This window comes from Gilvibacter sp. (assembly GCF_965601605.1).
Lineage (GTDB): Bacteria > Bacteroidota > Bacteroidia > Flavobacteriales > Flavobacteriaceae > Gilvibacter.
Genome location: NZ_CBFCWJ010000045.1, coordinates 1 through 50,008 on the forward strand (window position 1 = coordinate 1; position 50,008 = coordinate 50,008).

Sequence of the window (50,008 nt, forward strand, 5' to 3'; positions counted from 1 at the left end):
GAGTTGCAAACAGCAAATACGCGGACACGCCTTATGGAACTAAATTGATCAAGGAGTTCTTCTCAGAATCTATGAAGAATGATCAAGGCGAAGATGTTTCCACAAGAGAGATCAAAAAGATCTTAGAGATCACCATATCTGAAGAGGACAAAAAGAAACCCCTAACCGACGACAAACTGGCCAAAATCCTTAAAGAAAAGGGTTACCCTATCGCCAGACGTACCGTTGCCAAGTACCGAGAACAATTAGACCTGCCTGTTGCGCGTTTACGCAAAGAGATCTAATGGGTATATTCTTACGCATAGCGGCTTATTTGTTTCACCCCTTGTTCATGCCAATGCTTGGGGCCTTTGTGTATTATATGGTTACCCGACGGTTTTTTGAACCAGAAGTGATTCAAACCAAGTTGGTTGCCTTGCTGATCGTAACGGTTTGTATTCCTGTGGTATGCTTTTATTTACTGCGGAATTTAGGTTGGATCTCCTCCATGAGTTTAGAGACTGTTCGCGAGCGCAAAGCACCACTGATGATACAATGCGTGCTGCTGCTGTTGGTCTTAAAAATGGTTTATAACCCCTATGACACCCCAGAGCTTTACTTCTTCTTTGTAGGGGTCTTATTTGCGACTTTAGCCGCCTTTATATTGGCAGTCTTAGAATTTAAAGCCAGCCTGCATATGATGGGCGTGGCTGGAGTGACTTTCTTTGTCTTTGGACTCAGCGTACACTTCTCCACCAATATGCTATCAGCACTTGGACTGCTTTTCTTTATTAACGGATGGGTGGCCAGTTCCAGACTCTATACGAGATCACATACTGTTCCAGAATTGCTAGCAGGAGCTTTCTTAGGAGTAATGCCCCAACTGATCCTTCTGGGATATTGGCTATAAGAAGTAAAAGAGAATACCGAGTTTAAGCGGTCTGAAATTTAGAATATTGTCTTCCAGTTTGGCTTCCTTATCAAAGAATGCGGTAAAGTTATAGGCTGCATAAAAGTTGATGGTATTGTATCCCAGCAACATGAATACTTCCGCCTGAAAAGGATTAAAAGCCTCTACATTGTTCAGCTTAAAGCGGGTACCGTCTTGAACAAAAGTGGCTCGGTTCCAATAGGCATAACTAAAGATCACACCCGTGTGGACACGGTAGAATTTGAATTCCCTGGGAGAGCTACTCCTCCATCTAAACTCTAAGGGTACTTCAACGTGATAAACGCTAAAGCGGTTACTCTCAAAGTTGGTTTCTTCATTGAGGACTTGAAACTGCAGCTGGTTGTTATCATCCTCAGAGATTGCTAGGGTGTTTCCGTAGCGATTGAATCCCAAACCAGCTCCTAAACCTATGGATAAAGTACGCTTGGAGTTAATGGGCATGTCCCGCACAAAACCTAAACGAGCCCCGCCCGTAAACCCACGGATCTTAACATCAGGAGGTGTATCGGTAAGCAGGTTGTAGGTCACCCCAAAGTAGAATTGATCCTCTCGGTACTTTTCATCTAGAGGAACACTGTCCTTCACAGTCTCGGCATCATCTAAAGACTGTCCAAAAGACGGCGTAGAACTGATTAAAAACAGACCGAAAAACAGGATTCTGGATAACATCATTTTAAATATACCGAATAAAAAAACACCTCCAATAATCATGGAGGTGTTTTTAAAGATTAACTAAAAACCTTTAGTTCATATTCTCGAATACCTGGGCTTGATCCACGGCTTTACGCGTGGTGTAGTTGATCTTGTAAGCTTCTACTTTACGCAGTTCTTGCTTAATGTCACTAACCAATCCCATATTGGTATCGCTGTCTACCTTTAGAGCTGTTGTCAAGAAAGGAATAAGTGCTTCGTTCTTTTTAGCACGCTCAGACTCTATATAGAGTTTGATATCCTTAATGTCCGCAAACTTGTCTCCCAGCTGAATACGCGCTTCCTGTCCAAATGTAGACTGGTAACGCTCACTAGGCTTCCCGGCATAGATGTAAATGATACGGTCTTTCTTGTCAAGCTTCTCCAATTGGTTTGCCGTAGGCAAGTTGTTTTGGATCTTAAGCGTGTTCTGACGCATCACGGTAGCCACCATAAAAAAGAACAGTAGCATGAATACAATATCCGGTAACGAGGCCGTTGAAATTGCCGGTAGATCGCCTCCTTTTTTCTTTTTGAATTTACTCATAGTCTTGTTGAGTTTAGGGTTAAACGTCTACTTTTTTGGTTCGGCTTCGGAAAGTTTTTGTGGAAACAACAACTTTACTTGTTCTATTTGCTCCTTCAGCTTTTCTTTATCACCAGTAAAGTTACTTCCGTCTTTAACGTCCTTCTCCATTTGAATGAAGCTCTTGTTAAAGAGACGCTGGGCCTCACGCTCACGAAGCGCGGTGTACGCGGCTACCAACTCGTTCTGTACTGCGATATAAGCTTTGTAGCTGGTAAAACGGTCATTCTGTAAGGAAATGATCGCCTTATCAGGGTTGTCAGATGACGCTGGATCTTTCTTACCACGGCAATAGTCACAGCCTTCTTCGCCTGTTCCTCCACCGTTGTCCAAGAAGGCAATAGCAGCCTCCTTAAGGTCTTTAATTTCCATCACTTCATCTTCTACCAGAAGCAAATCGTCTTTATTAATAAGAACAGTAAAAATGTTCTTTTGCTTAATAATCGGAGGGTCTTCAACATCCTCTATAGGAGGCAATTTACGACTGATACCGCTGTCTACTTCGATCGTGGTTGTTACCAGGAAGAAGATCAATAGTAGGAAGGCGATGTCCGCCATAGACCCTGCGTTTACTTCGGGTGCAGATCTTTTTGCCATACCTTATAATTATTTAGCAATTAATTTCTTGATTCCGCTAAAGAGCATAGTACCAATGGCTACGAAAGCCAAGATATAAAAGGTTCTTAGACCAGCTCCTACCCAGCGTGCGCCGCTAGCAGAAAGCACCTCTCCGTCTTTCATTGGAGTCTCAACTCCTTCAGAAATACCGTAAGAAATGGCAACAACCAATACAAATGCTCCTATTGAAATCAGGGTCTTTTTGATGTCCCCTGCAAAGATTCCTTTAACTACGTAGAAGAGTACCAACACCAATACAATGGCGAGCACTACATAGGCTACGAACATGAAAGGATCTACTACGCTCCCTTGCACGGCAGCGTCACTCTTGATAGCCTCGTCCCCTGTGGCAATCACTCGTCCTAATAGAATTAGGCCAACGACTCCCAGAGCTAAGGCTACGTATTTTAAAATTTTATGTAAACCCATAATTTAAATTGGTGTGATTATTACTTCTTGTTTTTGTAGTCAACTAACATATCGATAAGTGTGATCGATGCATCTTCCATATTGTTAACGATGCTGTCAATCTTAGCGATGATGTAGTTGTAGAAGATCTGAAGGATAATCGCAACAATAAGACCAAATACTGTAGTCAAAAGTGCTACTTTAATACCTCCTGCTACCAATGATGGTTGCATATCTCCAGCTGCCTCGATCTTATCGAAGGCCTGAATCATACCAATTACTGTACCCATGAAACCAAGCATCGGTGCCAGTGCGATAAACAATGAAATCCAGGACACGTTCTTTTCTAGTTGTCCCATTTGAACTCCTCCGTAAGCAACTACTGCTTTCTCTGCAGCGTCGATGCTTTCGTCGGCGCGGTCAAGACCTTGATAGTATATAGATGCTACAGGTCCTTTTGTGTTACGGCATACTTCTTTAGCAGCTTCAACACCACCGCTATTCAGCGCATCTTCAACGCTCTCTGCCAACTTCTGAGTGTTGGTAGTAGAAAGGTTAAGGTAGATGATACGCTCAATGGCAATAGCCAAACCAAGGATCAAACAAAGAAGTACGATCCCCATGAAACCAGGACCTCCCTCGATGAAACGCTTTTTAAGCTCTTGGTGAAAACCGGCGCTCTCAGCTTCGTCAGCTGCTCCGGCATCTGCATCTTGAATAATGTTAGATGATACTGAGGTGATTACCTCGTGTACATTGTTGGCATTGTACGAGTTAGCTTGTGCACTAAAACTACCTGCACATACCATGGCGGCAATTGCCAAAATAGAAAATAATTTTTTCATTGCTATCGACTTAAAAGTTTGTTTTTAGTTAAGGGTTTAAAGATAAAAAAATATTCTTTCAAACAAAGAAGAATGCTATTGCAACACCCCTAAAAACGTGGATTTTTTTCAAAATTAACAGCCATTCCTTGAGAGCTTCGCAATAGCTGGTTCAAAACAGTTGAGAATTAACATTTTCAGACCTTGGCAAAGAGGCCTGAGAATGAAGCATTTGACACTAATAATAGAGAGGCCTCAGGCCAATACTAATACATGGTATTATGGTTTGCCGACGCTTTAGGTATCTGCTGAATGGAATCCCAATGTTCGCAGATTTTTCCATTCGCATCGAATCTCAAGAAATCCATGGTCACATACTCATCGTTCCCCGGCCAGACCTGATGCGTATGCAGTGCAACTAGATCACCCTCTGCGACGGCACGTACAAATTCAATGGACTTTTCCGGGTATTCCACCTGCATGCGTTCAAAAAAGGCAATGAAGCCTTCAGTGCCGTCTGCTACATCTGGATTGTGTTGAATATAAACTCCGTCCGTGTAGAGTTCTACGGCCTTGCGCGGGTTGCCTTCATAGGCCATTTTGTAAAAGGCAATGGCGTTTTGTTTGTTTTGATCGAGATTCATGAGTGCAAATTAAATTAATCCCAAGGCCCTCCGTCTTGAGTCACTGCCACAAAACTGGTTTTGCCCTCTTTCTCTGCTTCGCGTTCAAATCTAAAGAGGCCTTTCCAACCGCCTAGCCAAAATCGGCCTTGATCGTCTTCATAAAACGCAATGATGCCTTGAGAGACTAGACCGTCTTCTTCATTAAAGAGTTCAAAGTTCTTTCCATCATATCGATACACGCCTTGATGCTCTGCGGCAAACCAGAGATCACCTTGAGTGTCTTCATAAACACCTGAGGTCTCTACCCCGTCTACCGTGCCGTCTTTAGTAAAGTGTTCAAAGGTTCCATTAGCATACCTACTGATACCTCCCAACATACTGCTGATCCAGATTCCACCTTCGCTGTCCTCATAAAATCCACCGGCCTTATTGTCCTGCAGACCATCCGCAGTAGTTAAAAACCGAAATTCCTCGCCATCATATATGGTGATTCCGTGACCATCAAAAGAGAACCAGAACTGCCCCTTGCTGTCTTGGAATATATCTCCGACTCCATTATCAGAAAGCGAAGGTTCGGGATTTTCCACCTGAGGCTTGGGAACCTCAAAAGGATAGATCTTTCCGTTTTCCATATAAGAAACACCCTGATTGGTGCCAAACCACAGTCGACCGCTTTTGTCTAAATACATACCGTAAACTCCGTCATCCGCCAGACCGTCCTTGATAGTGTAATTTCTAAAAACACCTTCCTCATATTTGGTCACACCACCAGCGGTCGCGATCCAAACTACGCCTTGAGGATCAACAATAATCTTATTCACACGATCATCCCCGAGGCCGTCCTTTTCATTGAAGTACTGCAACTGGGTCCCATCGTGACGCGCCACTCCATAATGGTTGGTGCCCATCCAAAGATACCCTTTTTGGTCTACAGCTAGCGCGCGTATCCAATGCGAGACTTGCCCCGGATAGAACAGTTCCACATAATGATCTACCGGAACACCATAGGAGCTTTCATTAAAAATGTTTGATTGATAAGCGGTTGGGGTGACAGGCTTTGCCTGCTTCACCTCGGTTTCCGCAGATTCTGATTCTTGCTGTCCTTTACAAGCCCCAACGCTGAGCAAAAATCCACCCAGCACTATCAATAGAATCCTTTTATTCGCTTTTGCTGCCATACCTTTAAAGATAACCATTAAATGAAGTCGGCTTAAAATTTTAACAATCCTTAGTAACCCAAATAGGTCGCAGCCAAAGCCGGATCAAAATGGGAGCGCTTAAAAGGATGCGCCTCGGTATTGAACAAATAGGCATTGAAATCAAAACCGTCTTGGTCCACCCCAGCCAAATAGAAATACTTTAAGGTCTCGGCGTAGAAATAGGTGGCCAGATAATCTTTGGGCTCCTTGGTACGGACATCTTCCACAGCATTAAATGCTACCTCGTTTCTACAACAAGTATTCATATCTTTCCAATAAGTCTTGATCCACTCCAAATACTTGGGGTCTCTGGTGATCTGATGCAGATAATACGCAGACTCCACGATCTCTGGATTCAACTCAGAATTGGAATACTCTACCTTATCTTCTTCATACAAATAACGCGTGGGTAAAAGTTGGTATTTATTCCACAACCAATTCCAGGTTTCCATATTCCGCTCGGCATTTTCCAGATCGCCATCCAAGGCTTGAACCGCGGGATAAAATGCATCGTACAATGACATGGAACGCTTCACCACAGCTCCCGTGTTCATGTCCACACAACGGTAAAAAAGCTTGCCGTCAAACTCCTCCGCATAATGTGTGTTGATCGCTTCTCGGCTGGCCTCCCACATGGCTTTCACCTCTGGGTCCGGAAACAGCACCGTACTTTTCATGAGGTATTCGTAATAGGAATCCACGCCTGCTTGCAGATAACTCCAGGTGTTGGTCCACTCGCCAGTTTCCACGTTGATATAATCCCCGGGAAGACCAAGCTCAGAGCGTCGGTCAAAAATGGCTTTTGAAGCTCTCTTAGCCGCTTGATAATATTTAGGGTCTTTGGCGTAATAGCTCAGAATCCCAAACTCAATCAAATAGGTTGCCGCCTGTGCCACGTTGATCACATTTCCTTCGCCCTCACCTTGATTCCCGGAAACAGCGCCCGTCTTTAAATTCACCGAATGATAGGGAATCCCCGTTGGCGAATCAAAAGCAGGTAACATGCGGTTTCCAAAATCTATGGCTTTGGCCAAAACTTCCGGGTTTTGGGTATGATCGTAAATGGCCAACAAACCGCCCAGAATTCTAATATTGACCTCAAAGATCTGCACATAGACATCCTTGTCCCAATCCATGGCCAAGGCATAGGCCTCTATCTCCTGAGTTTCTGCCTCCAAGCCCATCAAAGCCAAAGTACTGTAAGCGTCTATGGGCGAAATACCCAAAGACTCCTCATACCAATTGAATCCTTTTTTAGAGAGCGGTAAAAGCACGTCATAACCCCAGGCGTACTCTTTGTAGGCAGACCAACTGCGCTGCATTTCTGCTTTGACCTCATCGGCAAAGCTGATTTCTGATTCCGGACTAACTTCTGAAGTTTCTTTAGATTCCTTACAGGATGCGGCCAGCAGTAGGGTTGCGAGCAGCAAAAGGCTTGCTCGCAAAAAGCGGTTCTTTTTCATGGAATTAAAGGTACAGTTTTCCAATGGGATGTTGGGCGCGCCCCTCCCCTTTAGGTCCGGGTCGGGCTTTCGCTACTCGCTCTGCCTCCACGGCAGGAGCTCAAACAGGGTGCTCTATCCCTCGCGCGGGGGTGATTAGAGATTTCTGTGTGGGCCTTTGTTTTTCATAAGAACGATCAATCGTTCTATGAGTGCCCCACGAAGCGGGCTACTCTCTTTAAGCACATCGTTCCCGTTTTGATCAAACACCATAACCGCACTAAAATATTCAGTGCCGGATTCCTCTCCGTCCGTAATAATATAAAACTCTTCATCGGTTCCCAATAACTTACAGCGCTCCCAAATAACTTGATTAATTAGCGGATTGTATTTGCCTTCATACCGCGAATCCCACTCGCCAAAATTATTGAAGAAAGCAGATTGAATGTCTCTAGCTGAGGCAATGGGTTCAAACTGCATTTCAGTCACATAGGTAGTATCATTATCCTCCACATAGGCGCGCTCAACGAGCGTATAACGAATGTTGTATTTGGGGGTGACTGTTTTTTGGGTTGTGGTGCAGGAAAAAGCTGCTATAGCTAACAGTATACAACAGCAGATCACCCTTAAAATTTTTAATTCAGAGTTCATAAGTATTAAAATGCGGGGAGCATTCCAATTTAGGGAAATTGTTGGAATTGTAGATTGGGATTGATTTGCTTCGCAAATCATCCCGAAGGGGAATCTTGTGCAATAACCTCAAATTGCTTCGCAATTTTATAAAATCATTGAAGCCAAAATGCTCAAGTAAACTTGGAGTCAGGATTGATTTGCTTCGCAAATCATCCCGAAGGGAGGTTATGGTGCAACAACCAAATCGCTACGCGATTTACAAAAACGTCGAAGCCCAAAATAATCAAGCGAGCTTGTTATTTTGGGCTTCTCCTATTTGTTGCAGAGAGGAAGGGATTCGAACCCTCGATACGCTTTTGGCGTATACACACTTTCCAGGCGTGCGCCTTCGACCACTCGGCCACCTCTCTAGTTCAAGCGTAGCGGATAAATCTGCTGCGCTGAAGGAGGGCAAAAATAGTAAAGAAATTCAGTATTTGCCTAATAATTAGGAGAGCAATTCGTCCATTTCTCCACAGATCGGGCTCTCAAATCTGGATTTGAGTTCCTCGCGCGGTACACAGGCTCCTAAAAGGTACATCAACTTGGCCAAAGCGGCTTCAGTAGTAATGTCTCCGCCAGAGATCACACCGGCCTGCTTCAATCCGACTGAAGTAGCGTACTGTCCCATGGCTACACTGCCTCCAGAACACTGGGTAACATTAACTACTGGTATTCCCTGGGCGATCAAAGCCTTGATTCTGTCTAATAGCCAAGGAGCTGTGGTGGCATTGCCCGCACCAAAGGTTTCCAAAATAACTCCTTGCAAACCAGCAGTGGAGGTCATCGACTCAAAAACCTCCGCAGTTAAACCCGGGAAAAGCTTGATCAAAGCAATGTTATGCTCAATCGCAGTGCATACCTGAAGCTCAGCGTTTTTATCATAGGGCAATAAAGCCGTATCATTAAATTCCAAATGCACTCCGCTTTCCACCAAATAAGGATAGTTCAGAGAGGCAAAAGCTTCAAAGTGCTCTGCATTGATCTTGGTAGATCGGTTGGCGCGTAAAAGCTTGTATTCAAAATAAAGACCAACTTCACTTACTCTCGGGCGACCGTCCTTTTGAGCAGAAGCTATTTCAATAGAAGTGATCAAATTCTCTTTGGCATCTGTACGCAGATCACCAACTGGCAGTTGAGATCCAGTCAAGATGATGGGCTTTTTGAGGCCTTGTAACATAAAACTTAAGGCAGAACCTGTATAGGCCATGGTGTCACTACCGTGCAAAACCACAAAGCCGTCATAATTATCGTAGTGACCAGCAATGATCTGTGCTAAATTCAACCAGTGTTCCGGTCCCATATTGGAACTATCAATAGGCTCTTCAGTGCTTACCGTTTCTATCTCGCAAGACAGCAGTTGAAGTTCTGGAATATGATCCAATAGTGCATCAAAGTCAAAATTAGAAAGGGCTCCAGATTCAAAGTCCCGCATCATCCCGATGGTTCCACCCGTATAGATCAATAATATTTTTGGCATTGCGCTCACAGGATAAACTTACGAATTCTCAAAGAGCCTTTTGGCATTGGCTGTGGTTTGGTTGGCGATTTCTAATTCGGCCACTCCATAGATATCGGCCAGCTTAGCGCTCACGAGGCGCAAATAAGAACTTTCGTTGCGCTTCCCTCTGTGCGGTACTGGCGCTAAATACGGGGAATCGGTCTCCAATACCAAATGTTCCAAAGGAATCTCCGCCAAGAACTTGTCAATCTTTCCATTCTTAAAGGTGGCTACACCGCCAATTCCAAGCAACATTCCAAAACCGATAGCGCGATGCGCCTGTTCCAAGGTTCCGGTAAAACAGTGGAATATCCCACGCAGACGCTCATGCTTCTCTTCTTCCAAAACAGCAAAGATCTCATCAAAGGATTCTCTGCAGTGAATTACAATGGGCAAATCCAATTTCTTGGCCAATTGAATCTGAGCTTTAAAGGCCTCAATTTGAATATCCAAGGTAGAGGTATCCCAATACAGGTCTATCCCAATTTCACCTACGGCCGCAAATTGACGCTTTTCAAATTGCGCGTAAACGTGTTGGAGCTCCTCCTTGAAGTTTTCTTTTACTGAGGTGGGATGCAATCCCATCATCAAATGCATTTTCCCCGGAAACTCGGCTTCCAAATCATACATACGCTGGGTGTATTCACTATCGATCGCAGGGATGTAAAAGTCAGTGATTCCGGCATCGGTTGCGCGCGCAACAGCGGTCGCACGATCCTCATCAAAGTGCTCTACATAAAGATGGGTATGGGTGTCTATAAATTGCATTGCTTGCAAAGCTAGTCCTTTTTATTGAGCTATCTTAGCTCAAAATTTTAGATTTGAGCAGCCTCAGAAGCTTTTTAGAAGCAGACAAATTCACCCGAATTTCACTGAAAAAAACCCGCACTCTTCACTATAAGGTCGAGGCGCGTATCAACGGTTGCAAATGCTGGCTCATTGTAGATACAGGAGCTTCCACCTCTTGCATCAACCTCAGTGAAGCTGAAGCGCTAAAAATGACTCCTCAAGCCAGTGAGATTTTAGCTACAGGCGCAGGAGCTTCAGGCCTGCAAACACAGATCAGCGAGCAGAATTGTTTAAGGTTGGGAACTTGGGAAAAATCCAACTTAACCTTTATTATAATGGACCTATCTCATGTCAATGCTGGATTAGCGCAGGCAGAGGAAGATTCAATCACTGGAATTTTAGGCGCAGACATCCTTAAACAAGCGCGTGCCGTGATTGACTATGGAAGAAATTGCATGTACTTCAAATTGTAAAAATTTGTTTACATTGAACTGCTTGATAACCACATAATTCCCCCACTTTAATGAGACTCCTCTGCGCAATTATAGCGTTGTTTACTATGAGTTTGGCCTCCGCTCAAAAAGCGTGGGAACCTTACTTGCAGCAATATGCCGCAGCCCAAACTCCAGAGGCGAAGATGCAAGCCTTAGACTCTGTGCTTTCCCTTAGTTTTAGAAAAGACACAGACGTGTTTATAAAGCACAGTTTCGTATTTATTGAACTAGCAGAACAAGTTGGTGATTATGAAGGCATGGCTAAAAAGGCCATGAACCTAGCCTATCCGCTAAATGCTTCAAATAAGCCTGAAGAATGTGTGGCTTTGATAGATCGGGTCTTACAGTACAGCGATCAAATTGACAATACCTTTTTAAGAGGCGGTCTGTATTTAAAACGCGGAGGTGGTTATTTTAGAATTGATCAAAAGAAAGCTGTTGAGGACTACACCTTAGCCATTGAGAACTTTGGCCCGAAAGACTCATTATATGTTGCTGACGCTTATTTGTTCCGCGGTCAGGCAAATACCAATCTAGGCGATTTTGTCAATGCTTCTGCAGACTATGACATGGCTTCTCGCTACTTTGAAAATTTAGGCGACTATCAATACATGCTCTTTGCCAAGCAGGGTAATATTACCATGTTCAGCATGAATGGTTTTCTGGAAACGGCGCAATTGGAGCGCGCAGAGCTCATTGAAAAGATCAAAGAACTAGGGTTCTATTCAAACCTCAGCAATGAGTACTACAATCAGGCAGTGGATGACCGTAAGATCGGAGACTTTGCATCAGCACAAACGGAACTACTGCAAGCAGTAAAGTATTTGGACAGTGCACAGAATAAGATCAGCAGTTATTTTGCCATTCACGGTTTACTTGCTACCCAATATGCCGAACGCGGCAATATGGAAAAGGCAGATTACCATCTCGGTCTTTTGGAAGACCTTAGAACAAAGAATTCCACAGACCTGATTACCGAATCGCATTATCACGCAACCAAAACAACCATTCTCAAGTATAAAGGGCAACTAAAGGAGGCCCTAGTATTCGCAGAAATGCGCCTTAAGGATGCCAAAGCTTTGGGCAATCAGGAACAGATCATTAACGCCTTACAGGATCTTTATGAGCTCAATGAAGCTATGGGAAATACAGCGATCAGCTTAGATTACCACAAACGCTATCACCGAAAAAAAGACTTGCTATTTGACAGCCAAAAGACCAATTTGATGCTCTATTATCAAAGTCTTTATGAGTCCGAAAAAAAGGAACGCGAAATTCAGGCACAAACTGCAAACATTGAGCTCCTTGAAAAAGACAACCTAGCCTTTAAGCGTTGGTTGGTCTTTACAGGTATTGCTGGAGTGTTGATCTGTGGGATTGTTTACTTAATCTTCCTGCAGCGCGGCCTTAAGGACAAACAAAACATGCAGCATAAATTTTCTCAAAAACTTTTACTTTCTCAAGAAGAAGAACGCAAAAGGATTTCTAAGGATCTGCATGACGGATTGGGCCAAAACCTGCTACTTATCAAAAACAGCTTGACCATGGCAGGTGATGATCACAACAAAAATATGGTTGGAGAGGCCATTGATGAAGTCCGCGCTATTTCTCAGGCTTTACACCCTTTTCAACTACAGGAATTGGGCCTAACAAAGGCAATAGAAAACATGGTTGTGCAAATTGATCGCAACAGTACACTGTTTATTTCCGCAGAAATTGATAATATTGATAAATTCTTTGATAAAGAAGACTCCCTAAATATTTACAGAATCATACAAGAGAGCTTTAATAACGTATTGAAGCACTCGGGAGCCGAGGCCACTAAGATCAAAATCAAGAAGGATGAGGCTCAAGTTAAGATTAGCATTCAAGACAACGGAAAGGGCTTTAATGTGTCCGAAAAATTACGGGATCTAAAATGCATGGGCCTTAAAACCCTAAAAGAGCGTGTACGCTCCCTTAAAGGAGTATTGCGTATCACTAGTAAAACAGAAACAGGAACCGAATTGCAATTTACTTTTCCAGTTTAAGCTATGGCAAAATGCTTGCGAATATTTATTGCTGATGATCACCCGTTAATATTAAAAGGGCTAAATGACTTTTTAAAGGAGCGGGGATACAATATTGTTGGGAGTTCAGGTGATGGGCATATCGCTCATAAAATGATCATGAATTGCGAACCGGATGTCGCTATCCTGGATATCGAAATGCCTGGAATGACCGGTTTGGAAATCGCAAAGGCTTGTGAAAAAGCTGGCTTAAGGACCAAGGTGGTCATCATTACGCTTCACAAAGAGCCCGAATTGTTTCGCGATGCGAAGAATCTAAACATCTTTGGTTATATATTGAAAGAATTGGCTTTAGAGGAGATCGAGATCTGTCTGAGCTATATTGCCGAGGGGCAATCGTACTTTAGCCCTGCTATAACACGTCTGTTGGATCAAGACCAAGATTGTAGACTTTTGGAGAACCTCACTCCCTCCGAAGTAAAAATATTAAGGTTGATTGCTCGGGACATGACCAACAAAGAGATCGCTCACCATTTATACATCTCTCCGAGAACGGTTGAGAAGCACCGCTCCAATATCATTGCAAAACTCAGTTTGGAGCCTAAGACCAATAGTCTTTTACTCTGGGCAAAAAAACACCAATCCTTCCTAGATTAAAAAAGGGGAGAAACCCTTGAATTGGCCTTTCTGCGTCAAAATACGTATTTATACGTATGGCAGGCGGTGCTAAATTCTGCAACTTTGTGTGGTAAATGAAAAAGAATTGAAACCTCAAAAAAGAAAAATGGCACAAAGTCTCTCTTATAGAAAACATAAAACACTGATGGTAGTAGTTTTAGCTATCAGTTCCATAGTCCTTTTCCTTAACGTTCTAACGTTAATCAACTAAACGTAGCTTAGTAAATTAAAAACCCTCCGATCGGAGGGTTTTTTTATTGCTTTACAATTCTTATTGATGTTGTTCCGCTTTCTCCCTTTAATCGGGCAATATATATTCCTGTGCTGAACTGCTGCATATCGAGTTGATATTGCGTCCTCTTTGGCGCTACTTTTAAAAGGGATTGGCCTAAAAGATCAAAGAGCTCGAGCTCCTCGATAAAAACCCCCGCGTCAATCAGGGTAAGCTCTGTAGCTGGATTTGGACTAGCGGTTACCGGAATAGTAATTGCGTTCTCTGCCACAGACAAGCTACTATCACCAAAAACGATATTGTCAAAATAGATCACATTTTCGGTACTGCGGGCTTGAAAGTCTGGAAAAACGATCAATTGATCAATTCCAGAAGAAGAGGGCTCATCAATGATTCCAGTAAAATCATATACCAAGCGTTGCCATTGATTTACCAAGGTGTTGGGTATCAAGAGCTCCCCTGTTGAAGCACCCTCTGGTGTTGCAAATTTAATACCCACATTACTGCTAACTGTTTTGTATACCATAATTGAGACAAAGGCGTTGTCTGGACTCAGATCAAAGGTCCCAATATCTGCCCCGTGCATGGTCTCGCAACCTGCAAAAGGAGCGCCCGTGGTTCTAGCGGTGAATTTCGCTACCGTTTGGGATGTATTTATTCCCTCAGGAAATGGATTAATCACAATCTCTAAAGGAGGATTATCATCGTTCTCAAAAACGGTCCAAGTCCAATCACCACCTACTCCAGAGGTTGGCTCAAAATCTATTGGATTAATCTGTGCTAAGCCTATCGAAGTCATTAGCATCAAGGAAAAAAAGGTATATAATTTCATGGTATTTAGTTCTTTAGGGAAGATACAACACTGCTGTTGAGTTCAATCAAATACTGATACATACAACCTGTACAAGAGTGTAAATAAAACTTAAAAATCCTATATACCTGATTATCAGTATTTAATGTACTTTCAAATACAACCTATGTTGTGGCCTTGTATAGTTCATTAAACCGTTGAGCATAAAAAAAGGCCCATACAGGGCCTTTTAAATATTATGGATTTGGCGATTAAAGCTCCAATGCTTTCTTAACATCACCATTCATAAGTAGTTCTGTAGGATTTTCAAGAGCCTCTTTTACAGCTACTAGGAATCCAACGGATTCTCTTCCATCAATGATGCGATGATCATAAGACAGCGCCACATACATGATTGGTCTAATCTCTACCTTCCCGTCAATAGCTACTGGACGCTCCACAATGTTGTGCATCCCGAGGATTCCGCTTTGCGGTGGGTTGATGATCGGGGTGGAAAGCATACTTCCAAATACCCCTCCATTAGAAATTGTAAAGGTTCCTCCGGTCATTTCATCAACGGTGATTTCACCATCTCTAGCGCGGATCGCTAAACGTTTTACCTCAGCTTCTACCCCTCTAAAGGTTAAATTCTCAGCATTTCTGATCACAGGTACCATAAGCCCTTTTGGTCCAGAAACAGCAATGGAAATATCTTTAAAGTCATAGGTGATCTTGTAGTCTCCGTCAATCATGGAATTCACGTCTGGATACAATTCCAGAGCGCGCACAACAGCCAGGGTGAAAAACGACATAAACCCTAGACTTACTCCGTGCTTGGCTTTGAAAGTCTCTTTGTACTCTTTACGCAGCGCGAAAATCGGCGACATATCTACCTCGTTAAAGGTGGTCAACATAGCCGTTTCATTCTTGGCAGAAACTAAACGCTCAGCAACTTTTCTGCGAAGCATTGATAGTTTTTTACGCTCACTACCGCGAGACCCTTGCCCTGGAGTTCCCATAGAAGGTGTAGCCTTAACCGCATCGTCTTTAGTAATTCTGCCATCACGACCAGTGCCTTTTACAGACCCCACATCAATGCCTTTCTCATCTAAGATCTTCTTGGCTGCAGGTGATGGGGTTCCCGTTGCATAGGTTTTACTTTCACTAGCTGGAGCTGCTTTCTTTTCTTTCTTCGGAGCTGCTTCTTGCTTCTCTTCTTTAGCAGATGAGTCTCCTCCAGCACCTTCTGGTTTAGCGGCATCAGTATCGATAAGGCAAACTACTTGTCCAACTTCAACAGCGTCTCCTTCTTCTGCTTGCAGGGTAATGATTCCACTGGCTTCTGCAGGCAATTCTAGAGTAGCTTTATCGCTGTCTACTTCTGCAATGGCCTGATCTTTTTCTACCCAATCTCCGGTTTCAACCAACCATTGAGCTATTTCTACTTCTGTGATGGATTCCCCCGGTGAGGGTACTTTCATTTCTAACATGGGTCGTTTTCTTTCGTGTTAGTAATTTATGATTCTGGCGTTCCGAAAACCGATTCGATAACGCGTTTGTGTCTCGCTTTAGATCTGGTGCTACTTCCGGCAGCGGGCGCACTGTATACACGTCTTGATGCAACACGGAGTTTTACCAAATCAAAATTCATCAACATGAATCCCCAAGCTCCCATATTTTTGGGTTCTTCTTGAGCCCAAACATAATCGGTCACGTTTGGATAACTGTCAATGATCTCTTTAAGTTCTTCTATTGGAAGCGGGAAAAGTTGCTCTAAGCGTACCAGAGCTACGTCGTCTCTTCCTTGAGCCTCGCGATAATCTTCCAGATCGTAATAGAACTTTCCGGTACAGAATACCAAGGACTTGATTTTCTTTTTATCGGCCTGCGGGTCGTCAATAACCGTTTGGAATGCTCCCGTGGCCAATTCCTCTTTTGTGGAAACAACCTTAGGGTTACGCAACAAACTCTTCGGAGTGAAGACGATCAGCGGTTTTCTAAAATTCCACTTCATTTGGCGTCGCAGCAAGTGAAATAAGTTCGCTGGAGTAGTTACATCAGCAACGATCATATTTTGTCTGGAACACAATTGCAGATAACGCTCCATACGCGCACTACTGTGCTCAGAACCTTGCCCTTCATAACCGTGAGGCAGCAACATTACCAAACCGTTTTGAGTCTTCCACTTGGCCTCAGCAGCCGAGATGTATTGGTCTAACATGATCTGCGCTCCGTTGGAGAAATCCCCAAACTGCGCTTCCCAAATGGTAAGGGTTCGAGGCGCCGCCATCGCGTATCCGTAGTCAAAACCAACTACACCGTATTCTGATAAGAGCGAATTGAAAATGTGCATTTTCCCCTCAGTATCTAAATCGTTGTGTAAGTTGATCTCTTCTGCATCGTCCTCAGTCTTAATAACTGCATGACGGTGTGAGAAGGTTCCGCGTTCCACATCCTGACCCGTAATACGGACATTGAAGCCTTCATGCATCAAAGTCGCATAAGCCAATAGTTCTCCCATGGCCCAGTCCAGATTATCGCCTTCAAAGTAGCGCTTCTTGCGATCCTCAACAATACGCTGGATCTTACGCATGAATTTCTTATCCCCTGGCAATTGGGAAATTCCTGTAGCCAAGCTGTCCAAGATCTCTTGGTTGAAGGTGGTATTGACGGGTTTTTTGATATCGTCAATATCTCCCAAGATATAATCCTCCCAATCATCGGCAAGGATCTCAGTGATCACTGTTTTCTCACGCTTGCGGGAAGCTTCAAGATCTTCTTCCAACTCGCTTTTGTAATCACTTTCTAATTTTTTAACGTAGTCATTATCAATAATGCCTTCAACTATCAAACGCTCGGCATAGATGTCTCTTGGGTTCTGATGTTTCGAGATCGCTTTGTATAACTTAGGCTGGGTGAAACGTGGCTCGTCTCCTTCATTGTGCCCGTATTTGCGGTAACCCAAGACATCTAAAAAGACATCGCGGCCAAATTTCATGCGATACTCTAAGGCAAAAGTAAAGGCATGAGCAACAGCCTCAACATCATCCGCATTCACGTGAAGCACCGGAGAAAGAGTCACCTTTCCCACATCTGTACAATAGGTTGAAGATCGCGCGTCCAAATAGTTGGTAGTAAAACCAACTTGGTTATTGGCCACAATATGAATAGTACCACCGGTGCGGTAGCCGTCCAATTGTGCCATCTGGATCACCTCGTATACTACTCCTTGCCCTGCGATCGCGGCATCACCGTGAATCAAGATTGGCAGAATAGCTTTTTCATTGCCGTCTAATTGGTTGTCCAATTTAGCACGCGCAATACCTTGCACCACCGCGTTCACAGTTTCTAAGTGCGATGGGTTTGGCGCCAAATCCATACGGATCTGTTTGCCTTGATCTGTGGAACGGAAGCTGGTCCATCCCATATGATATTTTACGTCTCCGTCAAAGAGTTCTTCTTCATCGTATTCTTTACTGTCGAATTCACTGAAGATGTCTTCCGGAGATTTTCCGAAGATATTGGCCAATACATTCAAGCGGCCACGGTGGGCCATCCCAACCACAAACTGCTCAATGCCCATGTCTGCTCCGCGCTCGATCAAAGTATCAAGTCCAGGGATCAAAGCGTCAACTCCTTCTACTGAGAATCGTTTTTGCCCTACATATTTGGAGTGTAAGAAAGATTCGAAGGAGATCGCTTCGTTTAATTTTTTAAGCAGATGCTTTTTCTCATCTGCGGAATATTTTGGGTGATTGTCGTTATTGTTGAGCCAGTTCTGGATCCACTTTACCTCTTCCGGTTTGCGGATATACATATACTCGACTCCGATGGAATCGCAATAGATCGCCTCCAAATGGGCAATGATCTGTCTCAAAGTAGTCTTACCAAGACCTAAGATTGATCCGGCTTCAAACTCTGTATCCAGGTCCTCCATGGAAAGATCAAAGTTGGACAGCTCTAAGGTCGGGCTGTATTTACGGCGCTCACGAACTGGATTGGTTCGAGTGAATAAGTGGCCGCGTCCGCGGTAACCGTCAATGAGATTGACCACACGAAATTCTTTGATCAATTCGCCTGGAACAGCTTCAATTCCTAGTGCTTCCAGAGATCCGCTTTCCATTCCAAAATCAAAACCTTGGAAAAAAGCGCGCCAGCTGGGTTCAACACTGTCAGGAAATTGTAAATACTGATCGTAAAGCGATGCCAGATAAGAGGTGTGGACTGCGTTTAGAAAAGAGTATTTGTCCATAGTTTGGAGACTACATCAGAATTGCTTCTACAGAAGTACAAAAGTACAACAAATCCGTAAATACAAAGGTATCTTCTGCTTGGGTTTTAGTGAGTGGTTTTGGCAACAACTTAGACGCTGCGTTTCATTAATAAAGCACCAAACTGTCTGAGTGCTTCTTTTTTATCATCGGCCAGTTGAATTCTATCGAGTTCACTGTTGGCCATTTCAGTGTAACGAGCAATCTCTTGCTTGATGGCATCAACAGCTCCTGTGGCCTCAAACAGCGCTTTGACTTCAGTGACCTTTTGGGAATCTTCCATGTCGGTAACTGCGTAATGCGCCAAGAGTCTCTCTGATTGTTCGGCGTTGCTATTGGCCAATGCTTGAATATAAAGGAAGGTCTTTTTATTGGTCAAAATATCACCACCAACCTGCTTACCAAAGGTTTCCGGATCGCCAAAAGCATCCAAATAATCATCTTGCAACTGGAAGGCAATACCTAGGTTTTTACCAAATTGATAGATCGCTTCACAACAAGAATCCGTAGCACCTGCAACTTGAGCTCCCATTTTCATAGCAGCGCCTAAAAGTACAGCAGTTTTGTACTCGATCATGGTTATGTACTCCTGTAATTGTACATCTTGACGCGTTTCAAAGTCAATGTCGTATTGCTGGCCTTCACAAACTTCCAAGGCTGTTTGACTAAATAGCTTGGCCAACTTTTGGAATACCTCAGGTGGATAATTCTCAAAGTAACGGTAAGCCAAAATCAACATGGCATCTCCAGAGAGAATTCCTGTATTGAGGTCCCATTTGGTATGCACAGTAGCTTTACCTCTGCGCAGCGGCGCTTGGTCCATAATATCGTCGTGAACCAAAGAGAAGTTGTGGAAAACCTCAACGGCGACGGCAGCATCCATGGCTTCTTTAAAAGGGGTTCCAAAGAAATCACAACTCACCAAGGTAAGTAGTGGTCTCAGGCGTTTCCCGCCAAGAGTTAGAATATAACGAACAGGGTCGTAAAGGTTATCGGGTTGTCTGTCTTGAGCCACAGCCTCTAGGTGCTCCATAAAGACTTGGCGGTAGTGATCCAAAGCAATCATTGCGCTAAAATACTTCAAAACTCCCACCTGTTGCATCCTCTTTTCAAAAAATTGTGATTCAAACCGACGAACGGTAAACCTGAGCCTACCAAAGTGTTAATAAATGTTTAAAACTTAGGAAACTTAAAATGTTTTTAAAGTTTCCATTGTACTTTTGTCCCCGAAATTAAAATCAGTTTCGTTTAAAAAACAGTGAAAGAATCTATAGTAAATAAAGCTGCGGAGCTCTTTTTGAACCTTGGGTTTAAGAGTGTGACTATGGACGATATTGCCAATGCGATGGGAATTTCTAAAAAGACCATCTACGTGCATTTCTCCAATAAGTCAGAGCTAGTAGACGCAGTATCCTTTTTTCTGTTCGACAGTATTTGTGATGGGATCGATACCATTTGTGAGCAATCGGCCAACCCTATCAAAGAGCTTTACGACATTAAAATGTACGTAATGCATCACCTGAAGAACGAAAAAGCATCCCCGCAGTATCAGCTTAAAAAATACTATCCACAAACCTACAGCAGATTGCATCAGGCACAATTCAAAAAAATGCACGAATCCGTGTCTGAAAGCTTGCAAAAAGGAATCGATATGGGTCTTTTTAGACCGAGTATTGATGTGGATTTTATTGCCCGAATGTACTTCAACGGTATGACGGGTATTAAAGACGAGGGCATTTTCCCTACGGCGCAATACACCAAAGACTACCTCATGGAAAGTTATTTGGAGTATCACCTTAGAGCCATCGTCACCGAAAATGGAATGGACATACTTCATCAATTTATAAACACCACCGAATAATGCAAAAATTATTGATCCTACTCTGTGTAGTCTTTGGCCTTGGACAGGTCAATGCTCAAGAAGAGCAAGCGTATCGCTTTACCCTTGAGGAAGCGATCACCTTTGCTTTGGACAGCAATTACACGGCCATTAACGCTCGTCGTGATATTGCTCGTGCCATTAAGCAGAAATGGGAAACCACCGCAACCGGATTACCGCAGATCAGTGCGAACATCCAGTATCAAAACTTTATTAAACAGCCGGTCTCTCTACTCCCTGCGGCAGCTTTTGACAATCGTGAAAGCACGGTAAGCACCGTAGAAGAGTTCTTTGGCTTGACCCGAACCGATAGTCCTGTTCCCCCAGAAGGATTTATCCCAGTGGTCTTTGGAACCCAGCAACAAGCCACCGCAACTGCTACCTTAAATCAATTAATCTTTGACGGAAGCTATTTGGTAGGCTTGCAAGCGGCTAAAGCCTTTTTGGATTTCTCAGAGAACGCTGCAGAAAAGACCCAATTGGAAGTGCGTCGAGGCGTGATCAACGCTTACGGCTCTGTCCTTTTGGCGGATGAATTGGCAAGCATCTTTAGAAGCAACAAAGAGAAGCTTGAGAAGAACCTCTTTGAAGCACAAAAAATCTTTGAGAATGGACTCAATGAACAAGAAGAAGTTGAGCAATTGGAGATCACTTTATTGGAAATCAGTACCCAATTGGCCAATGCAGAACGCTATACGGTCATTGCCCGTCAAATGTTCAATGTGGCTTTGGGGATCGATGTGAATACGCCGGTTACCTTAACGGAAACCTTGGACGATTTGGCAGACCAGAATATTCAATTGGGCGCCTTGGAGACCAACTTGAATATGGAGGAGAATATCGATTACAAGATCGCTTATAACCTCACTGAGCAGCGCTCTTTGGAACTGAAGTTGGAAAAGAGTCGTGCTTTACCACAGTTGACCGCTTTTGTCAACTACGGTACGCAAGCCTTTAGTGATGACTTTAGCTTCTTTGATTCCGACCAGCGTTGGTTCCAACAATCACTCTTTGGAGTGAATATGAACATCCCGATCTTTTCCAGTGGAAATCGCGGAGCCAAGACCCAACAGGCGCGAATTGCCTTGGACCAGGCAGAAACGCAATTGGAAGAGACCGTACAGAACATTCAATTGCAGTTTGATACTGCGAAGAGCAACTACAAGTTTAGCGTAGAGTCTTATGACAATGCCAAAATGAACTTAAACTTGGCTGAACGTATCGAGCGTAAAAATCAAACCAAGTTTGACGAGGGAATCTCAAGCAGCTTTGAACTCAGACAAGCGCAACTGCAACTCTACACTGCACAACAGCAGTACTTCAATGCCATGCTCAACGTGATCAATAGCAAAGCGGAGCTGGACACCATTATCAATTCGAACATCCTAAATAACAACTAAAACATACTCAGATGACCCAAAAAATTAAATTCCTAACAGTAGTACTCAGCGCCCTTTTATTGGTGAGCTGTGGCAATGGAAATAAGAACGAGGTCCCTGTAGCCGACCTCATTGAAGAAGGCGATCTGGGCAAACTGCGCGAGCGTCGTGATGCCTTGAATGCAGATCAACAAGCTTTGACTTCACAGATCCAAAGCTTGGATGCCGCTATTCAAAAATTAGAACCAGACCAAGGTGCACTAATCACCACACATACGATCAACGACACCTTGTTCAAGCACTATATTGAAATTCAAGGAGATGTTAAGACAGACCAGAACGTCATTGTATACCCAGAATACCAAGGGACATTGACCCGCGTATATGTCAAAGAAGGACAGCGCGTACGTAAGGGACAGATCCTAGGAAAGATCGATGACGGTGGACTTTCCTCTCAATTGAGTCAATTGGAAGTACAAGCGCAACTGGCTAAAACAACCTTTGAGCGTCAAAAGCGTTTGTGGGATCAAAAGATCGGGTCGGAGATTCAATACCTGCAAGCCAAGACCAATTATGAGTCTAGCGAGAACGCTGTGAATCAGTTGAAGCAGCAATTGGCTAAAACCAATGTGACTGCGCCATTCTCTGGAATTGTTGACGAGGTGATCACCGATCAAGGAACTGTTGTAGCTCCGGGACAAGGTTTGTTCCGCGTGGTGAATTTAGGCGATATGTTTATTGAAGCTCAAATTCCAGAACGCTATTTACCTACTGTAACCGAAGGTAAGGATGTGGAGATCTTCTTCCCAGTACTTGGCAAGACAGTTACCTCTAAAGTTAAGCAGACCGGAAATTACATCAACCCAGACAACCGCACCTTTAGAATTGAGGTAGCAGTTCCTAAGGACGCAGATGTAAAGCCAAACCTCAACGCGCGTTTGAAGATCAATGATTACACTGCAGAAAACGCAATTTTAATTCCGCTGAACGTGATCTCTGAGGACGCCAATGGAGAACAGTACGTATACACGGTTGTCCCTAAAGAAGACGGTAGTGGAGATATTGCCATCCGCAAGAATATTGAAACAGGATTGACACAAGGAGACATTGTGGAGATCACAAGCGGATTGGAACTCAATGATGCGCTTGTTATTGAGGGTGCGCGTACCGTACAAGACAACCAAAAAGTAAGAACACTAGAAAACCAATAAGATGGGGGCCAAAAAGAAAAAACAAGTCGACAAGGAGTTTAAACTCTCCAGTTGGGCCATTGACAACCCAACGATCATTTATGTAATGATCGGGATCTTCCTGGTCTTGGGTGGAATGGCGTACAACAGCATGCCGCGTGAAAATTTCCCAGAAGTAAATGAGACCAAAATCTATGTATCGGTTCCTTATCCTGGGAACACGGCAGAAGATATTGAGCGTTTGATCATTGATCCTTTAGAGGACAAGATCAAGAACATCTCTGGGGTAGTAGAATACCTTTCCACTTCTCAAGAAGACTACGGGATCATTACCGTAGAATTTGAAGAGGACATTGAGGTTGAACTCGCCAAACAAAAGGTAAAAGATGAAGTAGACAGTGAGGTTGCCAATGAAGACTGGCCAACCTTTAACGGCGCCAAAGTGGAGCCGAATGTCTTTGATCTGAGTCTTTCAGAAGAGATGCCGATCCTCAACGTGAACATCAAAGGAAACTACACCGTTGAGAAGCTTAAAGAGTATGCGGAGTACTTGCAAGATGAGATAGAAGACATCAAGCAGATCAAAGCAGCCGACATTCGTGGAGCTCAAGACAAAGAAGTAGAAGTTGGGGTAGACATCTATAAAATGATGGCTGCCAAAGTGAGCTTTGATGATGTCATCGGTGCGATCAGAAATGGTAATATGACCATGTCTGCAGGTAACATGATCACCAGCGGGCAGCGCAGAACCATTCGTATTCTTGGAGAGATCGACAATCCGTCTCAGCTGAGAAACTTTGTAGTGAAATCAGAAGGTGGAAACCCAGTGTATCTGAGTGATATTGCTGATATCCGTTTTAAAGAAGAAGAGAAAACCACCTACGCCCGTGAATACGGAGATAATGTGGTGATGCTAGACGTTAAGAAGCGTTCAGGGAAAAATATGATCGCTGCCGTTGAGCAGGTTGATGAAATTTTAGCCCGCGTTGAGCGCGGCGAGACTTTGATCCCAAGAGACGTTTCGATCAGTAAATCCAACGATCAATCAGAAAAGACCGTAAACCAAGTGAGTGACCTGGTGAACAACATCATCTTTGGTATTATCCTGGTAGTTGGGGTCTTGATGTTCTTCCTCGGATTTAGAAACGCACTCTTCGTAGGATTCGCGATCCCAATGTCTATGTTCATGTCCTTTATGATTCTATCCGCCTTAGGATATACCATGAACACCATGATTCTCTTTGCCCTAATTATGGGTCTGGGTATGCTGGTGGATAATGGAATTGTGGTAGTTGAAAACGTGTATCGTTTGATGGATGAAGAAGGAATGTCCCGCATCCAAGCGGCCAAGAAAGGTATTGGGGAGATCGCCTTCCCGATCATCATTTCTACGGCAACTACGGTTGCGGCCTTTGTACCGCTAGGAACCTGGCCGGGGATCATGGGAGAATTCATGATCTACTTCCCGATCACGCTATCGGTTGTACTGGGATCCTCCTTATTTGTAGCGATCTTTATTAACTCCATGCTGGTTTCTAAATTCATGGAAGTTGGTGAGCGCAAACTAAGCCGTAAACAATTGATCCGCTTGACTGCCATTATGGTACCGCTTGGACTGATCATTTATTTCATGGCACCACCAATCAAAGCCTTCGGAACCCTAATGATCTTTACCGCAGCCATGTTCTGGGTGTATCGTTACGTGCTAAAGGGTGCTGCAAATACCTTCCAGAAAACGTTCTTGAAATGGTTGGAGCGCAAGTATCAAAACTTCTTGTCTTGGGCTCTTACCGGAAGAAAACCTGTAGTGTTTATCGTTGGGATCTTTGCGCTATTGATCGTGACCTTTATGGGCTTCGGAGCCTCTATTGGAAGTGGTCGTACGGCTGTGGAATTCTTCCCGGACAACACGCCGAACCAGATCATTGTATACATCGAGTATCCTGAAGGAACCGATATTGATAAAACAAACGCCATCACTCAGGACATTGAGAAGGTCGTTTATCAAGTGGTCAATGAAGATGAATATCAAGACGGAGATTACAACTTCTTGGTAGAATCTGCTGTATCTCAAGTTGGAGAAGGCGCTGGTAACCCAAACACTGACGGTGGTAGTAGCGCAGAAATGCCACACCGCGGAAAGATCACCGCTACCATGCGCGAGTACAAATTCCGAAGAAACAAAGATTCAGAAGCCTTGCGCAAAAAGGTGCAGGAAGCTCTTAAAGGACGCTACCCTGGAGTATCGATCTCTGTGGAGAAAGATGCTGTTGGACCTCCAGCGGGATATCCGATCAATATTGAATTAGAAGGAAACGATTATGAGGAGTTGATCGCCGCTGCAGAAAAGTTGCGCACCTATATCAATACCAAGAATATTGCGGGTATTGATGAGCTTAAGATCGATGTAAACAAAGGAAAACCTTCCATGCAAGTGGCCGTTGACCGTGAAAAAGCGGGAGAACTTGGAGTCGCTGTAGGTTTGGTTGGAAATCAGTTAAGACGCTCACTCTTTGGCGAGAAGGCTGGTGTCTACAAAAAGGACGGAGAGGATTATGACATCTATGTGCGTTTTGACAAGAACGACCGTTACAATACCTCTGCCCTATTTGATCAGAACATCACCTTTAGAGATCAAAGCACTGGACGCGTGAAGGAGATTCCGGTTTCTGCAGTTGCTCAGCAACGCAACACTTCATCCTTTAGTGCCATCAAACACAAGGATGCTAAGCGTGTGGTTACTGTGTACTCTGCTTTGGCTCCAGGATTCGTAGACGCTGGTGCTGTTGTGGGAGAGATTCAAACGCAAAGTGCGAGTTTCTTAGAAGCTGAGATCCCAAAGAACATCAAAATTGACTTTACAGGTCAGCTAGAAGAACAAGCCAAACAACAAGCCTTTTTGAACTTTGCCTTCTTGGCCGGTTTAGGGCTAATCATGTTGCTGTTGATCTTCCAGTTCAGCTCAATCTCAAAACCGACGATCATCATGATCGCGATCTTCTTGAGTTTCATCGGTGTGTTTGGAGGTATTTTAATTACTGGAGCTTCCTTTGTAATTATGATGACCATGATGGGAATTATCTCTCTGGCGGGAATTGTAGTAAACAACGGGGTGGTACTACTGGATTATACCCAGCTGCTTATTGACCGCCGTATGGTGGAGAAAGATTTGGAAGACAATGAGTACTTAGACAAAAAAGAAGTTCAGGACCTAATTGTACAAGGAGGTCGCGCGCGTTTGCGCCCGGTTATCCTGACTGCGATCACCACAGTACTCGGATTGATTCCATTGGCCATTGGGGTAAATATTGACTTCTTTAACCTCTTTGCAAACTTTGATGCGAACTTCTATCTAGGAGGAGACAACGTGATCTTCTGGGGACCACTTGCTTGGGCAGTGATCTACGGACTGATTATTGCAACCTTCCTTACTTTGATCATTGTGCCGCTACTATTCTATATCATCTATAGAATCAAAACGCGCTTGGCAAATTGGAGAAGTGGCAGAAAACAAAAGAAGGCTACTGTAGCAGTAGATACCGCTGCTTAGACGAACCTAAAGTTTAAAATTCTCAAAAGCCAGACTGCATAAAAACGGTCTGGCTTTTTTGTGCCCTTTAAAGCCGTCAATGTGGCTAATCTTCTTAACTTTGCAGCGCAAAATTTTAAGCAATGTACAGATCACACAGATGCGGCGACTTGCGCGCACAACACATTGGAGAAGAAGTTGTTTTGTCCGGATGGATACAAAAGATCCGTGACAAAGGGTTTATGGTTTGGGCAGACTTGCGCGACCGTTATGGAATCACGCAGCTGATCTTTGACCAAGAGCGCAGCACAAGTGAGCTCATGGAACTTTCGCGTACCTTAGGTCGTGAATTTGTAGTGCAGATCAAAGGAACTGTGATTGAAAGAGAAAGCAAGAACCCGGATATGCCTACGGGAGATATCGAGATCTTGGTTGCAGAAATGACCGTACTCAATGATGCACAAACACCTCCTTTTACCATTGAAGATGAAACCGATGGTGGTGAGGACTTGCGCATGAAGTACCGCTACTTGGACATCCGCAGAAACCCTGTGAAGAACAATTTGATCTTCCGTCACCAAATTACTAACGCGGTTCGCAACTATTTGTCCGCTCAAGATTTTGTAGAAGTAGAAACTCCTTATCTCATTAAGTCCACTCCAGAAGGAGCTCGTGACTTTGTGGTACCAAGCCGCATGAATGAAGGGCAGTTCTACGCCTTGCCACAATCTCCGCAGACCTTTAAGCAGTTGCTTATGGTTGGTGGATTGGATAAGTACTTCCAGATCGTGAAGTGTTTTAGAGATGAAGACTTACGTGCTGACCGCCAGCCGGAGTTCACTCAGATTGACTGTGAAATGTCCTTTGTAACTCAAGAGGACATTCTAAATACCTTTGAAGGTTTGACCCGTCATCTTTTAAAAGAGATCAACGGGGTTGAAGTTGGAGCGTTCCCACGAATGACCTTTGACGACGCTATGAAGCGTTACGGAAACGACAAGCCAGACATTCGTTTTGGAATGGAGTTTGGCGAACTTAACGATATTGCTCAGCACAAAGAATTCAACGTTTTCAATTCCGCGGAATTGGTTGTTGGAATCGCTGTGCCCGGAGCGAACACCTTTACTCGTAAAGAGATCGACAAGTTGATCGATTGGGTGAAACGTCCGCAGATCGGTGCCAAAGGAATGGTATATGTACGTTGCAACGAGGACGGAAGTTTCAAATCTTCTGTAGACAAGTTCTACGATCAGGCAGACCTTGCCGCTTGGGCAGAACGCACTGGCGCAAAAGCTGGAGATTTGATCTGTGTGCTTTCTGGAGACCTCAATGCTACCCGCGCTCAGATGAGTGCCTTGCGTATGGAACTGGCAGAACGCCTTGGTTTGCGTAAAGCTGACGAATTTGCTCCACTTTGGGTAGTTGATTTCCCACTTTTGGAGTGGGATGAAGAAACCGAGCGTTATCACGCCATGCACCACCCGTTTACTTCTCCAAAACCAGAACAAATTGAACTTTTAAAGACCGACCCTGGTGCTGTAAAGGCCAATGCTTATGACTTGGTGTTGAACGGAAACGAGATTGGTGGAGGATCTATTCGTATCCACGATAAGGCCACTCAGGCAATGATGTTTGATTACTTAGGATTCACTCCAGAAGAAGCAAAAGCACAGTTCGGATTCTTGATGAACGCCTTTGAATACGGAGCACCACCTCACGGAGGTATTGCTTTTGGTTTAGACCGATTGGTTTCTATCTTAGGCGGACAAGAGACCATCCGTGATTTTATTGCCTTCCCTAAAAACAACTCAGGCCGTGATGTGATGATCGATGCTCCTGCACCGATTGACCCAGAACAATTAGACGAGTTGAGCCTAGCGCTTAACTTGAAGGAATAAGCAATCTCCATGGTGCTTTTTCAGCGCATACTACTACTGGCTGTAGTGGCAACCATTGCCACTGGGTTCTATTTTAAATCCAGCGATGAAGCTTTTGGTGATCTTTTGATTGGCTGCGGATTGGTAGCAGGATTTTTTGTACTGATGCCTCTTTTTATCTACTCGCGCTACAACGGAAGAGACTTGTCTCGCTATATGCTCAGCGAAGAAAACATCAAACGGATGCGTCGCTATCAACTGGGCGACGAGGAAGAGTAATTAGTTCAAATTTCTACGCTCCACAAAGAACTGCTTGAGTAAAGTAGCCGCCTCTTCTTCTAAAACACCTCCAGTGATTTTAGTTTTGGGATGCAATTTGGTCTTTAAGTTGATACAACCGCGTTCCATATCTCGAGCTCCATAAACGATTCGAGAGATCTGACTCCAATAGAGCGCTCCTCCACACATCTGACAGGGTTCTAAAGTGACATAGAGGGTGCAATCGTGCAAGTATTTACCCCCCAGATAATTTGATGCAGCCGTTATGGCTTGCATTTCCGCATGCGCGGTTACATCAGTAAGAGTCTCGGTAAGATTGTGAGCCCGCGCAATGATTGTGCCTCCAGCGACAACAACGGCTCCAACGGGAATTTCGCCTTTTCGATAGGCCTCATGAGCCTCCTGCAAGGCTTTTTTCATGAAATAGGTATCGTCAAAAGGTTGTAACATGGAAGCAAAAGTACGATTTCACAGCAATTAAAGGGAGCAGCTCTTGGAGCTTTCTTATTTTTGTAATTGTGAATCATACTTTGCTTCCACATATTGACACACCCGCTGATCTGCGAACACTTGACCGCAAACAACTGCCTGATCTAGCGACGGAACTTCGTGATTTTATCCTAGATATAGTGGCTGCAAAAGCAGGGCACTTAGGGGCGAGTTTAGGAGTTGTAGAACTCACCATTGCTTTACACTATAGCTTCAATACGCCAGACGACCAATTGGTTTGGGACGTGGGGCATCAAGCTTATGGTCACAAGATACTTACCGGCAGAAGAGCTATTTTTCACACCAACCGACAGCTTGGTGGTATCAGCGGCTTCCCAAAACGCTCAGAGAGTCCTTACGACACCTTTGGCGTTGGCCATAGCAGCACAGGAATTTCTGCAGCCTTAGGTATGGCTATAGCCAGCAAGCTGTCGGGGAATCTTGATCGTCAACACCTGGTGGTTATTGGAGATGCTTCTATTGCTAGTGGGATGGCCTTTGAAGGCCTGAATCACGCTGGAGTGACTGATGCTAATCTATTGGTAGTTCTTAATGACAACGCCATTGGGATCGACCCTTCTGTTGGAGCGTTAAAGGAATATTTACTCAAAGCCACTTTGAGCAATACGCCAGAACAAGACAATATTTTTGAAGCCTTAAACTTTACATATAAAGGCCCCGTAGACGGGCATGACTTTGACGCTTTGTTAGATGCTTTTGAGCAACTCAAAAACGTCAAAGGACCAAAGCTTCTGCACGTAATCACCAAAAAAGGGAAAGGCTTGGCGCAGGCAGAAGCCGATCAAGTGACCTATCACGCTCCGGGAAAATTCGACAGAAAAACTGGAGAGCTGCTCCCGAAATCCGCAGAAAAGCTTCCTCCGAAATTTCAAGATGTGTTTGGCCATACTATAGTTGAATTGGCTGAAAAGGATGAAAAGATTATTGGCATTACTCCTGCCATGCCTACGGGAAGTTCTTTAAAATATATGATGGAGGCATTTCCTGAGCGCGCCTTTGACGTTGGGATTGCAGAGCAACACGCTGTGACCTTTGCAGCAGGACTGGCCACACAAGGGTTTAAGGTCTTTTGTAATATCTATTCGACCTTTTTACAACGGGCTTATGACCAGGTAATTCATGATGTTTGTCTGCAACAGCTACCAGTGATCTTCTGTTTGGATCGCGCGGGTGTTGTGGGAGAAGATGGCCCGACGCATCACGGTATTTTTGACTTGGCTTATTTGCGCTGCATTCCGAACTTGATCATTTACGCCCCAGCCAATGAAGCTGATCTGCGCAACATTATGCATACTGCAGCTCAAGGTCTAGAAAACCCTATTGCGATTCGATACCCAAGAGGACGCGGTGAGGTAATTGATTGGAAGAGTTCTTTAGAAAAGCTTGAAATAGGTTCTGCAAAAACCATTCAGAGTGGTGGTAAAATTGCAGTACTGAGTCTTGGAACTGTACTGACTGATGTGATAGAAGCAGCAAATAAGGCATCGCAAAATGTGAGTGTTTATGACCTGCAGTTCTTGGCGCCATTAGATCATCAGTTATTGGAATCCATTTTTGAACAGTACGATGTGCTGATCACCGTAGAAGATGGCGTGGTCTCGGGTGGATTTGGATCCGCAGTGACAGAATTCGCCGCTTTAAAGAAAGCTCAACTGACTATTGAATGCTTGGGTATTCAAGACCATTTCCCGGAACACGGCAGCATTGCAGAGCTTAAAGCCGCCTCTGGTTATGACAGTGATTCCATCCTAGCTGTTATAGAATCCTACTTAAAATAAAGCCATAAAAAAAGGAGCCCAATTGGACTCCTTTTCTTTTATATTATCGCTTGTGATTAACGCACCACAAAGCGCTTAACACTTGAGGTTCCTTGTGACTCGATCTTCACAAAGTACATGCCCGAAGACAAGCCTTGGTAATCCATAGTCACTGGAGATCCAGCGTTGATTGTTACGTTCTTTTGATCTACCAAACGTCCGTCCATTCCGTAAACAGTTAGGGTTGATTCCCCGATAGCTGTATTGCTTTCTAGGTTAAACAAACCGTTTGAAACTGTTGGGAATACTACGATCGCATCTAGAGGACTCTCAAAGTCGTTCGTTGAAAGCGTAGCGAATTTATTGGTAAACATTCCACGACCGTGCGTAGAAGCCAAGATCAAGTTGTCTGATTCTCTTAGGTCAAGATCCAATACGCGAATGTCCATCATTCCGTTATCTGAAGCAAACCAAACTGGGCTCGCTGCTGTAATGTCATCTGTAGACCAGATTCCAAGCTCGGTACCAATGATCACCTCTTGTGGCGCCAATGGGTTCTGAAGGATACATTTTACTGGGATATCCGGTAAGTTTCCTTCTTTGTTTTCCCAAGTCACACCAGCATCTGGAGAGTACCAAACACTGTTCACTCCGTAGTTGTGGAAGGTAACGAATAGCTCGTCCTCAGTCTCTCCGAATTCTATATCAGAAACACTACCTACAAATCCAGGACCAGTGATCTCATTCCAAGTTGGAGTTGCATCAGCATTGTCCAAACGCAAAACTTTACCCGTAGCTGTTCCAACGAATAGTGTAGAAGAAGCTGTTGTAAATGGCGATACTTTGAACGCTGTTGGAGGCGAGTTATCGATAAGTGCGTTATCCAAGTTGGTAGTCACCGCAGAAGTAGTTCCTAAAACGTAACGCTTAATAAGCTCATTACCTCCGGTTTGTCCATTAGAATAAAGAATGTCTAAGTTTCTATCCAAACCAGCTTGGTTGATAAATACTCCTTCTCCACTATCGATCTGATAACCTGCTCCTGTAAATGGAATGCGCACGTAAATGTGAGAGTTTCCAGGGAAGGTTGTGATCACGTAGTTAGGCACATCATCATAATCAGTGAATCCACCATCACCACCTAAACGGTCAATGAAGTTTCCTGTTCCTGCAGTTGCATTGTCTCTAAATAAGGTACCGTTATCCTGTGTACCTCCCGCAAGATCATCACCAGAAGCATCGTTCGGGCTAATGGTTCCATAGTAGAACTGAGTCACGTTCAAGTTTCTCAAACGCGGTAAAATAGCACCAGAGTTTCCAGCAGCAGTACTCAAAGAGGCTGCATAGTAAGTTCCTCCATCAGTACCAGTTAAAGACTCGTTAGGGAATCCTGGACGGAACTCCATCTCATGAACATCTGCGTGTACGAATGGTACTGTAAGTGTATTTAGGTTTGGATTGTTAGACCATTTAGAGATCTGCTCCCAGTTGTTTCCACCATCTGTAGAACGGTGCATATCAATACCTCCTACATAAATGATATCATCATCAGTTGGATCTACCGCAAGCATCAAGTCATAGAAAGATTGTCCACGCGTATAGTCATTAGCAGGAATACCTAGATCGGCATCGTTAGGCAGGTTGGTCGTAGTAAAGGTATCCCAACCGTCTGTGGTTTGGAAGATACGGACTGGAGTAGTTCCAGTAAGTCCTTGTGCTACGGCGTACATTTTATCAGGATCGGTCCCAGAAACGGCGATCTGTGTACGGTTAGAAGCCGTCAAAATGGTTTCAATTTCCCAAGTATCTCCGTCTGTTGTACTGAAAATGCGTCCACCCAATCCGGCATTGAGAAATCCAGAACGAATTCCTCCAAAGTAAAGCTTCCCATCGGCAGCAACTTCAAAATCATTGGGGATTCCATAGAAGGTGTTTCCAAAGTATGGGAATTCAAAAACCGATTGTTCCACACGAGACCAAGTAGCTCCGTTATCGGTAGACTCATAAAGACCTGCATTTTGCAGACCAAGAACGTTCACTGGGCTGGAAGAACCTCCACCTCCAGAACCAACATATCCAGTAGAGCCTACACCTGCGTAGATGTGTACATCTCCGTCTGGATCTTCCCAGGCTTTGATGTCATTAATATAGAATAAACCAGAACGCAGATCGTTTCCTCCAGCAGTGGTGTCACCACCACCGGCAAGAGTTACGTTTAAGCGAACCCAGTTCTGACCTCCATCGGTCGATTTATAAATTCCGTTACCGTTGGCAGCTCCTTGCGTGTACTGCTCCCCAGTTCCGATATACATTACTTGTGGATCGGTTGGATCAAAAGTGATGGAAGAAACCGCAATGTTTCCTGGAACTCCAGAAACCAATTCCCAGTTGGTTGAACCACTGGTCACATCTTCATTCACATACAAACCACCACTCACACCACCAGCAAAGGCGCGTCGAGCATCCGGATCGTTTGGATCCCAAAGGATCATACGTACACGTCCAGAAATATTGAATGGTCCACGCTCTTCCCAAGCGTTATCTTCAGCACTTCCCGGAGAACGGTCAGGACCAAATTGTTCCACCAATTGATCATAGGTGCGGAACATACGCTCTGGAACTGGCACCCCTAAACTAGGGTCCATGGTGTATAAAAAGTCTTGTTCGTTAAAGGCATTTGGCGGCAAACCAAGGGCACGACGCTCTTTCTTGCCTAAGTTCATGGTCTCGTTGAAAGGGTGATTCATCAAAAAATCCTCGTGCTTTTTGCGCAAATCAAGAATTTCTTGAGAAACCTGCTCACCTTCTGGGGAGAACTCAGTAGAAGCGTACCAAGCCAGTCCAGATGCGGCAATTGCCCCTACTATAAGTAATTTCTTTTTCATATTAATAGGTTTTAGCTTTTAGGTATTTCCCGTTAGAGAAACAGTTTATAAAGATAAGGCTTTATCGCCCTACAGTCAAGACCCTTAAAACGAACCGTTTCCAGTCATTTTTTTGAACTGATTGTGGGCATTACCATCGGTTAAGGAAGCGACGTAAGAACAGGCCAAAAGCAGTCTTTCATACAAATCCATGCTTACGTAGTCGTGCTCCTCTTTGAGGCCTTTCAATAAAAGTCCATCATAATTGGTTCCTTCCCCATTTAGATCACGCACTAGCGCATCGGTATACTTTTGAAGCAGCGTATTCAAGATGGAATAACCCATGATCTCTTTACCTACTACCTCATCACTGCGATACACTTTTTTAATGCTGATGTCAATGATATCACTGATCTGCGCTTCATAACGGCTTTTGTCCAAAAGTCCGTGGTGGAACTCCCCGCGGAGGATGATCTCTTCATTGTCTAAAAAGACGGCCACAGCCTCGCTAATCAAAGTATTGATAGCTAAGGCACGCAAATAAGCCAAACGCTTGGAAGTGGATTGCAGCGCCGCGTATTTTTTAGTTTGAATATTGTCTTTGACCAAATTGATCAAGAGCTCCAAGGCCATTTCTTCCTCAATGAGTCCAAGGTTAATTCCATCTTCAAAATCGATGATGGTGTAGCAGATATCATCCGCAGCTTCTACCAAAAAGGCCAAAGGATGACGGTGAAAACGCATGTCTGCTCCATCTTTAGCAATCAAACCTAAAGTAGCCGTTACATCTTTGAACACGCCCAAGTCTGATTGAAAAACCCCATACTTTTTATCACTGATCTGTTTGGTAGGTTTTTTTGGCAGTGATTCTTTAGGGTATTTCATAAATGCACCCAAAGTGGCGTAGGAAAGCCTAAGCCCTCCCTCCTGACCTGGGAAATCTTCTGTGATGATCCTAAAGCCGTTGGCATTACCCTCAAAATCTATCAGATCTTGATACTGCTTGGGAGTCAATTGATCCTTGTATTTAAGACCGGCCCCTACTGAAAAGAACTCCCCTATCGCCTTTTCTCCAGAATGCCCAAAGGGTGGATTCCCAATATCATGTGCCAAAGCTGCAGCCGCCACTATGGCTCCAAAATCGTTGAACGTATAGCCATGAACCTTTTCTAAGGCGGGGTATTTTTCCAACAAAGCTCTACCGGCCAATCGACCGAGGGAACGCCCAACCACAGACACTTCTAAAGAGTGTGTCAAGCGGGTGTGGACAAAATCGGTCTTGGACATGGGAATGACCTGGGTTTTGTCTTGTAAACTTCTAAAAGGTGCTGAAAATATGATGCGATCATAATCCACTTCAAAGCCCAAACGGGTTGGATCTTGCTCAATTCTGAGGCGTTTATTGGTATCTCCGTAACGTTTTAGTGACAGTAATTGTTCCCAGTTCATCGGTAAAATTTGACCTCCGAAAGATACACAAAATGCAAGGTTAATTTATCGTAAAGAAGCGGTGGTGTTTTCAATCTTTAATTAACATTTGGCTAACGCTTTTGTAGCACTTATTTAAAAGGTGGTTAACGCCACCTTTACAAAGTAGCGGTTTCTTTGTCGCAAGAAATTTTACAGTCGTAATGAAACAAATTACCTCGATATTACTGCTGCTATTTACCTCCATCACGATAGCGCAGACCGGATCAGTAGTAGGAAAACTAACTGACAAAGACTTTAACAACGAACCGCTTCCCTTTGCCAACGTTATTATTAAAGGAACCTCTACGGGTACAACATCAGACATTGATGGCCTTTATGAGTTGGATAATTTGGAGCCTGGTGCTTACACCATCCAATTCAGCTACGTTGGATATGAGACCCTAGAATTTGATGTTACTGTAGAAGGTAACCGAGTTACAACCTTAAATGTACCAATGGGTGCAAGTGCAGCTGCACTAGACCAAGTTGTAATTACAACAACACGAAAAAGAGAAAGCGAAGTTGCCCTTTTGATCGAACAAAAGAAGGCAACCACAATTATACAAAGTATTGGTGCCCAAGAATTAGCCAGAAAAGGGGTGGACAATGCTGCCGAGGCTGTTGCCCAGATCTCTGGTATTTCACAGCAACAAGGAAGTAGTGATGTGTTTGTGCGCGGATTGGGAGATCGCTATCAGAACACAACCATGAATGGTTTATCACTGCCGTCAAACGACGTAAACAAAAAGAACATCAACCTGGATCTATTTCCATCAGAAATCATTGAGAGTGTTGGTGTTTCTAAAGCATATAACAGTTATTTCTTCGGAGACTTTAGTGCGGGTAACGTAAACATCGTTTCTAAAGAATACAGCGGACCTGGATTCTTCAACGTATCGATCAATTCCGGATTCAATTCTCAAGCGATTGGTGAGGATTTTGTACGTTCAGAAGGACCAAGTCTTTTTGGATTCTACAACCGTTACGGAAACGATCCTTTTGCTGTAGTACTATCTCACGGAGTAGACCCTCAGGATGCAGAAACAAACATTCCTTTTGCAGGATCTATTGAAGGAGGTTATTCTTTCAACATTGACGACAACCAGCGTTTGAGTTTCTTTGGAACCGCCGTTTTCAGTAACAGTTACGAGTACTTAAACGGTCCAGCAATTGACTTTACCAATGATGTGAAGATCCGTTTTCCAGAAGCTGAATGGTATGATTATGATACGAATACAGCTCTTATGGGATCGATCCTTTACAACAATAAAGCCGGCCACAAACTTAAGCTGACCTCTTTATATTCAAATACTTCTTCTGACGAAGTGAGCTACTACGGTATTGGTGGAAACGGTTTTAACCGTGACGGATTCTCCAACAACGGAGATGGTGGATTCTACCAGATGAACGTACAGTTCAACCAAGAGATGATCTTTGTGAACCAAATTAACGGTACCCACAAGTTTGGTGACACTGTTGATGAAAACGGTGAGAAAAAATGGCTTTTGGACTGGGGATTTGGATTCAACAAAGTGTTCTCTGACGAACCAGATAGAAAGCGTATCTCTTTAGAAGATTACCAATTTACTCTAGACACTGATCCTGCTACAAACCCAATCTTCTACGATAATATTGCCTTTGACAATCAGCGTTTCTTCCAGAGTATTGAAGATGACGAGTTGAACAGCTATTTCAACTTGAATTACAAGGTGAATGACAATATCAACATCACCATGGGATATAACGGCCGAACTAAGGAACGTCGTTTCAACAACTGGAGATACGGTTATGAGATCTTAGACAAACTGAACAATCCGGTAACTGATGTTAACAATCTAGATCCATTCTTCAGCGCCGTGAACATCAACATTCCAGAAGGACGTGGTTTATGGAACTTAAATGTAGCACGCCAGCCGTTAGGCTTGGATGTTACTTTGGGCTTGGTTAACCGTCCGCAACCCTATGAGAATACCTACACCGGTAATTTAGATATTCACGCCGGATTGCTTACTGCAGATATCCAAGTAGGTGACTTATTGATCGTCCCTGGTATCCGCATAGAAAACTGGGAACAAACCATTGTTTATGACGTAATCAACCCTGTACCAACTGATACCGGATTTCGTGAAGCCAAGGAGAATCTATTCTTCCCAAGTTTAAACTTGAAGTACGCGGTAAACGAAGACATGAACTTACGTTTAGCTGCTAGTCAAACCGCTTCTTTCCCAGAATTCAAAGAAGTTGCAAACTTTGTATATGAAGGAGTAACCCAACGTGTGGGTGGTAACCCTGACTTGCTTGGAAAGGCCGATGGAACTGGAGTTTCTTACTCTGAGATCTTCAATGCTGATTTCAAATATGAGTGGTTCCCAAGCCGCAGCGAGCTGATCGCCTTTGGAGTATTCTACAAGTCGATTCAAGACCCAGTAAACCGAGTAGTGGCAACAGATGCTACTGGTAACCAGCGTTTCTTTAGAACTGGAGACGAGGCGACTGTATTCGGAGCTGAGATCGAATTCAGAAAAAACATTTTACTAGACGAAGACGATAAACCACTTTTCAGTGTTGGTGGTAACTTCGCTTATAACAATACTAATCAGGATCTTAAAGCGGTACAGACATCAGAAGGATTCACCTTTGGTACTTCCTTCGGTAACCGCACAGAATCTGAGCTTCAAGGTGCCTCTGAGTTCATTGTGAACGCAGACGTTAACTATTCACCAACCTTTGGAACCTATAACCCAAAGTTCACAACCACTTTTTCTTACTTCTCTGACAGAATCTTTGCCTTGGGAAGTGGAGACCTTGGAAACATTGTAGAAAAGGCAGTACCTCAATTGAACTTTGTGTGGAGAAACGCATTTGGCGATCACTTCGAGGCTAACCTAAGCGTTGGAAACATCTTGAACCCGAACGTAACCCTGATCCGTGAAGGAGCAGGAACAAACAACCCACTTTTAACACCGTTTGACCTTGTAAATGCCAACGGAGACGTGACGCTTTTTGAGTGGAAACGCGGTGTAAACTTTGGACTATCTCTTAAATATAAACTATAACAATCTTTTTACTTTAAAACTTGAAAATGATGAAAACCAAATTCTTCTTAATAATCGGTTTGCTTGGTTTAGTTCTTGCTTCTTGTGAGAGCGACGACACCGCTGATATTATCATCGAAGACAACCGCGTTGACAACAGCGTGACGAACAACAACAACGGAACTACCGACCCCACTGACGACGGTACAACCGGTGCTGTAGTAAACCTTTCTGGAGTTTACACTGAGGACCTTACTTTGGACTGTGATACTGAGTATCGTGTAACTGGACCAGTTCTTATTGCTGATGGTGTTACTTTCACTATCTGTGCTGGTACTACTATTGAAGTAGCTCCTGTAGGAGTTAACGCTTATATCGCGATCCTTCAAGGAGGTATGATCATGGCAGACGGAACTGCTGATGCTCCTATCGTATTCACTTCTGCTTCTGATACTCCTGGTTCAGGTGACTGGGGAGGTCTTGTAATCTGCGGACGTGCTCCAATCAACTCAACTCCTGACGGTTCTGAAGACACTTCTACTACTGAAGTAGGTGGTCTTTCTTACGGAGGAAACACTCCTGGTGACAACTCTGGAGTATTGCGTTATGTACGTGTTGAGTACGCTGGTGGTGCTATCGATGGTAACTCTGAGCTAAACGGGGTATCTCTTTACGCTGTAGGTTCTGGAACTACTATGGACTTTGTACAAGTTTACATCGGTTCTGATGACGGATTCGAATTCTTTGGAGGAACTGTAAACGCTAGCCACTTGGCAGTAGTTGGATCTGAGGATGACTCTATCGACTGGACTGAAGGATTTACTGGATCATTGACTGATGTATACGTGAAGCACCTAGCTGACCACGATAAAGCTTTCGAATGTGACGGATACAACACAGACTTCTCTAACGAAGGTGGATACTTCTCTGCTCCTGACGTAACTAACGTAACTATCGACGGTGACGCTGGAACTCTTGGAGAGGCTGTACGTCTACGTGCTGGAACTCAAGGAATCTTCACCAACTGGGTGATCAATGACTTTGATGAAGGATTCGATCTTGACGGTGATGACGCTGACAACCCAACAGGACAAGGTGTACTAGATGGTACTCTTGCTGCAATGGATGTTACTTTCAACAACGTTGGTCTTAAGATCAAAAACGATACAGGTTTTGCATGGGACGATGCTGATTTCCTAACTGGAGACGGTAACGGAACTGGTACTGACTTCGCCACTTGGGGTGCAGGTTGGGCTCGTGACTAATTCCACAACCTTTCAACAATAAAGTAAAAAAGGCTCCCATTGGGAGCCTTTTTTCTTACACTGTTTTAAAATCAAAATTAATTGGTGGTAACCACACGAGTATCTTGCATGGTCCATGTATTTACCTGAGCAATAGTATTGTTGCTATAGGTTACTTCTTTTAGTGTTTCTCCTTGGTAGAACATCCAAGTACCAACACGTTGTCCTTTGTTGTATTGTGCGATGGCTGTACGATTCCCATCGGCATCATAACTGATCCACTCACCGTGTAACTTACCGTCCTTAGTATAGAAACCAGTTTGAGCGATCTCGCCATTATCGTGAAACAAAGTGGCCTCAATAAGACCTTTCTTTTCTTTGTAAATATTTTTTGGTGCTTCTTGAGCAAATACGTTAGTCCCAAGGAATACTAAAACTAACATGAGGGCAATCTTCTTCATATCTTAGGGCTTTAATGATTAATAAATTCATTACAAACATAACATTATTTTTACTTATACGCAACATTCCCATAACATTAAATTAACATTAAGACTGCAACATACTGTTTTTTAGGGTTTTAGACTTTGTTTATTTTGATAACATTGACATCCAACATAAGCCAATACTGCTTTTAGCTCCCCATCATCAGCACCAATGTCCGGCGAAAAACTACACTCATAACGTTGGGATAACATTTGATTCTAAAATAAATTCCATTTTTGTTTTCTATTATCGCAAGTCTTTATGGGTGATATATATTTATTCATGCTAATCGCATTGGCTATTCTGGCCATCGCAGATTTGGTAGTTGGTGTAAGTAACGATGCCGTTAACTTTCTAAACTCCGCCATCGGCTCTAAAGCCATTTCCTTTAAAACCATCATGATAGTTGCCAGTGTGGGTATCGCTTTTGGAGCCCTGTCTTCTAGCGGAATGATGGAAGTAGCTCGAAAAGGAATCTTTGTTCCCGGAGAATTCTATTTTGACGAGATCATGGTCATTTTTATGGCTGTTATGATTACGGACATTCTCTTGTTGGATTTTTTTAATACTCTAGGGCTTCCCACGTCCACTACTGTGTCTATTGTCTTTGAATTACTTGGAGCAGCGGTGTGCATGTCTCTTATCAAGATCAGTAAGTCCGGGGAAGAATTATCATCTCTTAGTAATTATATCGCTTCTGAGAAAGCGACAACAATAATATTAGGTATACTACTCTCTGTAGCCATTGCTTTCACTATAGGAGCATTAGTACAGTTTGTCACTCGATTCCTTTTGTCATTTAACTTTGACAAACGTCCAAGTTGGGCTGCCGCAATCTTTGGCGGATTGGCAACTACCTCTATCGCCTACTTCATCATAGTAAAAGGATTAAAAGGAGCTGATCTTTTACCAGAAGCTTTCAATGCTTGGGCTCAGAATAACTTCTACCAATTTATTGGAGCCAACGCTGTTGTTTGGACGCTAGTCTCCTACGCATTAACCCAATTCTTCAAGGTCAACGTTTATAAATTCATCATTGTACTGGGAACCTTTGCTTTGGCCATGGCCTTTGCCGGGAATGATTTGGTGAACTTCATTGGAGTTCCAATGGCTGCGTACGAATCATATCTAGTTTGGGGAGACTCTAATGTAGCTCCAGAAGCCTTTGCCATGACCAGCTTGTCTCAGGCGGTACGTACAGAACCTTTATTGCTGCTATTAGCGGGAGTTATTATGGTGTTGACGCTTTGGTTTAGTGAAAAGGCTCGTCGCGTGGTGAAAACTTCTGTGGATCTTTCTCGTCAGGATGAAGTTAAAGAACGCTTTAAACCGAACTGGCTTTCCCAAAATCTGGTACGATTAGCCATTGGACTGAACCGCGGTTTTACCATGGCTTTACCAGAAGGTGCAAGAAACTCCATCAGCAAGCGCTTTGCTCCTACGGTAAAGAGTAAAATACTAGATAAGGAAGCACCTGCTTTTGATATGGTTCGGGCTGCAGTTAACTTAGTTGTGGCCTCGGTACTGATCTCCATTGCCACAGGTCTAAAATTACCGCTCTCTACCACCTATGTGACCTTCATGGTGGCTATGGGAACTTCTTTGGCTGACCGCGCTTGGGGAAGTGACTCTGCCGTATATCGTGTTGCTGGGGTGATCAACGTAATTGCCGGTTGGTTCATGACAGCCATAACAGCCTTTATTGCTGCTGCTATTATGGCGGCACTGATCTACTATTTTGAGTGGGTAGCTTTAGTCACCTTATTGATCTTAGCCTTTGTACTTATTGCCAGATCTTACTTGCGTACAAGCAGAAATACGAAAGAGATTCGTGAAGAGCTGGAATTCAAAATGGCAGAAAGCACGTCCGTAAAAGGAGTGATTGAAGAGTCTGCCAATAACGTATCCACCGTAATGAAACGCGGATCACAGATATTAAAAAGATCGTTAGACTCATTAGCCAGACAGAATTTAAAAGACCTTAAAAAGGCGCGCAATGACGCGGAGAGCCTCTCTGATGAGATGGACGACCTGAAGAATCACATTTTCTTTTACATCAAAGGCTTGGACGGCAGTTCTGCCGGAGCCACACGCTTCTATTTGATGGTTCAAGATTCCTTGGAGGATTTTGTACAGTCTATTGGGTTTATTGCAAAGACCAGTCACAAACACGTCAAGAACAATCACCAAGGATTGACCTTTAATCAGATTCGTGACTTGAAACAGATTGAAGAAAGACTCTTGGACATGTTTGCCAAAGTAAAGGCCAACTTCGACGCTATGAACTTGGATGAACTTCCAAACCTCATCGCAGAGAAACAGGAATTTGATACTTATATCTCTAGTGATATCGAGAAACAGATCCAACGCACCAAACAACCAGACAGTAGCGCGCGCAACACTACGCTTTACTTCAGTCTTCTTTTAGAATGCAAAGATCTTGTAGAGACCACTGCGACTGTTTTAGAACAGTACTACAAAGAGTGGGAGATCACTAAGAAACCAGAAATTCTATAATGCGTTTACTGCTTGCTCTTTTATTGCTTCCTCTGTTTAGTATAGCCCAACAGCTCACTGGGGAACAATTGCTGGAGCGTGCGATTGCGTATCACGATCCGCAGGGCAATTGGGAAACCTTCAATGGGACACTTTATGTGACGATGGAAACGCCTAATTCTGATGCCCGAAATAGCGAGATCCAAATTAACTTGCCACAAGAGTATTTTAAGGTGATCGCTACACAAGGGGATCAAGAAACCTTATACCAAATTGATCGCGGAGCCTGTTCCATTGGACTCAATGGCGATATGGACTTAACGCCAACCGAGCTCAAAGAAAACAACCTAAGCTGCGAGCGCGCTACGCTTTACAAAAACTACTACACCTACCTCTACGGACTTCCTATGAAGCTCAAAGATCCTGGAACTTATGTCGATCCTGTTGTTTCGGAGGTAAATTTTAAAGGAAAGACCTATTTGCGGCTAAAAGTTACCTATGATGAAACCGTAGGTACGGACATTTGGTTCTTTTATTTTGATCCGACCACCTACGCCATGGAAATCTACCAATTCTACAAGGGAGATCCAGAAGACAAGGGCAAAGACACCGGAGAGTATATTTTACTTTCTGATGAAATTGAGATCTCCGGCATTAAGATGCCTAAAGATCGCGCCTGGTACTACAATAAGGGCGATAAGTATTTGGGGACCGATCTTCTTCAAAAAGACGGTTTTACAAAGAACTAGGCCGATCTGCAAATAGTTTTCAGCTCCAAACGATTGATTCTCGCGAAAAGCAGCCAACAGAGCGTTAAGAGGTAAAATCTTTTCAGATTTCAAAATTTTCAGTAAATTGGAATCCTCAATCCATTGATCAGCCACTCTTTAAAGCTAAATAAGAGTGCGTAAAAGGCAATCCCCCCACGCCTGTTAATTGCAGTAATAGCAAACCATCATTGCTCTTATTTATCCTATTGCTGCACGGAGAAGTATCACCTAATACTCATGATCATGGCAGAACAAAAGAGTTTAGTCCTGAACAAAGTGCCGAGTTCAATTTCTATTAATTCTAAGGCATTGTATCAATCCTTCAAGAAAGAAAAGGAGATTCGTGAATTATTTGACAATGCACCAGACATGTTTTTTGCAGTCGATGCATCTGGAAATATCATCAACGCAAACAAAGAATTACTCAGCAAATTGGAATATGATGATTTGAGTGAAATACTTGGAAAAAGTGTGCTTGATATTGCCCCTGGATTTACTCCTGAGGAGTTAGAACGGGATATGAAAATATTACTAAGCGGTAAGAGACTTCGAGACGAGAGTCGCGTGGTTGCAACCAAAACCGGCAAAAAAATCCCTATTCGTATCAACGCCAATCCCTTTTTTGATAATAAGGGCAACCTAACAAGCGTAGTGGCAAGCTGGCGCGATGTAAGTCAGCTCGTTGAAATGGAACACAAACTCAAGGACCAGAACATGGCCTTTGAACAGGTCTTAGAATCTACTTTGGCTGGTTACTGGGATTGGGATATGACCACCAATGTCCAATACATGAGTCCAACCTTTAAAAAGATGTTCGGCTATGAAGATCACGAAGTGCCAAACTGCCCAGATTGGTGTAAAGGGAATTTACATCCGGATGATCTCCCTGGTGTTTTAAATATATTTAAGGCACACGTTGAAAGCAAAGGAGTTGTTCCTTTTGACAACGAAGTACGACATTTTCACAAAAATGGAGACATTGTTTGGGTATGGTGTAAAGGAAGAGTTATAGAATGGGATGAAGAAGGGAACCCGCTGCGAATGGTTGGCAGCCATGTGGACATAACCAATCTAAAAACCCTCGCCAACAGCAACAAACAGCTAGAACGCTTTGCCTATGTAGCCAGTCATGACCTGCAAGAACCTTTACGCACCGTTATTGACTTCGTGAATCTGTTTAAAGAAGATTATGGAGCTCAGCTTGATCAGCAAGCTACCACCTATCTCAATTTCATTGAAACAGCATCCATAAGAATGGGTGTTCTAATTAAAGGGATATTGGCGTACTCAAGAGTCAATGAAAATTCTTTAAAAGAGCTTGTAAACTTTAAAGATCTGATCGATGACGTACTGAGCGATCTAAAACTGAAAATTGATCAAACTCAGGCCAAAATTGACGTTAGCAAGATGCCTCAGTTCAAAGGCCATCCAGCAGAATTACATTCGCTATTCCTCAATTTGATAGGCAATGCAATTAAATTTACCGACAAGCGGGCTCAACCAGAAATAAAAATCACGGCTCATAAAAAAGCAGATTACTATCAGTTCGCTATTTCAGATAATGGAATCGGGATTGATCAAAAGAATTTTGATAAAATATTTGAAATCTTCAAGCGCTTGCATTGCGAGGAGGATTATGACGGAACCGGAATTGGCCTGGCGCACTGCAAGAAGATCGTAGAAATGCACGGTGGTAAACTTTGGGTTGAATCCCAGCTTGGAAAAGGAAGTACTTTCTTTTTTACGCTCAAAATATAGCAAATGATGGATCGTATACATGTACTACTACTAGACGACAATAAGGCTACAAATTTTCTACATGAGCGCTATTTAGACCGTCAAGACCGTATTGGCAATGTCATAGCCTTTCAAAACGGAAAAGATGCTCTGAAACATTTGAGCCATAGCAATGAGTATCCTGATCTGATAGTATTGGACATAAATATGCCTTGCATGGATGCTTGGGAATTTTTGGAGAAACTCAGAACAATAGAATTAGTTCAAAACCCAACAATCCTTTTACTCACTACAACGATCAGTCCTGAAGATCAAAGAAAGATGGAGAACTATCCTGAGGTAAGTAATATTCTCTATAAACCGCTTGACCCGGCAGCAATCCAGCTGATTCTAAAAGATTATTTTCCGGCTCAGATAAGTACTAATTAGAGACAAAAAAAGACTCCCTTTTGAGGAGTCTTTTTTCAATCAACACTTAAAACAAATCTTAAGAACCGCACATCAAGCAGTCGTCGTCTTCGTCGGCATCTCTACTCTTAGCCAACATTTCACGCAACTCCTGAGGCGTCAATGGCTTGTCTGTTGCTGCTGCAGTAACGGTACCTACGGCCGCTTCCTGAGGCGCAGGAACAGCTTCCTTTGTAGTGTTCTTAAGTGTAAATTTGATCGCGTCTACGGCACTCTTAGTACGTAGGTAGTACATTCCCGTTTTAAGACCGCTCTTCCAAGCATAGAAGTGCATTGAAGTAAGCTTCGCCATATTGGCGTTCTCCATAAACAGGTTCAGTGACTGAGACTGATCAATAAAGTATCCTCTGTGTCGGGACATATCAATAATGTCTTTCATACTGAGTTCCCAAACAGTTTTATACAATTCTTTAAGGTCTTGAGGGATCACATCGATGTGTTGAATAGATCCGTTAGCACGCATGATCTCTTCTTTTAGATCGTCATTCCAAAGGTTAAGCGCAACAAGATCCTCCAAAAGGTGCTTGTTCACTACAATGAACTCTCCAGACAATACACGACGCGTGTAAATGTTAGAAGTATACGGTTCAAAGGCCTCATTGTTTCCTAAGATCTGAGAGGTAGAAGCTGTTGGCATCGGAGCTACTAACAAAGAGTTTCTCACTCCGTGCTTCTTCACATCCTTGCGCAATTTGCCCCAATCCCAACGTCCGCTAAGCTCTTCATCTTTGATGTTCCAAAGGTTGTGTTGGAACAATCCTTCAGAGATCGGAGATCCTTTATAGGTCTCATAGGCTCCGTCCTTCTTAGCCTCTTCCATCGATGCAGTTACCGCAGCAAAGTACAAGGTTTCAAAGATCTCTTGGTTGAGTTTCTTAGCCTCTTCACTGGTAAATGGCAATCTTAATTTAATGAAGGTATCTGCCAATCCTTGAACACCCAAACCAACCGGACGGTGACGGAAGTTACTGTTACGCGCCTCTGGCACTGGGTAGTAATTTCTATCAATTACACGGTTCAAGTTCTTAGTTACTCGCTTGGTGATTCTAAAGAGCTCTTTGTGATCAAAAGCGCCGTTCTTCACAAACATTGGCAAAGCAATGGAGGCCAAGTTACACACCGCTACCTCATCAGCAGAGGTGTATTCCAAGATCTCTGTACAAAGGTTTGAAGAACGAATGGTTCCCAAATTCTTTTGGTTGGATTTGCGGTTGGCCGCATCCTTGTACAACATATAAGGAGTACCGGTCTCAATTTGAGATTCTAGGATCTTCTCCCAAAGCTCACGCGCTTTGATGGTCTTGCGTCCGCGGTCTTCTGCCTCGTACTGCAAGTAAAGCTTTTCAAACTCATCACTGTGGTTGTCAAACAAGCCTGGACATTCGTTTGGACACATCAACGTCCACTCAGCGTCTTCTTGAACACGCTTCATAAATAGATCTGGAATCCACATGGCGTAAAACAAATCACGTGCTCGCATCTCTTCCTTACCGTGGTTCTTTTTCAAGTCCAAGAAGTCAAAAATGTCTGCGTGCCATGGCTCCACATAAATTGCGAAAGATCCTTTACGCTTTCCTCCACCTTGATCTACATAACGCGCCGTGTCATTGAATACACGTAGCATAGGTACAATTCCGTTAGAAGTACCGTTGGTTCCTGAGATATAAGAACCCGTTGCACGTATGTTGTGAATAGAAAGACCAATTCCTCCCGCAGATTGGGAGATTTTGGCAGTTTGTTTTAAGGTGTCGTAGATACCGTCAATACTGTCGTCCTTCATGGCTAGAAGGAAACAAGATGACATCTGTGGCTTAGGCGTACCAGAGTTAAAGAGTGTAGGTGTAGCGTGGGTAAAGAACTTCTTACTCATGAGTTCGTAAGTTTCTTTTACCGCGGCCATATCTTCCATATGAATACCAACAGATACACGCATCAACATATGCTGTGGACGCTCTGCGATCTGTCCGTTCAATTTTAGAAGGTAAGAACGCTCTAATGTTTTGAATCCAAAGTAGTCGTAACCAAAGTCACGGTTGTAGATGATCGTTGAATCCAATTCGTCAGCATTCTTCATGATGATGTCATACACCTCGTCACTCAAAAGTGGCGCTTTCTTCCCAGTTCTTGGGTTTACATAGGTGTATAGATCAGTCATCACCTCAGAGAAAGTCTTTTTGGTGTTCTTGTGCAGGTTCGATACTGAGATACGTGCCGCCAGACGGGCGTAATCCGGGTGTGTGGTGGTCATGGTCGCCGCAATCTCCGCAGCCAATGTATCCAACTCACTCGTGGTCACACCGTCATACAAACCTTCAATGACGCGCATGGCAACTTTTACAGGATCTACTAATTCATTCAGACCGTAGCATAGCTTTCTTACGCGTGCTGTGATCTTGTCAAACATGATGGGCTCTTTGCGGCCATCTCTTTTAATTACATTCATCTACAACTTCTTTAGTTAATTAGTGCCTAATTTTTAGCAAAACGTAGGTTGGTACGCTAGGTGTAACCCGCGTATAATCAATTGGTTAAAAAAGCTCCGGGCCTGGGGCAGCCCCCTGGAGCGATTTTAGAAATCTGCGTCGAAACTAATCTTGTTAGATTCTTTGTCTTTGTTGGTAACTCCCGCTTTTTGATACTCGGAAACGCGCTTCTCAAAGAAGTTCGTTTTACCTTGAAGCGAGATCATATCCATAAAATCAAAAGGATTGCTGGTGCTGTATTCTTTCTCACAACCCAACTCCACCAAGAGGCGGTCTGTTACAAACTCTAAGTACTGAGTCATCAGCTTGGAGTTCATTCCAATTAGACTTACCGGTAAAGACTCGGTAATAAATTCACGCTCAATATTAAGCGCATCCACAATGATTTCACGGATTCTTTCCTTTGGAACTTTATTGATCAAGTGGTGGTTGTGCAAGTGTACTGCGAAATCACAGTGTACACCCTCATCTCTTGAGATCAGCTCGTTGGAAAAGGTCAATCCTGGCATTAAGCCACGTTTTTTGAGCCAGAAAATCGAACAGAAGGCTCCAGAGAAGAAGATCCCTTCTACAGCAGCGAAAGCGATAAGGCGCTCAGCAAAACTTGGACTTTCAATCCATTTTAATGCCCAATCTGCCTTTTTCTTGATTGCTGGGAAGTTTTCAATTGCATTGAAAAGCTTGTCCTTCTCTTTTTCGTCCTTTACATACGTATCAATAAGTAGCGAATAGGTCTCTGAGTGGATGTTCTCCATCATGATCTGGAATCCGTAGAAAAATTTCGCTTCAGAATATTGAACCTCGTTTACAAAGTTCTCTGCTAGGTTTTCATTTACAATTCCATCCGACGCTGCAAAGAAGGCCAAGATATGTTTGATGAAATAACGCTCATCATCGTTCAATTTGGTTGCCCAATCCGTCAAATCTTGGTGCAAGTCAATCTCCTCTGCCGTCCAAAAACTGGCTTCAGATTTCTTGTACCAATCCCAAATATCGTGGTGTTGGATAGGGAATATTACAAATCGGTCCTTGTTCTCTGCTAAAATCGGTTCTACTGCGCTCATTGTCCGTTGCTTTTTTTAAAATTCGATAAATTTCTCGTTACTCGGGACTAACAAATATGGAAAATTTTAGAACGAATTAGTCGAGAATACGAGCTTGGTTTTCAACAAAGTTTTTAACATCAAAATTTTCAAACTGTTCACATAGTTTTGTTAACAAAATTGATTAATCAGTTTATTATCAGTGTTTTACAAAATTACTGTTGAAGTTATTAACAAACAGAAAACAGACCGTTAATAGCTCGTGAAACCCCAGTGAAACCCGAGTGTTCTAAGGGGTTTTCCTAACATTTCCCTAAGGTTTAGGTAACACGATTTTTAACAGCAACCTTAAACAGAAATTTTTGGTTTGGAAGTCAAATGACCCTCAACTTGCAGAAAAAAAATCACCAAAATGGTGATTTTATCATCCTAAATTCTTCAAAAGAATTCTCAGTAGAATGAAGAAGAATAAAAACGGGATTATGCGTCTTGTGATTTTTGTGCGATTTGATCCAATCCATCAAACCAATCTTGTCCGAATTTTCGAATCAAGGCATCTTTTACAAATTTGTAGACAGGAACTTTGAGCTGCTCTCCTAAACTACAAGCAGTATCACAAATGGGCCAACGGTGATAATTTACTGCAGCAAATTCACTGTAATCGGTTACGCGCACAGGGTATAAATGACAAGAAATGGGCTTTTTGAAATCCACATCGCCTGCATTGTATGCATCTTCTATTCCGCAACTGG

General features: G+C 43.4%; 39 protein-coding genes, 1 tRNA gene and 1 pseudogene. 18 read left to right on the top strand and 23 right to left on the bottom strand.

Features of this window, described 5'->3' with window-relative positions:
- A pseudogene (locus ACSLP7_RS12905) lies at window positions 1–284 on the top strand (RNA polymerase factor sigma-54); the annotation flags it as partial.
- Window positions 284–889, top strand: coding sequence for a hypothetical protein (locus ACSLP7_RS12910; protein WP_435579680.1), 606 nt, complete (start codon window positions 284–286; stop codon window positions 887–889). The pseudogene ACSLP7_RS12905 and the gene ACSLP7_RS12910, both read left to right, overlap by 1 nt.
- Here the strand turns inward: ACSLP7_RS12910 and ACSLP7_RS12915 are convergent.
- From ACSLP7_RS12915 to ACSLP7_RS12970, 12 genes are all read right to left on the bottom strand, one after another.
- Window positions 884–1,603 carry an outer membrane beta-barrel protein gene (locus ACSLP7_RS12915; protein ID WP_435579681.1) on the bottom strand — a complete coding sequence of 240 codons (720 nt, stop codon included), beginning with the start codon at window positions 1,601–1,603 and terminating at the stop codon, window positions 884–886. The two genes, ACSLP7_RS12910 and ACSLP7_RS12915, sit on opposite strands and share 6 nt — an antisense overlap.
- 70 nt (window positions 1,604–1,673) lie before the next feature.
- Entirely contained in the window at window positions 1,674–2,168 is a 495-nt protein-coding gene (locus tag ACSLP7_RS12920; protein ID WP_291184677.1) for an ExbD/TolR family protein, read from the bottom strand.
- Window positions 2,169–2,195: 27 nt separating this feature from the next.
- Complete coding sequence (locus ACSLP7_RS12925; RefSeq protein WP_435579682.1) at window positions 2,196–2,804, bottom strand: ExbD/TolR family protein; 609 nt, start codon at window positions 2,802–2,804, stop codon at window positions 2,196–2,198.
- A gap of 9 nt (window positions 2,805–2,813) precedes the next feature.
- On the bottom strand, window positions 2,814–3,254 hold the full coding sequence (locus ACSLP7_RS12930; RefSeq protein ID WP_435579683.1) for a hypothetical protein: 441 nt from the start codon (window positions 3,252–3,254) through the stop codon (window positions 2,814–2,816).
- Between the two features lie 20 nt (window positions 3,255–3,274).
- Window positions 3,275–4,078, bottom strand: coding sequence for a MotA/TolQ/ExbB proton channel family protein (locus tag ACSLP7_RS12935; protein ID WP_291184686.1), 804 nt, complete (start codon window positions 4,076–4,078; stop codon window positions 3,275–3,277).
- Between the two features lie 245 nt (window positions 4,079–4,323).
- A complete protein-coding gene (locus tag ACSLP7_RS12940; protein WP_435579684.1) occupies window positions 4,324–4,701 on the bottom strand; it encodes a nuclear transport factor 2 family protein in 378 nt (125 codons plus the stop codon).
- Between the two features lie 14 nt (window positions 4,702–4,715).
- Window positions 4,716–5,861 carry a ligand-binding sensor domain-containing protein gene (locus ACSLP7_RS12945; RefSeq protein WP_435579685.1) on the bottom strand — a complete coding sequence of 382 codons (1,146 nt, stop codon included), beginning with the start codon at window positions 5,859–5,861 and terminating at the stop codon, window positions 4,716–4,718.
- Window positions 5,862–5,911: 50 nt separating this feature from the next.
- Window positions 5,912–7,345, bottom strand: coding sequence for a glycoside hydrolase family 47 protein (locus tag ACSLP7_RS12950; RefSeq protein WP_435579686.1), 1,434 nt, complete (start codon window positions 7,343–7,345; stop codon window positions 5,912–5,914).
- A gap of 135 nt (window positions 7,346–7,480) precedes the next feature.
- The gene (locus ACSLP7_RS12955) at window positions 7,481–7,975 is read right to left on the bottom strand and encodes a hypothetical protein (protein ID WP_435579687.1); all 495 of its coding nucleotides are present in this window, start codon (window positions 7,973–7,975) and stop codon (window positions 7,481–7,483) included.
- A 304-nt stretch (window positions 7,976–8,279) separates the two neighbouring features.
- Window positions 8,280–8,367, bottom strand: a tRNA-Ser gene (locus tag ACSLP7_RS12960).
- A 77-nt stretch (window positions 8,368–8,444) separates the two neighbouring features.
- A complete protein-coding gene (locus ACSLP7_RS12965; RefSeq protein WP_435579688.1) occupies window positions 8,445–9,485 on the bottom strand; it encodes an asparaginase in 1,041 nt (346 codons plus the stop codon).
- Window positions 9,486–9,494: 9 nt separating this feature from the next.
- The gene (locus tag ACSLP7_RS12970; protein ID WP_435579689.1) at window positions 9,495–10,265 is read right to left on the bottom strand and encodes a TatD family hydrolase; all 771 of its coding nucleotides are present in this window, start codon (window positions 10,263–10,265) and stop codon (window positions 9,495–9,497) included.
- 53 nt (window positions 10,266–10,318) lie between these two features.
- Between ACSLP7_RS12970 and ACSLP7_RS12975 the strand changes: the two genes are divergently transcribed.
- From ACSLP7_RS12975 to ACSLP7_RS12985, 3 genes are all read left to right on the top strand, one after another.
- A complete protein-coding gene (locus ACSLP7_RS12975; RefSeq protein WP_435579691.1) occupies window positions 10,319–10,759 on the top strand; it encodes a retropepsin-like aspartic protease family protein in 441 nt (146 codons plus the stop codon).
- An 86-nt stretch (window positions 10,760–10,845) separates the two neighbouring features.
- On the top strand, window positions 10,846–12,810 hold the full coding sequence (locus ACSLP7_RS12980) for an ATP-binding protein (RefSeq protein WP_435579692.1): 1,965 nt from the start codon (window positions 10,846–10,848) through the stop codon (window positions 12,808–12,810).
- A gap of 3 nt (window positions 12,811–12,813) precedes the next feature.
- Window positions 12,814–13,446 carry a response regulator gene (locus ACSLP7_RS12985; protein ID WP_435579693.1) on the top strand — a complete coding sequence of 211 codons (633 nt, stop codon included), beginning with the start codon at window positions 12,814–12,816 and terminating at the stop codon, window positions 13,444–13,446.
- A 275-nt stretch (window positions 13,447–13,721) separates the two neighbouring features.
- Here ACSLP7_RS12985 and ACSLP7_RS12990 read toward each other — a convergent pair whose 3' ends face one another.
- The 4 genes from ACSLP7_RS12990 to ACSLP7_RS13005 form a co-directional block, all read right to left on the bottom strand.
- On the bottom strand, window positions 13,722–14,531 hold the full coding sequence (locus tag ACSLP7_RS12990; RefSeq protein ID WP_435579695.1) for a T9SS type A sorting domain-containing protein: 810 nt from the start codon (window positions 14,529–14,531) through the stop codon (window positions 13,722–13,724).
- Between the two features lie 230 nt (window positions 14,532–14,761).
- Window positions 14,762–15,979 (bottom strand): 2-oxoglutarate dehydrogenase complex dihydrolipoyllysine-residue succinyltransferase, encoded by a 1,218-nt coding sequence (gene odhB / locus ACSLP7_RS12995; RefSeq protein WP_435579696.1) that lies wholly within the window; start codon window positions 15,977–15,979, stop codon window positions 14,762–14,764.
- Between the two features lie 26 nt (window positions 15,980–16,005).
- Window positions 16,006–18,741 (bottom strand): 2-oxoglutarate dehydrogenase E1 component, encoded by a 2,736-nt coding sequence (locus ACSLP7_RS13000; protein ID WP_435579697.1) that lies wholly within the window; start codon window positions 18,739–18,741, stop codon window positions 16,006–16,008.
- A gap of 110 nt (window positions 18,742–18,851) precedes the next feature.
- On the bottom strand, window positions 18,852–19,826 hold the full coding sequence (locus tag ACSLP7_RS13005) for a polyprenyl synthetase family protein (protein ID WP_435579716.1): 975 nt from the start codon (window positions 19,824–19,826) through the stop codon (window positions 18,852–18,854).
- Window positions 19,827–20,018: 192 nt separating this feature from the next.
- Between ACSLP7_RS13005 and ACSLP7_RS13010 the strand changes: the two genes are divergently transcribed.
- The 6 genes from ACSLP7_RS13010 (at window position 20,019) to ACSLP7_RS13035 (ending at window position 28,893) form a co-directional block, all read left to right on the top strand.
- The gene (locus ACSLP7_RS13010) at window positions 20,019–20,621 is read left to right on the top strand and encodes a TetR/AcrR family transcriptional regulator (RefSeq protein ID WP_272830421.1); all 603 of its coding nucleotides are present in this window, start codon (window positions 20,019–20,021) and stop codon (window positions 20,619–20,621) included.
- Entirely contained in the window at window positions 20,621–22,039 is a 1,419-nt protein-coding gene (locus ACSLP7_RS13015) for a TolC family protein (protein ID WP_435579698.1), read from the top strand. The genes ACSLP7_RS13010 and ACSLP7_RS13015 overlap by 1 nt, the downstream gene beginning before the upstream one ends.
- 11 nt (window positions 22,040–22,050) lie before the next feature.
- Window positions 22,051–23,229: an efflux RND transporter periplasmic adaptor subunit gene (locus ACSLP7_RS13020; RefSeq protein ID WP_435579699.1), complete on the top strand. Its 1,179-nt coding sequence runs from the start codon at window positions 22,051–22,053 to the stop codon at window positions 23,227–23,229.
- A 1-nt stretch (window position 23,230) separates the two neighbouring features.
- Window positions 23,231–26,758: an efflux RND transporter permease subunit gene (locus ACSLP7_RS13025; protein ID WP_435579700.1), complete on the top strand. Its 3,528-nt coding sequence runs from the start codon at window positions 23,231–23,233 to the stop codon at window positions 26,756–26,758.
- A gap of 122 nt (window positions 26,759–26,880) precedes the next feature.
- The gene (gene aspS / locus ACSLP7_RS13030) at window positions 26,881–28,635 is read left to right on the top strand and encodes an aspartate--tRNA ligase (RefSeq protein WP_435579701.1); all 1,755 of its coding nucleotides are present in this window, start codon (window positions 26,881–26,883) and stop codon (window positions 28,633–28,635) included.
- Between the two features lie 9 nt (window positions 28,636–28,644).
- Window positions 28,645–28,893 (top strand): hypothetical protein, encoded by a 249-nt coding sequence (locus ACSLP7_RS13035; protein WP_435579702.1) that lies wholly within the window; start codon window positions 28,645–28,647, stop codon window positions 28,891–28,893.
- Here the strand turns inward: ACSLP7_RS13035 and ACSLP7_RS13040 are convergent, their stop codons facing one another.
- The gene (locus tag ACSLP7_RS13040) at window positions 28,894–29,343 is read right to left on the bottom strand and encodes a nucleoside deaminase (protein ID WP_435579703.1); all 450 of its coding nucleotides are present in this window, start codon (window positions 29,341–29,343) and stop codon (window positions 28,894–28,896) included.
- A gap of 68 nt (window positions 29,344–29,411) precedes the next feature.
- On the opposite strand from ACSLP7_RS13040, the gene ACSLP7_RS13045 reads away from it, so the two are divergent.
- Entirely contained in the window at window positions 29,412–31,181 is a 1,770-nt protein-coding gene (locus ACSLP7_RS13045; protein ID WP_435579704.1) for a 1-deoxy-D-xylulose-5-phosphate synthase, read from the top strand.
- 56 nt (window positions 31,182–31,237) lie between these two features.
- On the opposite strand, the gene ACSLP7_RS13050 is transcribed toward ACSLP7_RS13045, so the two are convergent.
- On the bottom strand, window positions 31,238–34,045 hold the full coding sequence (locus tag ACSLP7_RS13050; protein WP_435579705.1) for a T9SS type A sorting domain-containing protein: 2,808 nt from the start codon (window positions 34,043–34,045) through the stop codon (window positions 31,238–31,240).
- Between the two features lie 84 nt (window positions 34,046–34,129).
- Window positions 34,130–35,473 carry a dGTP triphosphohydrolase gene (dgt, locus tag ACSLP7_RS13055; protein ID WP_435579706.1) on the bottom strand — a complete coding sequence of 448 codons (1,344 nt, stop codon included), beginning with the start codon at window positions 35,471–35,473 and terminating at the stop codon, window positions 34,130–34,132.
- Between the two features lie 182 nt (window positions 35,474–35,655).
- Here dgt and ACSLP7_RS13060 point away from each other — a divergent pair, with 182 nt between their 5' ends.
- The gene (locus tag ACSLP7_RS13060; protein WP_435579708.1) at window positions 35,656–38,550 is read left to right on the top strand and encodes a TonB-dependent receptor domain-containing protein; all 2,895 of its coding nucleotides are present in this window, start codon (window positions 35,656–35,658) and stop codon (window positions 38,548–38,550) included.
- Window positions 38,551–38,576: 26 nt separating this feature from the next.
- Window positions 38,577–39,794 carry a multidrug transporter gene (locus ACSLP7_RS13065; RefSeq protein WP_435579709.1) on the top strand — a complete coding sequence of 406 codons (1,218 nt, stop codon included), beginning with the start codon at window positions 38,577–38,579 and terminating at the stop codon, window positions 39,792–39,794.
- A 77-nt stretch (window positions 39,795–39,871) separates the two neighbouring features.
- Here ACSLP7_RS13065 and ACSLP7_RS13070 read toward each other — a convergent pair whose 3' ends face one another.
- A complete protein-coding gene (locus ACSLP7_RS13070) occupies window positions 39,872–40,234 on the bottom strand; it encodes a toxin-antitoxin system YwqK family antitoxin (protein ID WP_291184127.1) in 363 nt (120 codons plus the stop codon).
- 286 nt (window positions 40,235–40,520) lie between these two features.
- Between ACSLP7_RS13070 and ACSLP7_RS13075 the strand changes: the two genes are divergently transcribed.
- From ACSLP7_RS13075 to ACSLP7_RS13090, 4 genes are all read left to right on the top strand, one after another.
- Window positions 40,521–42,776, top strand: a complete 2,256-nt coding sequence (locus tag ACSLP7_RS13075; RefSeq protein ID WP_435579710.1) for an inorganic phosphate transporter — start codon at window positions 40,521–40,523, stop codon at window positions 42,774–42,776.
- Window positions 42,776–43,504, top strand: a complete 729-nt coding sequence (locus ACSLP7_RS13080; RefSeq protein WP_435579711.1) for a DUF6503 family protein — start codon at window positions 42,776–42,778, stop codon at window positions 43,502–43,504. The genes ACSLP7_RS13075 and ACSLP7_RS13080 overlap by 1 nt, the downstream gene beginning before the upstream one ends.
- Window positions 43,505–43,768: 264 nt before the next feature.
- Window positions 43,769–45,283, top strand: coding sequence for a PAS domain-containing sensor histidine kinase (locus tag ACSLP7_RS13085; RefSeq protein WP_435579712.1), 1,515 nt, complete (start codon window positions 43,769–43,771; stop codon window positions 45,281–45,283).
- A 3-nt stretch (window positions 45,284–45,286) separates the two neighbouring features.
- Window positions 45,287–45,691, top strand: a complete 405-nt coding sequence (locus ACSLP7_RS13090; RefSeq protein WP_435579713.1) for a response regulator — start codon at window positions 45,287–45,289, stop codon at window positions 45,689–45,691.
- Between the two features lie 58 nt (window positions 45,692–45,749).
- On the opposite strand, the gene ACSLP7_RS13095 is transcribed toward ACSLP7_RS13090, so the two are convergent.
- The 3 genes from ACSLP7_RS13095 to ACSLP7_RS13105 all read right to left on the bottom strand — a co-directional run.
- Window positions 45,750–48,173, bottom strand: a complete 2,424-nt coding sequence (locus ACSLP7_RS13095) for a ribonucleoside-diphosphate reductase subunit alpha (RefSeq protein WP_435579714.1) — start codon at window positions 48,171–48,173, stop codon at window positions 45,750–45,752.
- 126 nt (window positions 48,174–48,299) lie between these two features.
- Complete coding sequence (locus ACSLP7_RS13100) at window positions 48,300–49,277, bottom strand: ribonucleotide-diphosphate reductase subunit beta (protein ID WP_272830445.1); 978 nt, start codon at window positions 49,275–49,277, stop codon at window positions 48,300–48,302.
- Between the two features lie 459 nt (window positions 49,278–49,736).
- Window positions 49,737–50,008, bottom strand: a 272-nt coding sequence (locus tag ACSLP7_RS13105; protein ID WP_435579715.1) for a DUF3109 family protein, incomplete at its 5' end; no start/stop codon positions are given.

Coding starts and splice junctions, on each gene's coding strand:
- ACSLP7_RS12915 (WP_435579681.1), bottom strand. CDS start 1,603: ATGATGTTATCCAGAATCCTGTTTTTCGGTCTGTTTTTAATCAGTTCT.
- ACSLP7_RS13000 (WP_435579697.1), bottom strand. CDS start 18,741: ATGGACAAATACTCTTTTCTAAACGCAGTCCACACCTCTTATCTGGCA.
- ACSLP7_RS12970 (WP_435579689.1), bottom strand. CDS start 10,265: ATGCAATTTATAGACACCCATACCCATCTTTATGTAGAGCACTTTGAT.
- ACSLP7_RS13050 (WP_435579705.1), bottom strand. CDS start 34,045: ATGAAAAAGAAATTACTTATAGTAGGGGCAATTGCCGCATCTGGACTG.
- ACSLP7_RS12980 (WP_435579692.1), top strand. CDS start 10,846: ATGAGTTTGGCCTCCGCTCAAAAAGCGTGGGAACCTTACTTGCAGCAA.
- ACSLP7_RS13085 (WP_435579712.1), top strand. CDS start 43,769: ATGGCAGAACAAAAGAGTTTAGTCCTGAACAAAGTGCCGAGTTCAATT.
- ACSLP7_RS13100 (WP_272830445.1), bottom strand. CDS start 49,277: ATGAGCGCAGTAGAACCGATTTTAGCAGAGAACAAGGACCGATTTGTA.
- odhB (WP_435579696.1), bottom strand. CDS start 15,979: ATGTTAGAAATGAAAGTACCCTCACCGGGGGAATCCATCACAGAAGTA.
- aspS (WP_435579701.1), top strand. CDS start 26,881: ATGTACAGATCACACAGATGCGGCGACTTGCGCGCACAACACATTGGA.
- ACSLP7_RS12990 (WP_435579695.1), bottom strand. CDS start 14,531: ATGAAATTATATACCTTTTTTTCCTTGATGCTAATGACTTCGATAGGC.
- ACSLP7_RS13040 (WP_435579703.1), bottom strand. CDS start 29,343: ATGTTACAACCTTTTGACGATACCTATTTCATGAAAAAAGCCTTGCAG.
- ACSLP7_RS13065 (WP_435579709.1), top strand. CDS start 38,577: ATGATGAAAACCAAATTCTTCTTAATAATCGGTTTGCTTGGTTTAGTT.
- ACSLP7_RS13080 (WP_435579711.1), top strand. CDS start 42,776: ATGCGTTTACTGCTTGCTCTTTTATTGCTTCCTCTGTTTAGTATAGCC.
- ACSLP7_RS12955 (WP_435579687.1), bottom strand. CDS start 7,975: ATGAACTCTGAATTAAAAATTTTAAGGGTGATCTGCTGTTGTATACTG.
- ACSLP7_RS13095 (WP_435579714.1), bottom strand. CDS start 48,173: ATGAATGTAATTAAAAGAGATGGCCGCAAAGAGCCCATCATGTTTGAC.
- ACSLP7_RS13005 (WP_435579716.1), bottom strand. CDS start 19,826: ATGATTGCTTTGGATCACTACCGCCAAGTCTTTATGGAGCACCTAGAG.
- ACSLP7_RS12940 (WP_435579684.1), bottom strand. CDS start 4,701: ATGAATCTCGATCAAAACAAACAAAACGCCATTGCCTTTTACAAAATG.
- ACSLP7_RS12985 (WP_435579693.1), top strand. CDS start 12,814: ATGGCAAAATGCTTGCGAATATTTATTGCTGATGATCACCCGTTAATA.
- ACSLP7_RS13060 (WP_435579708.1), top strand. CDS start 35,656: ATGAAACAAATTACCTCGATATTACTGCTGCTATTTACCTCCATCACG.
- ACSLP7_RS12925 (WP_435579682.1), bottom strand. CDS start 2,804: ATGGCAAAAAGATCTGCACCCGAAGTAAACGCAGGGTCTATGGCGGAC.
- ACSLP7_RS13020 (WP_435579699.1), top strand. CDS start 22,051: ATGACCCAAAAAATTAAATTCCTAACAGTAGTACTCAGCGCCCTTTTA.
- ACSLP7_RS13025 (WP_435579700.1), top strand. CDS start 23,231: ATGGGGGCCAAAAAGAAAAAACAAGTCGACAAGGAGTTTAAACTCTCC.
- ACSLP7_RS12920 (WP_291184677.1), bottom strand. CDS start 2,168: ATGAGTAAATTCAAAAAGAAAAAAGGAGGCGATCTACCGGCAATTTCA.
- ACSLP7_RS12935 (WP_291184686.1), bottom strand. CDS start 4,078: ATGAAAAAATTATTTTCTATTTTGGCAATTGCCGCCATGGTATGTGCA.
- ACSLP7_RS12910 (WP_435579680.1), top strand. CDS start 284: ATGGGTATATTCTTACGCATAGCGGCTTATTTGTTTCACCCCTTGTTC.
- ACSLP7_RS13070 (WP_291184127.1), bottom strand. CDS start 40,234: ATGAAGAAGATTGCCCTCATGTTAGTTTTAGTATTCCTTGGGACTAAC.
- ACSLP7_RS12945 (WP_435579685.1), bottom strand. CDS start 5,861: ATGGCAGCAAAAGCGAATAAAAGGATTCTATTGATAGTGCTGGGTGGA.
- ACSLP7_RS13015 (WP_435579698.1), top strand. CDS start 20,621: ATGCAAAAATTATTGATCCTACTCTGTGTAGTCTTTGGCCTTGGACAG.
- dgt (WP_435579706.1), bottom strand. CDS start 35,473: ATGAACTGGGAACAATTACTGTCACTAAAACGTTACGGAGATACCAAT.
- ACSLP7_RS12930 (WP_435579683.1), bottom strand. CDS start 3,254: ATGGGTTTACATAAAATTTTAAAATACGTAGCCTTAGCTCTGGGAGTC.
- ACSLP7_RS13090 (WP_435579713.1), top strand. CDS start 45,287: ATGATGGATCGTATACATGTACTACTACTAGACGACAATAAGGCTACA.
- ACSLP7_RS13035 (WP_435579702.1), top strand. CDS start 28,645: ATGGTGCTTTTTCAGCGCATACTACTACTGGCTGTAGTGGCAACCATT.
- ACSLP7_RS13075 (WP_435579710.1), top strand. CDS start 40,521: ATGGGTGATATATATTTATTCATGCTAATCGCATTGGCTATTCTGGCC.
- ACSLP7_RS12950 (WP_435579686.1), bottom strand. CDS start 7,345: ATGAAAAAGAACCGCTTTTTGCGAGCAAGCCTTTTGCTGCTCGCAACC.